Raw genomic sequence first — 57,671 nt, forward strand, 5'->3', positions numbered from 1 at the left:
GATAGGCCGGGTGTGTAAGCGCAGCGATGCGTTGAGCTAACCGGTACTAATGACCCGTGAGGCTTAACCTTACAACGCCAGAGGCGTTTTGGTCTGAGAGACCAGAGATTTTCAGCTTGTTTACGGACTGGTCTGCGGCGCCTGAGAGGGGGCAGCGGACGAAACAGAATTTGCCTGGCGGCTTTAGCGCGGTGGTCCCACCTGACCCCATGCCGAACTCAGAAGTGAAACGCCGTAGCGCCGATGGTAGTGTGGGGTCTCCCCATGCGAGAGTAGGGAACTGCCAGGCATCAAATAGTGAAGAAGCCCCGGACGAAAGTCCGGGGCTTTTTTACGTCTGAATGTTAGCTAAAAACTGGCTATTTCAACGCTTTTTAAGCCACTGAACAATAAAATCGGCAACCTGCATTGGCTGATTAATATCCAATATGGGCAAATTCAGTTCCATATCCTCATCAGTAGCGACTGCAATCACATACTGATCCAGCAAATCCTTAATCTCACCTTTAACGCCACGCCGCCAAAGTGCAATTTTGGGGACCGGCTCATCTTTGAAGCCCTCGACCAGCACCAGATCCAACGTTGAGCTATCCATCTGTGATGCTAATTGCATTAGGCTTAAAGGCTTATTAGGTGATTCAACCATCAATGCCCAGCGCTGATTACTGGCGACGATCACCTGATCCGCCCCAGCTTTACGCAGCAAATAACTGTCTTTCCCCGGCGTATCGATATCCATCTGATGATGTGTGTGCTTAATTAAGCCTGATCGAATCCCCTGAGTTTTGAGAAGTGGAATGACTTGCTCAAGCAAAGTGGTTTTTCCTGTCCCGCTCCATGCGGAAATCGCCAGTAAGCGCACACTCATAAATACTTTTCCTCATTCATGAGATCGTCTGGCGTATTGATATTGCGGAACGCAGATTCTGGGTCTGAAAACGCAATAGCATGCCCGCCATGCTCATGTAAGAACTGCATTAAACGTCGCTCGCCGCGCAGTAGCCAGGTTTCAAGATCATCAGCCAATGCGCAATTGACCAGCGCTAAGGCTGGATGATCACGCTGGGAGGATTTCACCCACACAGCGGGCGCATCATTACGCTGTTGCCACAGACGCGCGACAAAGTCATTGGGGATCCATGGCGTATCACAAGCGCAGAAAGCGACCCATTCGTTTTTACTGCTGCGTAAACCACTGAGCATCCCGGCCAGCGGTCCGGGATAATCGGGCAATGTATCGATAACAACCTGACAACCGCTTGCCTGATAGCGATCAATGTTACGGTTAGCGCTTATCAACACAATATTGACCTGCGGCCGGAATCGCCGCAAAACGTGCTGATAAAGGGGTTCACCCTGTAACATCAATAACCCCTTATCCTGGCCTCCCATACGACTGCCTTGGCCACCCGCGAGGATCACGCCGGTAAATGCTGTCATATTCGTCTCCTTGCTTCATTCTGGACGATACTTACTGAGCGGCAGCGTACCATCTGCATAAAGGAATCAATGATGAAATATCACCGACTCAATGAACTGCTCGAGCTTCTGCAACCCGCATGGCAGAAGGATGCCGATCTCAACTTGCTGGCATTTTTGCAAAAACTGGCGCAGGAATCTGGTTTCAGTGGCCCATTAAGTGAATTAACCGATGATGTATTGATTTACCATCTCAAAATGCGTGACACAGATAGCCAGAGTGCCATTCCCGGCCTGAAAAAGGATTATGAAGTGGACTTCAAAACCGCGCTATTACGTGCACGCGGTGTGATTAAGGATGATGAGTAATGTTATCCTTGCGCATTAATCGCAAAGGTAACACACAGGCAAAATGATGAGCGAAGCCGCCTTTAATTTCCAGACGTTGAATCCCGATGTCATCCTTGATGCACTTTGGGATACGGGTCTGCGTGTCGAATCAGGCTTAACCGCCCTCAATAGCTATGAAAACCGCGTCTATCAGTTCAGCGACGATGATAAACGCCGCTATGTGGCTAAGTTTTATCGTCCGCAGCGCTGGAGCGCACAACAGATCCTTGAAGAGCATCAGTTCACTCAGGATTTATTAGAGGATGAAGTGCCGGTTGCCGCGCCGCTCGTTCTGCAGGGCAGCACGTTGAATCATCATGCCGGCTTCATGTACGCGGTCTTCCCCAGTTTAGGCGGACGGCAGTATGAAACCGATAACGAGGATCAGATGGAATGGGTTGGCCGCTTTCTGGGGCGCATCCATCAAACCGCAAAGCAAAGCCTGTTTCAGCAGCGACCCACTTTCGGCCTTGAAGAGTATGTTTTTCAACCGCGTCGGGAGCTGGAACAAAGCGCGTTAGTACCGGCTTCACTCAAAGACTTACTGCTTGCTGCCGTTGATAAGCTCAGCGCGACGCTGCAGCAGCGCTGGCATAGCCATTGGCAGCCGTTAAGGTTGCACGGCGATTGCCATCCCGGCAATATTCTGTGGCGTGAAGGCCCGATGTTTGTCGATCTTGATGATGCCCGTAACGGGCCAGCAGTGCAGGATTTATGGATGCTGGTCAATGGCGATCGTCAGGAACAGTTGATTCAATGGGACATTTTGCTGGAAGCCTATAATGAATTCGGTGATTTTGATTTACATGAATTGTCACTGATTGAACCTTTACGCGCTATGCGCATGGTTTATTATTTGGCCTGGGTAGTACGCCGCTGGCAGGATCCCGCTTTTCCGCGCGCCTTCCCCTGGATGACAGATGAGGATTTTTGGCGCCGGCAGATTGCATTATTTATCGAGCAGGAAAGGCTGTTACACGAACCGCCGTTGCAGCTTAGCCCGCAATATTAATGAAGTACTCAGGAGATTGTTTCACGATGAAAAAGATCATGTTTGCGCTGGTAGGTTTAATGCTGGCATTTGGCGCCTCGGCGGCACAGTTCAACGATGGTAAGCAGTTCGTTACTTTGCCAAAGCCAGTGGCGGGTGAGCCGCAGGTTCTGGAGTTCTTCTCCTTCTTCTGCCCACATTGCTACCAGTTCGAACGCGTTTATCACGTGAGCGAGGCAGTGAAAAAGAACCTGCCGGCGGACACGAAAGTGACCAAATACCACGTTGATTTCCTTGGTGGTCAATTCGGTCCGGTTGTCACTCAGGCATGGGCTGTTGCCATGGCGCTAGGCGTAGAAAGCAAAGTTACTGCACCGATTTTCGACGGTATTCAGAAAACCCAAACCGTTACCGATGCAGCAAGTCTGAAAGAGACTTTTATTGAAGCGGCGGGTATCTCTTCAGAAGATTACGATGCAGCGTGGAATAGCTTCGCAGTAAAAGCGCTGGTTGCGCAGCAGCAGAAAGCAGCAGCAGACGTCAATCTGCAAGGTGTGCCAGCGATCTTCGTTAACGGCAAATATATGGTTAACAACGGCGGCCTGGATACCAGCTCAATGGACAACTTCGTTGCTGATTACGCCAATGTAGTGAAGTTCCTGGTAGAAAAGAAGTAATTTAGTTTTTAGAACGCCGGTACTGCCGGCGTTTTTTATTGCCTTCATTCTCTTATTTGTGCGATGTATTTATTAACCCTTCGCTTAATATCCACATGGACGATCGTCTTTTCATTAGGGCGAGCAAGATCACAATAAGTATTTAACTTGCTGATATAAATGAATTTTTAATATTAAAGTAATTGCAATTAACGTAAATAACAATACGTTATGATTTTTACGCACAAACTTATCCACAGTTTGATCCTTGCGATCCGTGCCGCGTAACGACGAAAAAGATCCTGACTTCCCCGAGTGCATTCAACATTCTCCTCTGGTTGTGGCATCCTTATAGCCCTCATTATCGCAACGAAGAAAATACGAACCTATGGCGCAAATTGCAGAAAATCCCCTGATTCTGGTCGACGGCTCATCTTATCTGTACCGTGCATATCATGCCTTTCCGCCGCTAACGAACAGTGCAGGCGAGCCAACTGGCGCCATGTATGGTGTGCTCAACATGTTGAAAAGCCTGTTGATGCAGTATCAGCCAAGCCATGTGGCTGTGGTCTTCGATGCGAAAGGCAAAACCTTCCGCGATGAGCTTTTTGAACACTACAAATCGCACCGTCCGCCGATGCCAGACGATCTGCGTGCGCAGATTGAGCCGCTGCATGAAATGGTGAAGGCGATGGGCCTGCCGCTGTTGGCGGTATCTGGCGTTGAGGCGGATGACGTTATCGGTACGCTGGCGCTAGAGGCGGAAAAACTCGGCCGCCCGGTGTTGATCAGCACCGGCGATAAAGATATGGCGCAGTTAGTGACGCCTGCGATCACCTTGATCAACACCATGACGAATACCGTGCTCGGTCCGGAAGAGGTCGAGCAGAAATATGGCGTGCCGCCAGCACTGATTATCGATTTCCTCGCCATGATGGGCGACAGCTCCGATAACATTCCAGGCGTGCCGGGAGTCGGTGAGAAAACCGCGCAGGCGTTGCTGCAAGGCTTGGGCGGTATGCAGTCAATCTATGACAATCTCGATAAAGTGGCCGATCTCTCGTTCCGCGGTGCGAAAACCATGGCGGCGAAGCTGGAGCAAAATCGCGACGTCGCGTTCCTGTCTTATCAGCTGGCAACCATCAAAACCGACGTTGAGTTGGATCTGACCTGCGATGAGCTTGTCGTCAATGAACCTAATGTCGAAGCGCTGCAAACCTTGTTTAGCCGTTATGAATTTAAGCGCTGGATCACCGATTTGCAGGATGGTTCATGGCTGCAACAAGGTAAGAAGAGCAACGCGCAGGCTAAGAAACCGCAGCTCAGCGAACCTGCTGCGCCCGCTGCCCAAGCGACCAGCGTGCTCTCTGCGGATGGCTACGTCACTATACTCGATGAAGCGACATTTGCCGCATGGCTCAAAAAGCTGAAAAGCGCCGAGCTCTTCGCTTTCGATCTTGAGACCGACTCGCTGGATACCTTAAGCGCCAATATTGTCGGCATTGGTTTTGCCGTCGCGCCGGGCGAAGCAGCTTATCTGCCGGTTGCCCATGATTATCTGGATGCGCCAGATCAGCTGGATCGCAGCGAAGTGCTGAAGCAGCTAAAACCGCTGCTGGAGGATGGTAACGCGGCGAAGGTTGGTCAGAATCTCAAATACGATCGCGGCGTGCTGAAGAATTACGACATTGAACTGAACGGCATCAAATTTGACACCATGCTGGAATCTTATTGCCTGAATAGCGTGGGCGGAAAACACGATATGGACAGTCTGGCCGCGCGCTGGCTAAACCATAAAACGGTGACTTTCGAAGAGATCGCGGGTAAAGGCAAAAATCAGCTCACATTTAATCAGATTGCTATCGAACAAGCGGGCCACTACGCGGCGGAAGATGCCGATGTCACGCTGCAATTGCATCTGAAAATGTGGGAGAAACTGGAGCCGGAAGCGGGGCCGAAACAGGTATTTGAAGAGATCGAAATGCCGTTGTTGAAGGTGATATCGCGGATTGAGCGCAACGGCGTGCTGATTGACCAGAATATCCTGGCGAAACACTCGCAGGAGCTGACCACGCGTGTGGCCGAGCTGGAGCTGAAGGCGCACGAGCTGGCAGGCGAACCGTTTAATCTCTCTTCACCCAAACAGCTGCAAACCATTTTGTTTGAAAAGCAGGGTATTAAACCGACCAAGAAAACGCCGGGCGGCGCGCCGTCGACCAGCGAAGAAGTGCTGGCTGAACTGGCTCTCGATTATCCACTGCCTAAAGTAATTCTGGAACATCGTGGTTTATCAAAGTTGAAATCGACTTACACCGATAAGCTGCCACTGATGATCAATCCGCTTACCGGCCGCGTACATACATCCTATCATCAGGCGGTAACGGCGACGGGACGACTCTCGTCTACCGATCCTAACCTGCAGAATATCCCGGTGCGCAACGAAGAAGGGCGCCGAATCCGCCAGGCGTTTGTCGCCGGATCGGGCAATCGTATTGTCGCCGCGGACTACTCACAGATTGAACTGCGTATCATGGCGCATCTGTCGCAAGACAAAGGCCTGCTGGATGCGTTTGCCCAGGGCGAAGATATCCACCGTGCCACCGCATCAGAAGTGTTTGGTGTGGCGTTAAGCAAAGTTTCAGGTGAGCAGCGTCGCAGTGCCAAGGCGATCAACTTTGGTCTGATCTACGGAATGAGCGCGTTTGGTCTTTCCCGCCAGCTCAATATCGGTGCGGGTGAGGCGAAGAAATACATGGATCTCTACTTTGAACGCTATCCGGGCGTGCTGCGTTATATGGAAGAGACGCGCGCGAAGGCAGCAGAGAAAGGCTATGTAGAAACGCTCGATGGTCGTCGTTTGTGGCTGCCTGATATCACTTCCAGCAATGCGATTCGTCGTAAAGCGGCGGAGCGAGCGGCGATTAATGCCCCAATGCAAGGCACGGCGGCAGACATCATCAAACGCGCGATGATTGCGGTGGATGGCTGGCTGTTGGAGCAAAAAGACGATGCCGTGCGCATGATTATGCAGGTACACGATGAACTGGTGTTTGAGATCCGCAGCGATGCAGTGGATAGCGCCATTAAGACCATCCGTGATCTGATGGAGAACAGCATGAAGCTGGATGTGCCGCTGCAGGTGGAAGTAGGCACCGGCGATAACTGGGATGAGGCACACTGATCATGCTGATTCAGCGGTATTTGCGTGCCGCTGGCATCATCATAAGAAAAAAGTTTACTTAATCGGTTCAGCAACCTCACAAAGCGGTCTATTAAATGCGCGTTTTGTAACTGCCTATCGGCTAAGCATTTTTTTAGTAATTAAACTACATCGAACGCGTGAAAGTGTGATGAGCTTAGTAAAAAAGATGTCGAATCCTGAAACTTAACAACAAAAAACCCTTTGTAGGGCGCTGAAAATCAGGTAGAGTTTGTCGAGTAGGGTACAGAGGTAAGATGTTCTATCTTTCAGACCTTTTACTTCACGTAATCGGATTTGGCTGAATATTTAGCCGCCCCAGTCATTTATGACTGGGGCGTTTTTTATTGGGCTTTTTCTCAAAAGCCGCAACAAAATCACTCTGCTGTTTCTTCGCCGTCGCCTTCTTGCGCTGGCTCTAGTTCGCTAAACCAGCTGTCCAGCTTCTTACGCACAATATCAACGCCCATCTTCTTCAGCGACGAGAACATTTCCACCTGCACATCACCGTTAAAGGCCAGCGACGCTTCGCGCACCATCGTCAGTTGTGCTTTACGTGCGCCGGATGCCAGTTTGTCGGCTTTGGTCAGTAAGACCAGCACGGGAATCTGGCTCTGCACGGCCCATTCAATCATGTTCTGATCGAGGTCTTTCAGCGGATGGCGAATATCCATCAATACCACCAGACCCTTCAGCGCCTGACGTTTTTGCAAATATTCCGCCAGCGAGCGCTGCCATTTGCGCTTCATCTCTTCCGGAACCTGGGCATAGCCATAACCGGGTAAATCGACCAGACATTTACCTTCAACCACTTCAAACAGGTTAATCAGCTGAGTACGACCTGGCGTTTTACTGGTACGGGCCAGACCTTTTTGGTTAGTGATGGTGTTCAGCGCGCTGGATTTGCCTGCATTCGAGCGCCCGGCAAAAGCAACTTCAATACCCACATCCGCCGGTAAGTGGCGAATATCGGGGGCGCTGAGCATGAAATGGGTCATGTGATAGTTCAAAGCAGACAAAGTGAAACTCCAGCAAAATGAATCGGGCAATTGGGCTGATTATACCTGTAATGGCGCAAAAGTGCCCGATAGCGTCCAAATGCGCCATTTTGTAAGAGATCTATGATTTTTACTGCCAGCGATTACCGCTTCATGGAATATTAGCAATCCATTTAGATGTTATATTTCAATGATTTGAAATGAATTTAGGAAATACCACTCTAAAATAGAGACAAGTCTCACTTGTTCATTTTACCTATTAGTCTACATTTGTTGTCAGTGCACGGCAGCACCCATCAGGATGATGAGCTCAGGAGTGTCGGGGATGACCAAGAGCATGGCGGGAAGCGATTCAGGCAGGAATCGAACAAGGACAGGGATTAATCGCAGGAGCGATGTGGCGATGGAGCAACCGGGACGTTGTGAGCCGTAAAGGATTTATTCAGTGTTTCCTTCATATGAAGGTGCGATAAAAGGCGATAGCATAGGCTATCGCCTTTTTTCTTTGCTTACTTTCTGCTAGATTTCGCCGCAATTCTATACTGAACTCACAAAGCACCGCCGAGACCGGACACCATGAAGCAACCTGCATCAGCCCCGCGTGGCAAACCTGCTGCGAAAGCCAAACGCAAATCGCGTGAAGACCTTAATCAGGAAGCGCGCGATCGCAAACGCGATAAAAAACATAGCGGCCATAAATCTGGCAGCCGCGCCAATCCTGAAACGCAAGCCGCTGGCAAAGGTCAGGGTAAAAAAGCTCAGGATCCACGCCTGGGCAGCAAAAAGCCGATCGCATTAGTTGCTGATGGTAAAACCCAGCCGGCAAAAAAGCCTGAAGCGAAACCAAAGCCAAAAGCAGAAAAAGTTCGCCTGACGCCGCAAGAAGAGCTGGCGAAGCTGGAAAATGACGAACGTCTGGATACGCTGCTGGATCGCCTGGAAAACGGTGAAACCTTGAGTGGCGAAGATCAGGCCTGGTTGGATCAAACCTTAGACCGCATCGATGAGCTGATGGAAACGCTGGGCATCGCGCTGGATGACGAAGCGGAAGATGAGCAGGCTGAAGAAGATATGATGCGCCTGCTAAAAGGTAATTAAGGCAAATTTTGATCGGCATGCGTTTTCGCGCATGCCGCGCTAAACAGGTATTCACCTATGTTTTGGCCTGGATCAATTTTCGCGCTGCTGCTGACATGTTATCTGCTCTGGTTATTGTTTAAACTACGCCGCCTGTCGCGTCTTAAGTCGCGTTTACGTCGGCGTTCAGCCCATCGCTTCGTCCACTCTTCTGCTACGCGACCCTCTCTCAGACGACGTCACCGTAAGGAGTGAGCATGTCATCGCAGCAGATTGATTGGGATCAGCGCCTCATCGAAAAATACAACTACGCTGGCCCACGTTATACCTCTTATCCCACCGCGCTCGAATTCAGTGAGAAATTTGGTGAGGCAGATTTTCAGCAAGCCGTGCAGCGCTATCCCGATCGTCCGTTATCGCTGTATGTGCACATCCCGTTTTGCCATCGGCTTTGTTATTTTTGTGGCTGCAATAAAATCGTGACGCGCCAGCTGCATAAAGCCGATCGCTACCTTGATGTGCTGGAGCTGGAAATTCGTCAACGTGCGCCCTTATTTGCGGGCCGCTGCGTCACTCAATTGCACTGGGGTGGTGGCACGCCGACATTCCTCAACCAGCAGCAGGTGAGCCGGCTGGTGGCGCTGCTAAGCGAGCATTTTACGATTGCCGATGACGTCGAAATGTCGATCGAGGTTGATCCACGTGAAATCGAACTGGAGATGATCGATCATCTGCGCGCGGAAGGTTTTAATCGCCTTAGCATGGGCGTGCAGGACTTTAATAAAGCGGTGCAGGAGCGCGTGAATCGCGTGCAGGAGGAAGAAACCATCTTCGCTCTGGTGCAGCGTGCGCGTGAGCAAGGCTTCCGTTCGGTTAGCCTTGATCTGATTTATGGCTTACCGCTGCAAACGCCGGAAAGCTTCGCCTTTACCTTACAGCGCGTTACTGCACTCAATCCCGATCGCCTCAGCGTCTTCAATTATGCGCACATGCCTTCACTGTTCGCTGCGCAGCGTAAAATTAAAGATGAGGAGCTGCCAGGTGCAGCACAGAAACTGCAGATCCTGCAGGAAACCATCGCCACCTTAACCGGCGAAGGCTATCAGTTTATCGGTATGGATCACTTCGCACGTCCGGATGATGAGCTGGCGGTGGCACAACGCGCTGGCGAACTGCATCGTAATTTTCAGGGTTACACCACCCAGGGCGAAACCGATTTGCTCGGTTTGGGCGTGTCGGCCATCAGCATGCTGGGCGACAGCTATGCGCAAAATCACAAAGAGTTGAAAGCCTATTACGCAGATGTCGAGCAGCGCGGCAATGCGCTGTGGCGCGGGCTTAGCTTGAGTAACGATGATTGTTTGCGCCGCGATGTGATTAAAGCCTTAATCTGTAATTTCGCACTGGATTTTGCCGCGGTAGAGGCGCAATACCCGGTTGAGTTTGAACACTATTTTGCCGAGGATTTAGCACTGTTAGCGCCGCTGGTGGCGGATGGATTGGTGGAGCAGCACGGTCGCAGCCTGCACGTTACCGGCGTCGGTCGGTTGCTGATTCGTAACATCTGTATGTGCTTCGATGTGTATATGCGCCAAAAGGTGCGCATGCAGCAATTCTCGCGAGTGATATAAAAAAACGGGGAGCCTATTCGCTCCCCGGTTTCAAAACGCAAAACGTGCGCGTTATTCCATCCCCAGCTCTTTCAACTTACGCGTCAGGGTATTTCGTCCCCAGCCGAGCAAGCGTGCCGCTTCCTGTTTGTGCCCTTGTGTATGACGCAGCGCGGTGGTGAGCAGCGTGCGCTCCATCTCCGGCTGTGCTTCCGACAACAGGTTTTGATGACCGGAACGCAAGGCGCGATCTGCCCACTGCGCCAGCAGCGTAGCCCAGCTGTCCGGCAACGATTGCACCGGATTGTCTGGCGTGCTGGATTCAAACAGTTCAGGCGGCAGATCCTGAATCAACACTTCCTGGCCAGCTGCCATCACCGTCAACCAGCGACAGGTATTTTCCAGCTGGCGCACGTTACCGGACCAATGCAGACGCGTCAGCGCGGTTTCGGTTTCGGGATGCAGAATCTTCGCTTCCACCCCTAACTCGCGTGCAGCAACCTGCAAGAAGTAACGCGCCAGGCGCGGAATATCTTCACGTCGTTCACGCAGCGGCGGCAGATGAACGCGGATCACGTTAAGACGATGGAACAAGTCTTCACGAAATTTGCCTTCCTGCACGCGCAGCTCAAGATTCTGGTGGGTTGCCGCGATGATACGCACATCCACTTTCACCGGCGCATAGCCGCCAACGCGATAAAACTGGCCATCGGCCAATACGCGCAATAAGCGGGTTTGCACATCAAGCGGCATATCACCAATTTCATCAAGGAACAGCGTGCCGCCATCGGCCTGCTCAAAACGTCCCTGACGAATCTGGTTGGCACCGGTGAACGCGCCTTTCTCGTGACCAAATAGCTCTGATTCAATCAAATCTTTGGGAATCGCCGCCATGTTCAGCGCGATAAAAGGAGATTTCGCGCGTGGACTGTGGCGATGCAGCGCATGTGCCACCAACTCTTTACCGGTACCGGATTCACCATTGATCAGCACGCTAATTGAGGAGCGTGAAAGACGACCAATGATGCGGAACACATCCTGCATTGCCGGCGCTTCGCCGATAATGTCGGTTGTTGGGCCGCTGACGGGCTGATTACGCGGCTGCTGCTGCTCCTGATAATGGCTAATCGCACGTTCAACCAGCGCGACCGCTTCATCAATATCAAACGGCTTTGGCAGGTAATCAAACGCACCTTGCTGATAAGCGCTGACGGCCGCATCCAGATCGGAGTGTGCGGTCATAATGATCACCGGTAGCATCGGATGGCGCTGCTTAATCTGTTTCAGCAGCGCAAGTCCATCCATGCCAGGCATACGAATGTCTGACAATAATACGTCTGGGGTTTTGCTTGCGAGCGCGTCCAATACCTCGTTAGCGCTGTCAAAGGTTGCACAGCTCAAACCGGCTCCAGTGAGTGCCCTTTCAAGCACCCAGCGGATGGAGCTATCGTCATCGACGATCCAGACTATCCCTCGTTGCATAGAAACCTCACTGGCGAATAGGCAGGTAAACCGAGAATTCGGTGTGACCTGGCCAACTGTTAAATTCTATTTTTCCTGAATGCTGATCGATCAGGCTACGGGCGATGGACAGACCTAAACCGGTGCCACCTTCGCGTCCGCTAACCATCGGATAGAACAGGGTATCTTGTAGCTGGGCCGGAATGCCTGGGCCGTCATCTTCAATATCAATACGCGCGACTAAGCGGTAACGCGTGCCGTGCAGCGTGAGCTGGAAGGCGGTACGCGTACGAATCACAATGGTGCCGCCTTCATCGCCTAATGCCTGCAGCGCGTTTCGCACCACATTCAACAGCACTTGTTCAATCTGGTCGGGATCGTGCGGCAGTTCCGGCAGGCTTGGGTCGTAATCGCGCACCAGCGAAACGTTATCCGGCAGCTCCATCGACACCAGATTCACCACGCGTTCGGCAACCTGATGAATACTTTGCGTTACGTGCAAGCCCGGCTGTTGCGGGCCAAGCAGACGATCAACCAGATTACGCAGGCGGTCGGCTTGCTCAATGATGATGCGCGTATATTCATGCAGGGAAGGATCGGGTAACGCGCGAGTCAGTAGCTGCGCGGCGCCACGTAATCCTCCCAGCGGGTTTTTAATCTCATGCGCCAGACCGCGCACCAAATCGCGGGCAGCGACCTGCTGAGCATGCTGAATTTGTTCCTGGCTAAGACGACGTTGATTATCCATCGGCGCCATTTCCAGCAGAATAAAGCCATCCGGTAAGCGCTGTGCCGTGAGCGACATAATGTGCGCGCGGCCATCAACCACCAGAGTGACTTCGCTATCGGTAAAGCCCTGGCCAGCTCCGAGACTCTCGCTCATCACCTCAATATTCAGCGAAAAATAGCCGGTTAATTCCGGTAATGGCGTGCCGAACAATTTACGTGAGCTTTGCGCCAGTAATTGCTGAGCCGCCGGATTGGCGTAATGGATAACTAAATCGTTATCGACCAGCAAAATACTGTTGATCAGGGAGTTGAGAATCTGCCCCGCGTCGGGCAGCGTGCCAGTTGCCATACAGCGTTCCTCTGCACTAATTTAGTGCATTATAGCCATTCAGGACGGAAATCTGTGCTTCGAACCATGAATGCGCGGAGAAAAAAGCCCATCCGGAGATGGGCTAAAGTTTCCACGGCAATTAAAAATCTTTCAGGCTGTTCACGCAGCAAAAAGAGTGCGTGAACAGGGAGCTGAAATTTTTAAATTAAACGCTGTAGTACAGTTCGAACTCAACTGGGTGCGGAGTCATACGCACGCGGTCAACTTCTGGCTTACGCAGTTCGATGTACGCATCGATAGCGTCATCAGTGAACACGCCGCCACGGGTCAGGAACTCGCGGTCTTCGTTCAGTGCGTTCAGCGCTTCTTCCAGAGAACCTGCAACTTTTGGAATCTCAGCTTCTTCTTCCGGTGGCAGGTCATACAGGTTTTTGTCCATCGCATCGCCAGGGTGGATCTTGTTGATAACACCATCAAGACCGGCCATCAGCAGCGCGGTGAATGCCAGGTATGGGTTAGCCGCTGGATCCGGGAAGCGTGCTTCGATACGACGTGCTTTCGGGCTGGCAACCACTGGGATACGGATAGAAGCAGAACGGTTACGGGCAGAGTAAGCCAGCATAACTGGCGCTTCGTAGCCTGGGACCAGACGCTTGTAAGAGTTGGTGGTTGGGTTCGCCAGGGCATTGATCGCTTTAGCGTGCTTGATGATACCGCCGATGTAGAACAGAGCAGTTTCAGACAGGCCGCCGTACTTGTCGCCAGAGAACAGGTTCACGCCGCCTTTTGACAGAGACATGTGGCAGTGCATACCAGAACCGTTATCGCCGAACATTGGCTTAGGCATAAAGGTTGCCGTTTTGCCGTACGCGTGAGCAACGTTGTGCACCACGTATTTGTAGATCTGAATTTCGTCAGCTTTTTTGGTCATGGTGTTGAAGCGGGTTGCCACTTCGTTCTGACCAGCTGTGGCTACTTCGTGGTGATGTGCTTCAACCACCAGACCCATCTGCTCCATGGTCAGACACATGGCAGAACGGATGTCCTGTGCTGAGTCAACCGGTGGCACTGGGAAGTACCCGCCTTTCAGACCTGGACGGTGACCTTTGTTACCGCCTTCGTACTCTTTACCGGTGTTCCAGGCTGCTTCGATATCGTCGATAGCCACGTGTGAACCTGAAGTAGAAGAACCGAAACGGATGTCATCGAACAGGAAGAACTCTGGCTCTGGTCCAAACAGCACGGTATCCGCGATGCCTGAAGAACGCAGGAACTCTTCTGCACGCTTAGCAATGGAGCGTGGGTCACGGTCGTAGCCCTGCAGTGTGCCTGGCTCAAGGATGTCGCAACGGATGATCAGGGTCGAGTCTTCGAAGAACGGATCCATGACTGCAGTAGTTGCATCCGGCATCAGCACCATGTCTGATTCGTTAATGCCTTTCCAGCCACCGATGGAGGAGCCATCGAACATTTTGCCTTCTTCGAAGAAGTCAGCGTTAACTTGGTGAGCAGGGATAGTAACGTGCTGTTCTTTACCTTTGGTATCGGTAAAACGCAGGTCAACAAACTTAACTTCATGCTCGTTCATCATCGAGAGAACGTGTTCAGCGGACATACTCAACTCTCCTGGAAATGGTCATTATCGTCATGGTGAGAGAACTTCGTTGCCGGGAATGTGTCACGACTGCTGACCACTCCTAACTAAAGATCTCGGCAAGCTCTTTCAACCGTTTTATAACTGTCGTTTTCGCTTAAAATATATAAAGCGAATTCTGTGCCAACTTTATGACAATGGCGAAAATGGCGCTACAATGCGCCCTTTCGTGAGTCGAAGGCTGCACCAGGATGGATTGCATGCATCGTTATGGTGCACCACAGGTGAAGTTAAGCACTAATTTGGTGCAAATTACTATCGCAGTGCAGATTAATGCACCGTAAACGGTGCTAAAAACCAGCGCTACAAGAAACTTTCGGCGAAATCTGTGATCATGTTCAGTCTTCCGCTTAATCCGTGTACAATACCGCGTTATTTCTATAATGCCTGAGGCAAAGCTGTGATCGAAAATTTGCGTAACATCGCCATCATCGCGCACGTTGACCATGGTAAGACCACCCTGGTTGACAAGCTGCTCCAACAGTCCGGTACTTTTGATGCTCGTACCGAAGCGACTGAGCGCGTAATGGACTCCAACGATTTGGAGAAAGAGCGTGGGATTACCATCCTCGCAAAAAACACCGCCATCAAATGGAATGACTACCGTATCAACATCGTTGATACCCCAGGACACGCCGACTTCGGTGGTGAAGTGGAGCGCGTCATGTCCATGGTGGATTCGGTGCTGCTGGTTGTAGATGCGATGGATGGCCCTATGCCGCAAACCCGCTTCGTAACCAAGAAAGCATTTGCTCATGGTTTGAAGCCGATTGTGGTTATCAACAAAGTTGACCGTCCGGGCGCGCGTCCTGATTGGGTTGTTGATCAGGTATTTGACCTGTTCGTTAACCTGGATGCGACTGACGAGCAACTGGACTTCCCGATCATCTTCGCTTCGGCGCTGAACGGTATCGCGGGTCTGGAACACACCGACATGGCTGACGACATGACCCCGCTGTATCAGGCGATCGTTGACCACGTTTCTCCACCTCAGGTTGAAGTTGAAGCGCCACTGCAGATGCAGATCTCGCAGCTGGACTACAACAACTATCTGGGCGTGATCGGCATCGGCCGCATCAAGCGCGGTACCGTGAAGCCGAACCAGCAGGTCACTATCATTGATAGCGAAGGCAAAACCCGTAACGGTAAAGTCGGTAAAGTGCTGGGCCACTTGGGTCTGGAACGTATCGAAAGTACCCTGGCAGAAGCGGGCGACATCATCGCGATCACCGGTCTGGGCGAGCTGAACATCTCTGACACCATCTGCGACACGCAGAATGTGGAAGCGCTGCCAGCCCTGAGCGTCGATGAGCCAACCGTTACCATGTTCTTCAACGTGAACACCTCACCGTTCTGCGGTAAAGAAGGTAAGTTCGTGACCTCGCGCCAGATCCTGGAGCGTTTGAACAAAGAGCTGGTACACAACGTGGCACTGCGCGTTGAAGAAACCGAAGATTCGGATGCGTTCCGCGTTTCCGGTCGTGGTGAGCTGCACTTGTCGGTTCTGATCGAAAACATGCGTCGTGAAGGTTTCGAGCTGGCGGTATCCCGTCCGAAAGTTATCTTCCGCGAGCACGAAGGCCGTAAGCAGGAGCCATTCGAAAACGTGACCCTCGACATCGAAGAAACCCATCAGGGTTCTGTGATGCAAGCGATGGGTGAGCGTAAAGGCGATCTGAAAAACATGGATCCAGATGGTAAAGGCCGTGTACGTCTCGACTACATGATCCCAAGCCGTGGTCTGATCGGCTTCCGTAACGAATTCATGACCATGACTTCAGGTACCGGTCTGCTGTACTCCACCTTCAGCCACTATGACGATGTTCGTCCGGGCGAAGTGGGCCAGCGTCAGAACGGCGTGCTGATCTCGAACGGTCAGGGTAAAGCGGTAGCGTTCGCCCTGTTCGGTCTGCAGGATCGCGGCAAGCTGTTCCTCGGTCACGGTGCGGAAGTGTATGAAGGCCAGATCATCGGTATTCACAGCCGTTCTAACGATCTGACAGTAAACTGTCTGACTGGTAAGAAACTGACCAACATGCGTGCGTCAGGTACTGACGAAGCCACCACTCTGGTTCCACCGCAGAAAATGACGCTGGAACAGGCTATCGAGTTCATCGATGATGACGAACTGGTAGAAGTGACTCCGCTGTCAGTCCGTATTCGTAAACGTCATCTGACCGAGAACGATCGTAAACGTTCTTCTCGCGGCAGCAAAGAGTAAGCGAAACAGTCTGATATTGAGCCCCGCACCCGCGGGGCTTTTTTATGTCTGCAACCCGCTGCAACGCTCGCTTAATGAAGTTTGCCTCCGCTTCCAGATTACTGATTTCCCGCCCCTCGTCCCTGTTCAGCTCCCACTTTTGCCGCTAAAGTGAATGATCCAGGGAACGAAAAGGAGAGGCGTCATGCTGTACATCTTTGATTTAGGCAATGTGATTGTTGATATCGATTTCAATCGTGTGCTCGGCGTCTGGAGCGACTTAGGGCGCGTGCCGTTATCCACGCTACAAAGTCGTTTCCGCATGGATGAGGCTTTTGAGAAACACGAACGTGGCGAAATCAGCGATCCAGAATTCGCTGCGCGCATTTGCGACCAGCTGGATATCGCGCTGAGCTATCCGCAATTCACTGCTGGCTGGCAGGCGGTCTTTGTCGGCGTGCGTCCTGAAACGCTGGCGATCATGAACAAGCTGCGTGCCAATGGCGAGCGCGTGGTGATCCTGTCCAATACCAATCAGCTGCACTTCGAGTTCTGGCCAACCCAATATCCCGATGTTCAACAGGCGGCCGATCATCTTTATATGTCGCAGGATATCGGCATGCGTAAGCCGGAAGCGCGCATCTACAATTATGTGCTGCAGCACGAAGGTTATCAGGCCGATCAGGCGGTATTTTTCGATGATAATCAGGCCAATATCGACGCTGCGCGCGCACTCGGCATTGAGAGCGTGCTGGTGGTTGATGAGAAAACTGTGCCGGACTGGTTTGCGGGTCGTCTCTGAGTGCTGAACCATCGACATCTGCGCCACTCGGCGCATGCCTTTTATTTGTGGGTAAAACTGCTGTGGCGACGCGTTGACGATGACAACATGACGACGCAGGCGGGTAATCTCGCCTACGTCTCATTGCTGGCATTGGTGCCGCTGATTGCCGTGGTGTTCGCTCTGTTTGCTGCTTTTCCGATGTTCTCGGACATCAGCGTGCAGTTGAAGAACTTCATCTTTACCAACTTCATTCCGGCAACGGGCGACGTGATTCAGCGTTATCTTGATCAGTTTGTCGCCAACGTCAATAAGATGACGGCGGTCGGCATTGTGGGGTTGATCGTCACCGCGCTGCTGCTGATGCATTCGGTGGACAGCGCATTGAACGCCATCTGGCGCAGCGATAAACCGCGTCCAATGGTCTACTCCTTTGCTGTTTACTGGATGATCTTAACGCTGGGCCCGCTGTTGGCCGGCGCAAGTTTAGCGCTCAGCTCCTATCTGCTGTCGCTGCGCTGGGTGAACGTCACGGGCGTCACCAGCTTGATCGATCATCTGCTGCGCATATTCCCGCTGTGCCTCTCTATCCTCGCTTTCTGGCTGCTGTATAGCATTGTGCCGACGCGGCGCGTGCCGACGCGTGATGCACTGATCGGCGCCATCGTTGCCGGGTTGCTGTTCGAGCTGGGTAAAAAAGGCTTTGCGCTCTATGTTACGATGTTCCCTTCGTATCAGTTAATTTACGGCGTTCTGGCGGTCATCCCCATTCTGTTCCTTTGGGTTTACTGGTCGTGGTGTATTGTGTTGTTAGGCGCGGAAATCACCGTCACGCTGGATGACTATCGCCAGCTAAAACAGCAGGAACGCGAAAAAGAACGTGAGGAAACATGATTGCTTTGATTCAGCGCGTCAGCCGCGCCAGTGTCAGCGTTGACGACGCGACAGTGGGCGAAATTGGCGCCGGCTTGCTGGTGTTATTGGGTGTGGAAAAGGGCGACGATGAACAAAAAGCGCAGCGATTAACCGAGCGCGTGCTGGGCTACCGCATCTTTGCGGATGAGAACGACAAAATGAATCTCAATGTGCAGCAGGCAGGTGGCAGCGTGCTGGTGGTGTCGCAATTCACCCTCGCCGCAGATACCAATAAAGGTATGCGTCCCTCTTTCTCTGGTGGCGCAGAACCGGCGGAAGCCGAGCGCCTCTATGAATACTTTAGCGATTGCTGCCGTGCACAGGGTGTGGCCACCGCAAACGGGCGCTTCGCCGCCAATATGCAGGTTTCGTTGGTAAACGATGGTCCGGTGACCTTCTGGTTACAGGTGTGAGGGTTTCAGCCGAGCGGCAAGGACTTAGCCACGCAAGCTTCGAACGAGAGAATCACTTTATGTATCATCTTCGCGTACCGCAAACGGCGGAAGAACTGGATATGTATTACCAGTTCCGCTGGGAAATGTTACGAAAGCCGCTGCGTCAGCCGCAGGGTTCTGAGCGTGATGCCTGGGATGCGCTGGCGCATCATCAAATGGTGGTGGATGAGCAAGGCAAACCGGTGGCAATCGGCCGTCTGTACATCAATGCCGAGAACGAAGCCGCGATTCGCTTCCTCGCCGTGCATCCTTCGGTGCAGGGCAAAGGTCTTGGCACGCTGGTGGCGATGACGCTGGAATCAGTCGCGCGTCAGGAAGGGGCAAAACGCGTCACTTGTAGCGCGCGTGAAGACGCCGTCGAATTTTTTGCCAAGCTCGGCTACGTCAACCAAGGCGAAATCACCGCGCCGCAAACTACGCCAGTGCGCCACTTCCTGATGATAAAACCGGTTGTGACGCTCGACGATATTCTGCATCGCGCCGACTGGTGCGGACAGCTGCAACAAGCCTGGTACGAGCACATTCCGCTGAGTGAAAAAATGGGCGTGCGCATTCTGCAATATACCGGGCAGAAATTCGTTACCACCATGCCCGAAGCGGGCAACCAGAATCCCCATCACACCCTATTTGCGGGCAGCTTGTTCTCGCTCGCCACGCTCACCGGTTGGGGTTTAATTTGGCTGCTGCTGCGCGAGCGCCATCTCGGTGGCACCATTATTCTGGCGGATGCGCATATTCGCTACAGCAAACCGATCAGCGGCCGTCCGGGCGCGATTGCCGATCTCGGCTCGCTCAGCGGCGATCTTGATCGTCTGGCGCGTGGCCGCAAAGCCCGCGTGCAGATGGAAGTGGAGCTGTTTGGGGATGATGAGCTGGGCGCGGTATTCGAAGGTGTGTATATCGTGCTGCCCGCCGATTCTGACGGAGCACTGGAAGAGGGCGGCTCCGGCGCCCGTATCGATTAGTCCTGCAATTTTTTTACATACTGTAGCGGCGCAATTTATTGCGCATCGCTTTTTAAAGTCAAAAGAGCGCAATGAATCGCGCCGCTACAGAATTATTGCACTTGCCCGCCCCGCATCGTTTGCTGTACAGCTTGGGCATCGGTGGTTACCGACAACGTGCCATCCACGCTGGGGCGCAGCGGCGCGCTGGCGTTCAGCGAACCTTTCAGCTGCAGCTGTAAATTACTGTTACCGCTCAATTGCAGCGTTGGCCAACCCCAATTGCCCAGCACGTTTGCCGGCACAGCCTGGCCTTTCAGATTCAGCGTCAACGGACGTTGCGCGTCCTGCCCAACCGTTGCTGATCCTTCCAGTAAACCGCTGCCGTTAAAGGCGCTCAATTCCGTTACCTGAATCTGTTGATCGTTGGCATTCAGCGCAATGGACGGATGACGCAGATCGGTGCGATTGAAGGTGGCTTCGGCCGCGTTGAAGCTGGCTTTACCGGACCAGATTCCCCACTGATGTTGACGCGCCAGTAACAGATTATTCGCGCTGCCATCCAGTGACGTCATCTGGAACGGGAACGCCGGATTGATATCAATAATCAGGTTACGGTTGGCAGTAGCGCGGGTTATTAGCACGCTATCCAGCCAGTCCGGTAAGGTTTGCTGCCAGCGTTCACGCCAGTTTTGCGGCAAAGTATATTCCAGCCCGGCGATCGCCAGTTCATCCAGCGTCAGACGTTTGTCGCTGCGCGTCCAGTTGCCGCTGGCGCGCACCACGCCATTCACCCAGCGCGAACTGAACTGCGTCAGCGCGATGCCCTGCGCCGAGAATTCGGCATTGACGATAGGATCGTTGAGCTCAAAGCCACCGTTAATAAAATTCCCGGCATTCATGGAGAGAGAACCGCCATCGCTTTCCCAATCATCGCCGCGCAGGGTGACATTTTTCAGGGTTAAATCGAGATCGGTCACCGCCCAGTCAGGTCCTTGCAGGCGTGCATCGGTCATATCCAGACGGTTGATGCTCACAGAAGGCACAGCGCGCAGCGGATTGAGGAAGTCGCTCAGGCTTTGATGGGTTTGCAGGCGGATATCGTTGAGGCGCAGTTGGTCGATCTTCCAGTTACCCAGCGCATCGCGCTCGGCGTTGCCGGTCATCGAACCGCGCGCCAGATCGGCGCCGATATTGCTCAGCACCAGACGACGTTGCTTGATACTGCCCTGCAGCAGCACGTTGTTACCCGGTACGCCATCCAGCGTCAGGGTGCCAGCGCTAATCTGGAACTGCGCATCGCTGCCCAGCACGTCGTTAGGCAGCGGTTTCCACGGCAGAAGACCACCATTCACGCGCTGAGCGGTCATCGGCAATGTGCTGTGCGGATTCTCAATACGCACATTATTCAGCTGCAGGCGATTGGCCTGAATCGGCAGCGTGGTATCGGGCGCTTGATTGGCTAGATTGATTTCACCGTCGCGCACTTCGATGCTGTTGAAGTGCAGTGGATCGCTGAACTGAACCAGCGCCAGGCCAAGATCAACGCGTTTCGCCACCAACACGGCGGGCTGACCATCATGACCAAAGCTGAAGTCATCGAGAATGATATGCGAAGGGGAGGAGAAGTCGTGCTCAATCTTGCTGAGAGAGAGATGCCAGGCGGTTTTATCGCTTACCCAGCGGCTAAACCAACCTGCGCCCCATTGTGTTTGTAGCAACACATACAGCACTACCAGCGCCAGCAGAATTAGCAGCAGTAAGGTAAGGAAAAACTTGCCTAAAAATTTCATCGCACTCATCCATCCCGATATTTATCCGGTGAGTGGTTGTTATGCCTGAATTACCGTTACAGCTCAACAGCCTGGATGTAAATGCGGATAAATATCAGGCAGGCCGAAGCCTGCCTGCAGGATTACTTTTCTTGCGGGAAGATCAGGTTCAGCACGATGGCGGTAATACCACCGGCCGCAATGCCAGATGAAAGCAGGGTTTTCAGCCAGTCCGGGGCAAATTGCAGAATCAGCGGCTGCTGAGAAACGCCCAAACCTACCGCCAGCGACAGCGCGATAATCATGATGGCACGACGATTCAGCGGTTCACGCGAAACGATGCGCACGCCAGATGCGGCGATGGTACCAAACATCACAATGGTGGCACCGCCCAGCACCGGTTCTGGAATATGCTGCACAAAACCACTCACGGCTGGGAACAGGCCAAGCACGATCAGCATCAGCGCCACGACAAAGCCTACATAGCGGCTGGCAACGCCGGTAAGCTGAATCACGCCGTTGTTCTGGCCAAAACAGGAATTCGGGAAGGTGTTGAACAGCGCTGAGACAAAGGAGTTAAGACCGTTGGCCAACACGCCGCCTTTCAGACGCTTCATATACAGCGGGCCACTTACCGGCTGCTCGGAAACATCAGAAGTCGCGGTGATGTCGCCGATGGTTTCCAGCGAGGTCACCATAAACACCAACATCAGCGGGATCAGCAGATTCCAGTCAAAGCCCAGGCCGTAGTAGAGCGGCGATGGCACGGCAATCAGCGGTTGATCGGCTGGCGTGCTGGTGGCGGGCAGCATATCCAGCGCCCAGGCCAGCGCATAACCTACCGCCATCGCGATCACCAACGAAGCCACGCGCAGATAAGCATTACGCTGACGATTAAGCAGGATAATCACCACCAATACCGAAGCCGCCAGCAACAAGTTTTTCGGAGCGCCAAACGTGTGATCGCTCATCGCCGCAAAGCCGCCGCCGATGGAGGTCAAACCGACCTGAATCAGCGACAGGCCAATAATCATCACCACAATGCCGGAAACCAGCGGCGTAATGATGCGGCGCGCCAGGTGCAACACGCGTGACAGCACCATTTCGGTACAAGACGCCACCATCAGCGTGCCAAACAGCGCCGCCATCATGGTCGGCACATCAACGCCACCATTTTTCAGCGCCATGCCGCCCATGATCAGCGGCGTCACGAAGTTAAAGCTGGTTCCCTGAATCGACAACAGGCCAGAGCCCACGGGTCCCCAGGTTTTGATTTGCAGAATGGATGCCACGCCCGAGGCAAACAGCGACATGCTGATGATGTGTTGCGTGTCCTGTGCCGGTAAACCCAGCGCCTGGCAAATCAGCAGCGCAGGCGTAATCACCGCGACAAACATCGCCAACAAATGCTGACAGGCAGCAAACAAGGTTTGCGGTAACGGTGGACGGTCTTCGAGGCGGTAAATCAGTTCACTTTTCGGGCTTGCAGCGCTGGCAGGCTGGCGAGTTTCAGCGGTGTTGACGGACATGGTGGACGTTCTCAATTACAACAAAGGGGCGATTTTAAACGGTTGCGTTGTGAAAGCAATCGTTTGCAATGCCCCTTTTTACTTCCGTTGATCTAAAGCGTAAACACCGTACGGCAACGGCTGTCATCTTCCTGCCACGCCAGCGCGACGTCACTCAGCGAGCGCATCTGGAAGGCGATCGAAAAATCGCTCTCGGCGGCGGCCGTCAGCATTTCGCCGATGCAGGCGATCAACTCATTATCCGACACGCTACCGAGGCCGCTGCCCATTAATGTCAGCCCGGACGAGCGCAGCAGTTTACTGTGCAGGGTAATTTCCTGTCCGCTTAAGGAACCGATTTGCACAAAGCGTACCGTTTTCTCTCCGCCCGCTACGGCGGCGTGCATGATATCGAGTGCGCTCTGGCCCCACAGATAATCGAGTACCACATCAACACCTTCTTTCATCAACGCCGGTAACGCGTCCGGCAATTCATCCAGCGTGAAAGTGAGGTCGGCGCCCTGCGCGCGCAGTTGATCCAGCGCGGCGCGATTACGACCGGTGGCGATAATTTTGCCTGCACCCAGATGCTGTGCGATACGCACCGCTAAACCGCCCGACGTACCGGTTGCGCCATTGATCAATACGGTTTCACCAGTGCGCAGCTGGGCGCGTCGGGTTAATGCCGCCCAGGATGACATGCCCGGATTCGCCAGCGCAGCGGCCAGCACCGGATCCAATTTCGGCGGCAACGAAACGATGCTGTCGGCGGGCACTAAGGTTCTCTCCGCCATGCTGCCCCAAGGTGCATTAAAGGCAAGGAAGTAAACCGGATCGCCATTACTCAGCGTGCCGGTACCATCGATGCCGGTAATAAAGGGATAGTGCGCGGCCGCGCTGTAATGCGTTCCGGCGGCGCGTGCTTTTGCCAGCTGGCTGACGGCGGCGGCTTTCACTGTTACCACCACATGGCTTTCATCGGCCTGCGGTTCAGGAAAATCACCGTAAACGGGCAGTTCACCTGCCGCGGAAACTATCGCTGCTTTCATGCTTTCACCTTCAGTTAAGTGGAAACTATGTGTAATATGCACACATTAGGCTTGCCTCAGGATAACGTCAATGAAAAGCGTGCAAAATACACATAATAGTGCTGCATTTGATGATCTGCACAATGCGCTGCTGATGATTGTAGGAACTTTCAATCGTCCACAACGTGATGAATTATTGATAAAAGAGTCAAATATTCAGCTTGATCGCGCGCTGTTTCCGCTACTGATTCAACTCGGTCGCTTCGGGCCAATTGGCGTGGTGGAGCTGGCGGAGCGGGCCGGACGCGATTACACCACCGTCAGTCGTCAGGTGGCGAAGCTGGAGGAGTTAGGGCTGGCGCAGCGCCAGAAAAATGCCAAAGACAAACGGGTGAATGAAGCGGTGATCACTGCGGCAGGTAAAGCGATGACTGACAAAATCGATGCGGCGCGCGCGCAAATTTATCAGAACCTGTTTGCCAGCTGGCCGGATGAAGAGCGCGCCGAGCTGGCGCGTCTGCTGCAGAAATTTGTCGGGGATTTTATTGCCATCGATAAAAGCAAGACGGCGGATTAAGCGTTACTGTAGCGCTCGGTTTCCGGCAGCCAGCGCTCAATCAGTGCCTGCGCCTGCTCTGGATAGTGCTGGTGGATATGACGCGCCACGCGCTGAACTTCGGGAATCATGCCCTGATCGCGCAGCAAATCCGCTACTTTAAACTCGGCGTTGCCGGTTTGACGTGTGCCGAGCATTTCACCCGGACCGCGAATCTCCAGATCGTGCTGGGCAATCACGAAGCCGTCGTTGCTATCGCGCAGCACCTGCAACCGCTTCTGCGCGGTTTTGCTGAGCGGCGCTTTGTACAACAACACGCAGTGTGAAGCGACAGCACCACGGCCTACGCGGCCGCGCAGCTGATGTAACTGAGCCAAACCGAGACGTTCCGGGTTTTCGATAATCATCAGGCTGGCATTCGGCACATCCACGCCCACTTCGATCACCGTGGTGGCGATCAGCAGCTGGATTTCATTGGCCTTAAACGCCGCCATCACCGCCTGCTTTTCGGCAGGCTTCATGCGGCCGTGTACCAGGCCAACCTGCAAATCGGGCAGCGCCACTTTCAGCTCTTCCCACGTTGCTTCTGCCGCCTGCGCTTCCAGCACTTCCGACTCTTCAATCAGCGTACACACCCAATAAGCCTGACGTCCTTCGTGACAGGCGCTTTGCACGCGCGTGATGATCTCACTGCGGCGGCTATCGGGAATCGCCACCGTGGTCACCGGCGTACGACCTGGCGGTAATTCGTCGATGGTGGAGGTATCGAGATCGGCGTAAGCGGTCATCGCCAGCGTGCGCGGAATCGGCGTAGCGGTCATGATCAGCTGATGCGGATGGAAACCTTGTTCCTCGCCTTTTTCCCACAGCGCTAAGCGCTGGTGCACGCCAAAGCGATGCTGCTCATCAATGATCACCAGCGCCATGCCGTTGAATTTCACCTGTTCCTGGAACAGCGCGTGGGTGCCGACCACCATCGCGACCTGACCGCTGGCAATGGCTTCCTGCTGCGCTTCGCGCGCTTTGCCTTTCTGCTTGCCCGCCAGCCAGCCCACTTCAATTCCCAGCGGTGCAAACCACTGGCGGAAGTTGTTGGCATGCTGCTCGGCCAGCAGCTCGGTCGGTGCCATCAGCGCTACCTGTTTGCCGTGTGCGATGACGTTCAGTGCCGCCAGTGCGGCCACCAGCGTTTTACCGGAGCCGACATCGCCCTGCACCAAACGCATCATCGGAAAATCGTTGGCCAAATCTTTTTCGATTTCTGCCACCACACGCTGTTGCGCACCGGTTGGCGAGAAGGGCAGCGCCGCCAGAAGCTGATCAACCAGCTCGTGGCGCGCCGTCATCGGCAATGCATGATGGCGCTGTGCACCGGCACGCACTGCTAGCATGCTGAGGTTATGCGCCAGTAGCTCTTCCAGAATTAAGCGTTTCTGTGCCGGATGGCGGCCAGTCTCCAGCTCACTTAAACGCAGATCCGGCGGTGGACGATGCAGCGTGCGTAGTGCATCCGGCAGGCTAATCAGCCCGCCGCTCAGCTCGGATGGTAGCAGCTCGGCAATTGGGCAGCTCTCCAGCAACGTCAACGCCTGATCGGTGAGATTGCGCAGTGTCGCCTGGCGAATGCCTTCGGTAGTGGGATAAACCGGCGTCAGGGTTTCCTGCAGCTCAACGCCGCCTTGTTCGCCCTGCACGCGAAACTCGGGATGAATGATTTCAGCACCGCGCTGACCGCGCTTAATCTCGCCGTAGGCGGTAACGCGACGGCCCGGCGCCAGGCTGTTTTTCATCCCGGCATTGAAATTGAAGAAACGCATGGTCAGCATGCCGCTGCCATCGCTGATCTGGCACACCAACATGCGGCGGCGACCGAAAGTGATTTCGCTGCTCAGCACTTCACCTTCCACCGTGGCATAAACGCCGGGCAGCAGGTCATTGATTTTATACAGTTGGGTGCGATCTTCGTAACGCAGTGGCAGATGCAGCAGTAGATCCTGAATGGTGAACAGGCCAAGTTTGGCCAGCTTGCCCGCCTGACTGGCGCCGACGCCGGTCAGGGTACTGAGCGGGATGGCATCCAGCAGACGGCCTTTCATTTTCTACCTGTTGATTGCATGGTGGCCCACCACTCGGCGTCGGCTTCTACTTCGCCCTGACCATTGATGTGCGGATACGGCAGGCCTTTCTGCTTAGCGACGCGTGCCAGCACCGGATAACCGCCTTCGAATAGCAAACGCTGCTGCTCATCTTCATCCAGCAGGCTGTAGGTGCGCTGATACATACCGGCATTCTGTCGCTGACGTTGCGCTTCATACAAAATCAGCGCGGAAGCCACCGAGACATTGAGCGACTGCACCATGCCCACCATCGGCACAACGATGTCCTGATCGGCCAGCGCCAGCGCTTCAGCGGTAATACCGGTTTTTTCCTGACCCATCAGAATGCAGGTCGGTTTGGTGTAATCGATGTCGCGAAAATCTACCGCTTTGGCGGACAGATTGGTCGCCAGCACCTGCATGCCTTCATCCTTCAGATGACGCACTGCATCTGCAATATGCTGATGCGTTTTAACCTTCACCCAACTGTTGCTGCCGGCCGAAGCGGAAACCATGGTGCGCATACGCACGCTTGGCCAGACGGCGTGCACTTCATGAATGCCCACCGCATCGGCGGTACGGATCACTGCCGAGACGTTATGCGGTTTATGCACCTGTTCCATGCAAACGGTAAGATCGTGCTGGCGCAGGGCCAGCATCTCCTGAATTCGGGCAAAACGTTGAGCGTTCATGGGCTAGTTACGGTTGCGGTGAACTTTGATCACGTCCGGCATTACGCGGATTTTGCGCATAATATTCGCCAGATGGACGCGATCGTTCGCGGTGAGGCGGATAAAGGCGCTATACACGCGACCATCACGCTCTTCGGTATTCAGGCTCTGAATATTGGAACTGGCAGTGTTGATTGCCGCGGTCAGATTCGCCAGTGCGCCCTGATGATTGAACATGTCGACTTTAATCTCTGCGACAAATTCCTGGTCGGTCACTTTATCCCACTCAACCGGCATGAACTTTTCAGGCTCTTTTTGGTAGCCACGGATGTTACGGCAGGATTCGTGATGCACCACCAAACCTTTTCCGGGACTAACGTGCGCCACAATCGGGTCACCAGGAATTGGACGGCAGCATTTGGCAAAGGTAATCAGCACGCCATCCGCGCCTTTGATCGGCAGCTTTTTGCGTTTGCTGTTGCTCTGCGGCTCTTCACTGCCTGACTGCAGCAAGTTTTTCGCCACCACCACGCTCATGGCGTTGCCCAAGCCGATTTCTGCCAGCAAATCATCGATGGCGGTCAGCTTCATGCGCTCAAGTTCGTGCTGAATGTTCTCAACCGGAATCTCTGCCAGCTTCTTGCTGCCGCCGAGCGCGTGGCTCAACAGGCGACGACCCAGGTTGACGGAGTCTTCACGCTTGAGGTTTTTCAGCAGCTGACGGATTTTGGCGCGCGCTTTCGAGCTGACGACAAAATTGAGCCAGGCAGCGTTCGGGCGAGCACCCGGCGCGGTGATGATTTCAATGGTTTGACCGCTGGTCAGCGATTGTGACAGCGGGTAAGGCTGGCGATCGACGCGTGCGCCGACGCAGGCATGACCGATATCGGTATGCACCGCATAGGCGAAATCAACCGGCGTGGCGCCAGCCGGCAATTCGACGATGCGGCCTTCCGGCGTGAACACATAGATCTCATCCGGGAAGAGATCGGATTTCACGCTTTCGATAAATTCAAACGAGCTACCGGCGCTTTGTTGCAGCTCCAGCAGGCTTTGTAACCAGCGCTGAGCACGAATCTGCGCGGTAGTACCGCTGACTTCGCCGCTCTCTTTATACGCCCAGTGTGCTGCCACACCCATTTCTGCCATCTGATCCATATCTTCAGTACGGATCTGCACTTCAACCGGTACGCCGTGTGGGCCGATCATTGAAGTATGCAGCGATTGATAGCCGTTGGCCTTGGGAATGGCGATGTAATCTTTTACGCGTCCGGGACGCGGTTTGTACAAGCTGTGCATCTGTCCGAGCACGCGATAGCAGGTATCCAGATCTTTCACGATGACGCGGAAAGCGTAGATATCCATGATCGAGTGAAAACGCTGCTCTTTCAGGTGCATTTTGCGGTAGATCGAGTAGAGATGTTTTTCGCGTCCACTTACGCGGCAGGGAATACCTGCTTCCTGTAAGCGACCGTCGATTTCAGCAAGGATCTTCTGAATCATCTCTTTACGGTTACCGCGCGCCGCTTTCACCACCTCTTTAATCACGCGGAAACGGTTCGGGTAGAGCGCTTCAAAGCCGAGCTCTTCCAGTTCTGTTTTCAGGTGATGAATACCAAGGCGGTGCGCCAGAGGACTGTAAATCTCCAGCGTTTCCAGCGCGATACGACGTTTTTTATCCGGACGTAACGCGCCGAGCGTGCGCATGTTGTGCGTGCGGTCAGCCAGTTTGATCAAGATGACGCGGATATCCTGCACCATCGCCATGATCATTTTGCGGAAGTTTTCAGCCTGCGCTTCTTTCTTGTCGCGGAACTTCAGCTTATCGAGCTTGGATACACCTTCTACCAGTTCGGCAACGCTTTTACCAAACAGCTGTTCCATATCCTGGTAAGTGGCGGGCGTATCTTCGATCACATCATGCAGCAGCGCCGCCATTAGCGTTTCGTGGTCGAGTTTCATCTCGGCCAGAATGCAGGCTACAGCAACAGGATGGGTGATATAAGGCTCGCCGCTGGAGCGTGTTTGACCCTCGTGGGCATCACGCGCGACTAGATAAGCTTGCTTGAGGCGCTTAATTTGCTCCTCAGGCAAGTATTTTTCAATCAGTTGATTGAGGCTTTCAAACAGATACAAGGGCGACCTGCGAAGTGCTGTTAACGACGACCTTCAGCGATAGCGGTAACGGCTTGTAACTCAGCGGCTTCCTGCTCATGCTGTTCCTGACGATCACGGACATCCAGAATCTGGGTAGTGATCAAACCTTCTTCGATTTCGCGCAGGGCGATAACGGTTGGCTTATCGTTCTCTTCCGGAACCAGCGCATCTTTACCGCCTACCTGCATCTGACGTGCACGACGTGCAGCGACCAACACCAGGTCAAAACGGTTACCAACTTTCTCTACTGCGTCCTGAACGGTTACGCGTGCCATAGGTGTGCTACTCCACAGATGATGAAGAAATGACTGGGCATAATACTGAAAGTGAATTCAGACTGCCAATAGTTTGCTGATTAAAGCATCATGTCGCGATTTTTGGCGACCCATACGCAGACGTTCTGCGCGAATAATGGTTTTCAGATCTGACAGCGCCAGATCGAAATCATCATTAACAATTAAATAGTCATACTCGGCGTAGTGGCTCATTTCCGCCACGGCCTGTTGCATACGACGGGCAATCACCTCTTCGCTGTCCTGACCGCGGCCACGCAGGCGACGATCCAACTCTTCGGTAGAAGGCGGCAGCACAAAGATGCTGCGAGCGGCCGGCATTTTCTGGCGAATTTGCTGCGCACCTTGCCAGTCGATATCCAGGAAGACGTCCACGCCGGTCGCCAGCACCTGCTCAATCGCAGCGCGTGACGTACCGTAATAATTGCCAAACACTTCCGCATGTTCGAGGAAGTCGTCTGTTGCAATCATGGTCTCGAATTCGGACTTAGAGACGAAAAAGTAGTGCTCACCATGAGCTTCACCGGGACGCACGCCACGGGTGGTATGAGAAATAGACACCTGCGTATCGTACAGCGGTTGTGTCTTTAACAGCGCCTGAATCAGGCTGGATTTACCCGCGCCGCTGGGGGCGGAAACTATATAAAGCGTGCCTTGAGCCATGGTTATCTTGAATTGAGTAAAGAGCGGAGTCGATTTCCTGCACAGTATACACGGCTTGAGGTGGTCACGCAGCGTTTGCCGCTTGGCTGAGGCAATTCTTTTTTCTGTGAAGCCGCGCCAGAGGCTGATGTAGCAGGCTGCAACAGCAATTTAATCTCTGGAATCTGCATCCAGCGCACAATCTTCATGGCTGGTAAAGGCCTGCGCTGCGCGCTCCAATAGCAAAAAAGGAGAGCGAAGATGAAAGGATGCCTGAGTCTATTGTGTTGCTTATTCAGTATGGGTTGCTGGGCCGAAGCGCTCTGCCCGAATTGGTCGCCGGTGCGCGCGGGGCAGGAAATCACACAGCTGCAAACCCAGCTACGACAGTGGGATGACGCGTATTACCGGCAGGGCACTAATCTGGTGACCGATGCCGATTACGACAGCCTGCAACAGCGATTACAGCAGTGGCAGCGCTGTTTCACACCGGCGCACGCCACCTACGATGCACAACTCACCACCGATGGCAGTACGCATCATCCGGTGGCGCATACCGGCGTGCGCAAACTGCGCGATAAGCTGGCAGTGGCGTACTGGATGCAGGACAAATCTGCGCTATGGCTGCAGCCGAAAGTCGATGGCGTCGCCGTTACTTTAGTATATCGACAGGGTAAGTTGGCCTCATTGATCAGCCGCGGCGATGGTTTGCGTGGCGAAGAGTGGCTGGCCAAATCCGCACATATTCCCTCCATCCCGCAGCGGCTGGATACCTTGCGTGAGGAAGTGGTGCTGCAAGGTGAGCTGTTTCTGCAAATGACCGATCATCAACAGGCGCGTGACGGCGGCAAGAACGCGCGCGCTCAGGTGGCGGGAGCGATGATGCGCCACGACACCAGCCCGCTGCTTGAGCGCCTTGGCGTATTTATCTGGGCGTGGCCGGATGGACCCAATTCAATGCCCGATCGTCTGGCGCAGCTCACACAATGGGGATTTGGGCTGGCGCAGAGCTGGAGCCGTCAGGTGAGTAATGAAGAGGAAGTCGCGGTATGGCGCGATCGCTGGTTCCGCGAATCGCTGCCGTTTGTCACCGACGGCGTGGTAATCCATCAATCACCTGTCAGCGCAGGGCGCGACTGGCAGCCCGGCCAGGGCAGTTGGTCAGCGGCATGGAAGTATCAACCAGCAGAAGTCAGCAGCGAAGTGCTGTCAGTGGATTTCAATGTGGGCCGCACGGGCAAGATCGCCGTGGTGCTAAATCTGATACCGGTACAACTGGAGGACAAAACGGTACGCCGGGTAAACATTGGTTCCCTGCGACGCTGGCGGGAACTGGATGTGATCGCGGGTGATGAGGTGACGCTCACGCTGGCGGGATTAGGCATTCCGCGACTGGAGCGCGTGATTTGGCGTGTGGCGCAGCGCGATTATCCAGCGTCGCCACAGGAGGGCGAATTCCACGGCTTAACCTGTCTGCACTTTAGCGCCGACTGCCGGGCGCAGTTTTTATCTCGCCTTAGCTGGCTCAGCCAGACGTCGGTACTCGATATTGCGGGCGTACAGCGCAGCAGCTGGCAGCGCCTGCTGGATAGCGGCACTATCAGCCATCTCTTTTCCTGGCTGACACTGACGCCGGATCAGATTGCGCAGGCTAATGGCATCACGCCGGCTCGCGCGCAACTTATCTGGCACCGCTTTAACCTGACGCGTCAGCAGCCGCTGCGACGCTGGGTGAGTGCGCTTGGCTTGCCGTTGCCGCGTGCAGCGTTACAGGCTTTACCGGATGCGCAGTGGTCGCAGTTGCTGGCGCGAACGCCGGAAAGCTGGCAGCAACTGCCCGGTATCGGTAGCGTGTTGGCACAACGGATTGTGATGATGCTGCAGGATGCGCACCTGCAGCAGTTGATTCACTTTCTGCAGCAGCAGGAGATTCCTGCAACTGATTCAATGTTCAGGATGGGGATAGTTGAAGATCGGCAAACCGAGGCGGAAACGCAGCGCCAGCAAGCGGGCGAAGAAGCCGAACAGTAGCGTGATGATCACCACCGCTTCATGCGCCAGCGGCGTTTTCAACAACAGGATATACATCCAGCCCGAGGCGAAAGCGATACCGGCATACAGCTCTTTCTGGAACACTAGCGGAATGCGGTTGCAGAACATATCGCGCAGCACTCCGCCGAATACGCCAGTGATCACGGCGGCGATGGCAGCAATGATGGAGGCGTGCCCGCTATCCAGTGCAACCTGGGCGCCAATAATCGAGAACACCACTAAACCCAGCGCATCCAGCACCAGAAACACTTTGCGCAGGTGCGTCATTAGCGGTGCAACAAAGGTGGTCACAACCGCAGCCGCAGCCACGATCATGATGTACTCCGGGTTTTTAACCCAACTGAGCGGATAGTGGCCCAGCAAAATGTCACGCACCGAACCGCCGCCAATGGCGGTGACCGAGGCGATGATGATCACGCCAAACAGGTCCATTTTACGACGTCCTGCCGCCAGCGCGCCGGTCATGGCTTCGGCTGTAATACCAATAATATAGAGAACGGTTAACAACATAGAGCACTCCAGTAAATTGGCGGCAAGGCTAAAGATTTCTCAGAGTGTAGACCACTGAGATTTTCTAAATAAAGCGTTATCGGATTAGGCTTTTTGATGGCGTGCATGCTAACAGGCTTAGCAGGCGGGATAAATCTGCAGTTATTGACCTTTTCGCATAAGTATAAATGATGCGAAGAGGGGCAGATCTTCTCTTCTTAAGTTCTAGCCAGTTTGTGTCGTACGTGATTACTGGCAATTGAAGCAGGATTTCCGCTCTCAGGCATCACGCGTAGCAACTATTGGACAGGCATGAAAACTCGTAACGAAGACATTCTCTTTTTCTCCTCTGACAAACTGGCGGCGCTGGGGCTTGAGAGTCTTTTGTCCTCGTTACCTGTTGCGTTTCAGCTGCATGAGCTATGGTCTCTCAGCACGGTCATGGCGAAGTGCGAAAAGATGAAACCGCGTTTGCTGGTGTGTATCTTTCATGAAAATATGCCGCTAACCGGCACCTTAAAAGTGCTTTACGCCTTACAGCAGCAGTTTCCCACGATGCAAATCGTGGTGCTGACGCGGCGTTTGTTACCGCTGATGCATGCGCTCAGTCGTTACCTGCCTTCGCTGACGGTGTTGGACTTAAAATCCTCTCGTCAGATACTTTCCAGCCGTCTTCTCACCAGCATCAACACTAATGCCCAAATTCAGTTAGTTGAAGGTGCGGATATTCTTTTGCCAGACAGGCAATTAAGGGTATTACTGATGATGGCGTGGGGTTACAGCATAGAGCACATCGGCATTCGCTTAGGCATCAGTCACAAAACAGTGAATGCACACAAACTCAATGCACTGGCGCGACTGCAGGTCAAAAGCAAGAATGATATGGCCGATCTCTACATGGTGATTGATGAGTTACGCATGATAGTGAGTTGGCTGCGCTTGCAGCGTAACGGCAAGTTAAGTGAACTCAGTTTTCAGTCACTGGAAGAGTTACTGGAAGCCTAAAAAGAAAAAAGCGTGCTGGCGACCAGCACGCGAACGCATCTTTTCAGATGCCCAGAGCCCACCATACAGACTTGTTTTTATTATCCGTTTCTTGCTCGCACGTTAGCGAAACTTTTCAGGCTAAAGCGGTATTCTGGCTGGAACCAGGAGCGACCGTAGTAGCAGTAGATCAGCATTCTGATGGATACCATGGCGAGGTAGCCCCAGATGGCGCACAGCACTGAAGGTGTCAGCCACACGGTAAACAGTGTGACGCTTAATCCCACCAGTACAGAAGATGTTTCCGCGAAAGCGATGCGTGAAAATTGGTTTTCCCGCTGTAATATGGCGCGATAATGTTGTCCCTGCGGAATAATAATGAAGATGACCGAAATCATTTCCAGCATTATTGCCATTTCGGGTTGATTCATCATTCGACTAGAAATATCGCTACCAATAAACAGCGCGGCAAAAATAGCGAGTCCGCTTAATACATTCCCCCAATATAATATTGAGAGATCGCTATTGTTCAGGTTTTTAGTTCTGATAATGGCATTGCCAAATCCGCGATCGGCCAGTGTGTCAATAATCAATAACATTACAATAGCAATGGCGAGTAAATTTAACTCGTTTGCCTGGAGTATTTGTGCCAGAAGTGAAAGTTGTAAAACACCAATGCCGACGATTTTAATCGATGACAAAATTGACCATTTAGCGTTGGTCAGATTTTTTTCTCTTATCGCCATATTCTGCTCATTATGGTACATGTACCAGTGCAATTAAGGGTTTACTCTGGCCACAGGCCAAAGCACAGCTTACATCAATGCAGCGCATCCTGACGCAGCCCTGATATACCTTTCAGGTTTTGCCACGTAAAAATGCGTTCAATTAAATGATGTTCTGAATTTATTAAGATGACCCTGGCGCTTAATGATGTTGTTGTCTTAATGGTATCTCCTCCTGTGCGGAGGAAATCCGTAAGATCATTATAAAATCCCTTTGAGTTTATATATTCCCCGGCCAGCATCCGGCTGGCAATCTCAACGAATTCTTTTTCTGATAACAAAGGATAGGTTGAGCGATCCATGTTATTTCCCTGCTGTTGTTATTATGGTTACTGCTGTGTGTGAAATGAGTTATACCGTGTTTTAATTAATTTAACACCATCAGAAAACTCCTATAAATAGACCGCAGGAATAAATGGTTTCAGAATTTGCATCAGAATATATAAGGCGAGTGATTTACTATTTATTAGTGCTTTTCTTCATTCCATACGGTTGAATGAAGCGGCGATAAAGAAATACAGAAAAAACTTTGATAAATCAGAGGCACTCAGCATTTTTCTGCACATCCTCACCAGGAATTTTCCTGTTGAGGATGCTTAAGCCAGACTGGTGATTAGCAGATAAATACGTGAAGGCTTGAGCAAAACAGTTAAACGCTACTGAGCAAAAAAGTCAGCGATTTTTATTGATTGATTCCAGCATGCGTTAAAGAGGCTATCTCTGCATAATCCATTGATTCTAATGAGTTAACAGATGAAGAAGCTGTTCCAGATCGCGTTTCACCCATGCAACATCCTCGGCAAACTTCTCGTCAGACATGAATGCTTGACGATAAACCACCATCACCACTTCCGCACCTTGCTCATTGGCAATCACCCGCATCGGCATATAAATCTCTTTACCCGTTCCGGTATCAATCCAGTGATCCATCACGCCAAAGGGATTGTGTGGGGTGAAGCGAATCTTTACCGTTCCCTCGGGACCTTTGGCTTTCCAGCTGTTCCCTTCCTGCGTTAGCGTACTGGCGCTGAGTCCGCTCGCCCATTTGGCAAAGCATTCCGGTTTCCAGATGGTTTCATACAAATCTAACCAGTTGCGTGGAACCGTTAGTGTGACGGTCTGAGATGGCAGCATGGGACCTCCTGATGTGATACAGCCATTAAAGCACGCTGATACCGGGCTGCAAACGGCCCGGTCATGGAAGTGTGGGTCAGCAGCGGTTTCCGTGAAAACGCTGTAATCAGATAAACTTGCCGCGTCCCTGAATAGCCTGCTCTTCACCCGTATCATCAGCATGGCGCTGCACGAAGCGATCGGACTGCGCAACCACCGCGCAGCTGTGGTTAGGGAAGATGCGCAGCAGCGCGCCAACGGTGGGTGCCTGTTCAGCATATTGCAGGAAACCATGCTCCTCCGACAGCTTCAATACTTCATAATGATTGCCTTGCTCATCGACGGCGATACCAAATCCGCTGGCATTGGTGCCGTGCGGCCCTTTGTCAGAGCTAAGCATTTTGGAACCGGCATCAATAATGGCGAAGTGCGGATTGACCGCTACCACGCGCGTTACCACGCTCAGCGCCAACGCCTCTGGCGTGCAAAGACCTAAACGCCATGCGGTGAGATCAAGCAGCGCGTAATTGCCTGGGCGGATTTCATCGCTGCCCTGCGCGACGGGTGCCGCCAATGCCGTTGGCGTTGAACCGACCGAAATTGGGCAGTGCGCAAAACCAGCGGCAATCAGGCGCTGCTGCAGATCACGCATCAATGCGATTTCCTGCAGGGCAACGTCGGCAATCGCTGCGGCGTTACCTGCGCCATAAGCGTGACCGGCATGAGAAACCAGCCCGGCAAACGTGAGGCCCGCATCCTGAATTTGTTGCGCCAGCGTAACGGCGGCATCGTCGTGCGGATCAACACCGATGCGATGTAATCCCACATCCACCTTGATGGCTAACGCCAGCTGGCAATCGGGCTGGCGCTGATGTGCAGCCGCTATTGCTGCCACGCCATTCGCGCAATCCGCAATGCAGGTAATGCGCGCCTGATGTTGTGCGGCTACCGCCAAAAGTTCTTTCAGCGTATCGGCATGCACAATTGGGTAAGCTAGCAGCAGATCGCGTTCGCCACCGAGAATAAAAGCGATGCCTTCACTCGGTTTAGATACGGTAATGCCGCGCGCGCCGAGCTTTCGCTGCTGCTCAGCAATCCAGACGCTTTTATGGGTTTTGATATGAGGACGTAGCGTGACGCCAGCGGCATCGGCTTTTTGCTGCATCTGTTGCAGGTTGCGTTGCAGGCGCGCTGCATCAATTTCGAGGTACGGTGTTAGTCGGTCGGCAATCAGAGGCCGCAACCAACCAGCCTCAATATTCTGTTCCATCATAATAGTCCGCAGGTGATTACACAGTGCGGACTATGATTCATCAATGCACGGCAGAATGCCAGCCGACAAAATCGGCACATTCCTGCTGTAGGGGCGCCATTCATGGCGACCGTTTCAAACCTTAGAGCTGCCGCTCTGGAATCCGCCGCCCAAATCCTCAATCAAAACCACCGCAAGGTTAATTTGCTGCGCCTTCAGCGCCACCATTTTTTGGTCGGATTCGATCAGCTGATTTTGAATTGTCAGCACATCAAGATAAGGACGCAGGCCCGCTGCGTATTCACTATGCAAATCATCCCACGCGCTGTGAATCAGCTGGTTAGCGCTTTCCTGTTGCGCCAGCTGATCCTGAATCGACTGCAACTGAGTAATGGTGTCGCTGATATTACCCAGTGAACTAATCAGCAATTTGTTGTACTGCGCTACCGCCAGATCGTAATCGGCGTCGCTCTCTGCTAAATCGGCGCGACGTTTGCCCGCGTCAAAGATCGGCAATGACAAACTCGGTCCCACATTAAAGAAGCGGCTTGGCGCACCAAAGAAGGCATCGCCGAGCAGGGATTTGGTGCCGGCTTCGGCCACCAAATTGATGTTGGGATAGAACTCGGTTTTGCTGGCGGCGATCTGTTTTGATGCCGCTTCAACGCGCCAGCGCGCGGCCACCACATCCGGACGACGACCCAGCAGTTCGGCCGGAATGGCGTTTGGCAGCATGGCGGCGACCGGCACATTCATCTGCGCCGGTTTTAGCTGGTGCCAGTAATCCGGGCCTTTACCTATCAGCGTCGAAAGCTGAATACCGGCATCGGTGACTTGTTGTTGAGCTTGCGTCAATTCGGCTTGCGCGGTTTTCTGCTGCGACAGCGCCTGCTTATATTGGTAATCGGAAGTGAGTCCAGCGCTGACATATTGCTGCTGAATTTTGGCGATACCCGCCGCACGCTCGGCATTCTGCTGCGCCAGTTCGGCATTATTCCAGGCGAGATTAAGGTTGTTCCACGCTCGCGTCACGTTCGCGGCCAGCGTTAACTGACTGGCCTGACGATCCAACTCGCTGGCACGTGCTTGCCCCAATGCGGCTTCAGCGGCATCTTTTTTGCCGCCCCATAAATCGAAGGTGTAGCTCAAGCCAACGTTAGCGGTGCGCAGCGTGCTGTAGCTTTTCCCCTCTAGCAGCGGATCATCCACCTTTGCCACACGCGAGCGCGTAATGCCCGCGTTGAGATCGACATCAGGATAGCGTTCGGCATTGGCGGCAATCACTTGTGCATTGGCTTTATCCGCTTGCGCGTTGACTACCTGCAAATCCGGGTTGGATGCCATCGCATCATCAATCAGTCGATTGAGTTGAGCATCGTTAAAACCTCGCCACCATGCGCTTTTTGGCCAATTCGCGGCGCTGAAATGCGCGTTTTTCAGGGATTGACTGGCTTGCAGAGCGTTAGCATCAAGCAGCGTGTTTTTGGGGTTTAAGCCGTGTGGATTGGCACAACTGGCCAGCAGCGCAGTGGCAACGGCCAGCGCGAGAAATTTGCAGTGAAAGTGCTGTGTCATAGTTCTGGTCAAAGAGAGGTGAAGGCGACCATTACAAGAGGCGGGGCAGATTTTGACAAACCTGTTTTTCGTTAAGAATGGTTGTTAAATGTGAGCAGAGAAAATGAGCAGCAGGCGAAAACCTGCTGCATCAAGAGATTAGATATAGAGAGACGCTTCACCCGGCGGACGGGTTTTAAAGCGACGATGCAGCCACAGATATTGGTCGGGCGCACGCAGAATTTCATTCTCAATCACGCGATTCATGTAAGCAGCGGCGGCAGCTTCATCTTCATACGGATAATTTTCCAGTTCAGGCTGAATAATCAGCTGATAACCGCTCTTATCCTGGTTTCGAATCAATACGATGGTCAGCATCGCCGGTTTTGCCAGACGAGACAGAACATAGGTGCCGTTGGTGGTCGCCGCTTGTTTCACCGCAAACAGCGGAGCAAACACGCTGCCTTTTGGGCCGTAATCCTGATCCGGTGCGAACCAGACCGCTTCGCCTTTTTTTAGCGCCTGCACCATGCCGCGCAAATCGCGACGATCGATCATCGCTTTATTCGAACGCATGCGACCCTTGGTTTGTGCCCACTCCATCGCCTGATTATTGTGCGGACGATACATCGCCATCATTGGCTGGCATAAACCGGTAATGCGGCCGCCCAGCTCCAGCGACATAAAGTGCACACCGATGACCATCACACCACGCTGGTGGCTTTGTGCGTGCTGCAGGTTTTCCAGACCATGCACTTCGAAGTAACGACGCACGCGTGCATCAGACCAGAACCAGGCAATGCCGGTTTCTGCCAGCGCCATTCCTAGCGATTCGAAGTTGCCGGCGATCATCGCCTCGATTTTCTCTTCCTTAATATTGGGGAAGCACAGCTCAATATTGCGACGGGTGATGCGTTCGCGGCGCTTCAGGAAGTGACGCGACAATTTGCCAGCGCCAGCACCAAGCCGGATCAGAATGGGGTAAGGAAGTTGCACCAGCAGCCACAGCACACCTAGCCCAAACCAGGTAAACCAATAACGGGGATGCAGAAGTTTGGAACGGAACTGCCTGGATTTCGTCATAACGCCTTCATGTCGGGGAAAAAATGTATCGCACGAAGAAAAAGGGTCCCTGAGTTCCTGGAGCGGTACAACTGTATTGATTACGACCAGCACTTTAGCAAAAAGTGCCGTCAATGTTACCCAATCTCTGCAATCCTCAGGATTGAGCACATTCATGGTTAGAACGGCTTCATCCTATCACCTTTTATTCATTCCCTTTAAAAACAGCAGGGTAAACTCATCCTAAAGAAGTCAAAATAGCCATCACGTAGTGGATTAAGAACTGTCTGTTAATAAGGACACACTAATCTTTACGCTTTATTTACTTTGTTCAGGAAGATTAAAGCGTTTGTCTTCAGGAAAAAGCCGATGACCGCTCTGATGCAGTCTCTGTTGCCATTCCATGTCTCCCTGCAACATGGCAATTTTAAGCAGTGAGTAGGTTACGTTGGCATCATGGTGCTTTGTCAGGTATTCCCCAGCCCACACTTTGAATTGGATTAATTGCCCGACATCGTTTGTGCTGTTAAACGTCATTAGACGATGAAGGTTTGCATCAAACTGATAGCGCTCCCATTGGGCGTAAGGATTAATAAGTTGCTGAGCATGGGAAAAATCAGCAAACCGCTTAATACCAGAGCATGTGGCGCTAACTGTTAGAGCGGATGCTCAAAAGTAGATGTGCCACATTAGGCAAGATCATCATCCATAACGCATAGGCGCGTCGCCTTGCATGAGGGCTACCGGTTACGACGGGCTTGAAGCATGCCCATATTAATAGAGCCGCTCCCTCCAGCGCAATAACGCCATTTTCTACCCACTGAAAAAGAATTTCATTATGCGGATGCAGTGCCGGTCATCCTAATCAGAGTTGATATGGCTACAGTGACCGGGTCGGTAAACTTCACTTTCACATCTGCTTTTGCACTAAGTGAAGGGCGACAGAATTCTCGATAAATTAATAGGAAAAGTAAAATATTAATATCGTAAGTAATATTCAGAAAAACAACGTCTTTTTATTATCAAAGCGTTAATAAGATAGGTGCTTGTGATACTTTAATAGATGTTTTCTGAAATTAAAGACATGTCTTATACACAGCGAGAAAATGCAATCATTTTAAAAATGATTAAGACCTTCTGTTACGTTACCTGATGATAATGATAATCTTTTCATGAATTGCTTTCGCTACCTATTACAGCGGGAGATTTACAAAGAATTGATCAGGGCATATATCTTTTGAATGTCTAAATGTTATTTTGTGCAAAGATTTCCCGGTCTTAATCTGATGATTACCAAAGAGAATAAATTCTATGACACATAAACGTTTGCTGGATTGCTCAGCTTCCGAGCTGCTGCCGATGGATAAAGATGCGTTGATATATGCTGTGCGTGCCAGCGAAGGACGGGTGGTAGTCAGCGAAACTATCGGCATGACTTCACCTTTGCTGCATAATATTACTAACGCCGAATTGGCGGCCTCTCAGGGTGCTGATATTGTATTGATCAACATGTTCGACAGTGAAAACCCTATTATTCATGGCATGCCCGCAAACATTGCGCCGGAACAAACATTACATGAATTATGCCGGCTGACCGGGCGTATTATTGGGGTCAATCTTGAAGCGGTAGATCCTGATTTTGATGCCACGCATCTTGATGGATTACAAATGGTGCCAGGGCGCGCGGCAACAGCGGAGAACGCCTGCCGTTTGGTGCAAATGGGAGCCAAAATTTTGGTTCTCACGGGCAATCCTAATAACGGTGTGAGCAATCGTGCGCTGGCTAAAGCGGCGAAAATGATCCGCGAGGCGGTTGGTAACAGCGCACTCATTATCACCGGTAAGATGCATGGTGCTGGCATTGTTCAGGAGAGTGGCAGCGACATCCTCACCGAGCAAGATATTGCTGAGTTCGTGCATCAAGGGGTTGATGTGGTGTTAGTGCCTGCACCCGGCACACTACCAGGTATGAGTCAGCAGAAAGTTGCCTCACTCATTGAATGTATTCATTCGCATGGCGCTTTGGCGATGACCGCGATCGGGACATCGCAAGAGGGGGCAGATGTGAATACCATTCGTCAAATCGCGTTAATGAGTAAGATGGCGGGCGCAGATCTTCATCATATTGGTGACACCGGTTACATCGGGATGGCATTGCCTGAAAATATCATGGCTTACAGCATTGCCATTCGCGGTATCCGACATACTTACACGCGCATGGCACGCTCAATAAATCGTTAACCCACATTAATCGTCAAGCCGGTAGGATGACGGACTTGACGTTATTAATGGAGGGCGTGATCACTCGATGTTCTGAATCTGTTCACGCATCTGTTCAATCAACACTTTCAGCTCAATCGCTGATGTCGTGATCTCGGCATTAATTGATTTTGAAGCCAGCGTGTTCGACTCGCGGTTGAACTCCTGCATCATAAAGTCGAGGCGGCGGCCAACGGCTTCTTTCTTTTTCAGGATGTTGTAGGTTTCTTTAACGTGAGCATCCAGGCGATCCAGCTCTTCCGACACATCGGTGCGCTGCGCCATCATCACCAGCTCTTGCTCCAGGCGATTATTTTCCAGCTGCACTTCGGCTTCTTCCAGCTTGGTGACCAGACGTTCGCGCTGCCATTTAATTACTTCTGGCATCTGCGCGCGCACTTTGCTGACTTCGTGCGATACGCCTTCCAGACGCTGTTCAATCATCGCTTTCAGCGCGGTGCCTTCGCTTTCACGCGCTTCGATAAAGTCATCTAACGCGCCATCCAGCGCCACCAGCAGTTCGGCGTTGATGGCATCGAGATCCTGCTCTTGCGCGGACATCACGCCCGGCCAGCGCAGAATATCCAGCGGATTAATCGCGCCTTCATCACTCTGCATCTTCACCCAATTGGCGGCCTGCACCAGCTGTTTGGCCAGTGATTCATTCAGCTGCAGTTCGCCTTGCGCGCTGGCATCGGCGTCATAACGCAGGTTGCATTCGATTTTACCGCGCGTCAGGCGATTACGGATGCGCTCGCGGATGACCGGCTCCAGGCCACGAAATTGCTCCGGCAGACGGATATAGGTTTCCAGATAGCGCTGGTTAACCGAACGGATTTCCCAGGCGGCGCTGCCCCAGTGGCCTTTGGCTTCGCGGCGGGCGTAAGCGGTCATACTGCGGATCATAATCGTCTTCTCTTTTTCAGAAATGTTGGGTGAAGTATAGCGAGGCAGACTCGACGCTAACAGGCATAAGCGCACTTAAGCGTGAATAACAAAAAATTACCTCTTTTACCGACAGACACTTATGCTTAGCGCTGGTTCGCTTAAAAGGATGAAGTGATGTTCCGCTCTCTGGTTCTTCCTGCTTTATTAACCTTACTGCTCGCTGGCTGTCAGGCTCCGTCGACGAAAATGCATCAGATCCCGCCCAACACCGCGCCGGTTGCGGTATGCGGTTCTGGTGACGTGATGATGCAAACTACGTTGTGGTTTGGCATGAATAAACCGAAAGGTGGCATCGTCAGCAGCAGCGAATGGCAGCAGTTTGTCGATAACGATGTGACGCCGCGTTTCAAAGACGGTTTATCGGTATATGACGCCAAAGGTCAGTGGCTGGGCGAGAACGGTAAGCTGGCGCGGGAAAACAGCAAAGCGTTGATGCTGATTCACACTCCGGATGTGGCGAGTTCTGACAGCATCAACAAACTTCGTGATGTGTATAAACAGCGCTTCGAGCAGGAATCGGTGATGCGGGTTGATTCACTGGTGTGCGTGGCGTTTTAAAAAATGGCGGCCATGCAGCCGCCATGCGTTATCAGATAAACAGCCCGGCGAACGCGGCCGAGAGCAAGCTCACCAGCGTGGAGCCATACACCAGCTTCCAGCCAAAACGGGAAACCACATTGCCCTGTTTCTCGTTCAGGCCTTTAATCGCACCGGCAACGATGCCGATTGAGGCGAAGTTAGCGAACGAAACCAGGAACACTGACAGAATCCCCAGTCCGCGTGGCGTCATTTCAGCCGCCACTTTCTTCAGCTCGATCATCGCGACAAATTCATTCGCTACCAGTTTGGTGGCCATAATACTCGCCGCCTGCAAAGCATCGGCGGAGGGAATGCCAACCAGCCACGCAAACGGATAGAAAACGTAGCCAAGCAGCTGCTGGAAGCTGTAGCCAAATACCGCAGAAAACAGCGCATTGATTGCTGCAATCAGCGCGATAAAGCCAATCAGCATCGCCATGATGATCATCGCCACTTTAAAGCCGGCGAGAATGTATTCGCCCAGCATCTCAAAGAAGCTCTGATCTTCATGCAGCTTATCCAGCGCAATCTGCTCTTCGTTTTCCGGGCGGGTGGGATTAATGATCGACAGGATAATAAAGGTGCTGAACATATTGAGCAGCAGCGCCGCAACCACATATTTGGCATCAATCATCGACATATACGCGCCAACAATCGACAGCGAAACCGTCGACATCGCCGTCGCCGCCATGGTGTACATGCGTGGCGCGGAAATATCAGCGAGAATGCCTTTATAGGCAATGAAGTTTTCCGACTGGCCGAGAATCAAGGTGCTGACGGCGTTAAACGATTCCAGCTTGCCCATGCCATTCACTTTTGACAACAGAGTGCCTACGGCGCGAATCAGCAGCGGCAGAATGCGCCAGTGCTGCAAAATGCCGATCAGTGCGGAAATAAACACAATCGGGCAGAGCACGCCGAGGAAAATAAAGGCTAATCCCTGATCTGCCATATTGCCGAAGACAAAGTTGGTTCCTTGCGCGGCGTAGGTTAATAAGGTTTCAAAGAAGCCGCCCACCGCAGTGACCACCGATTGTCCGCCCGCCGAGTGCAGGAAGAACCAGCCCAGCGCGGCTTCGACAACCAGCAGCTGAATAATAAAGCGGGGACGAATGCGTTTGCGGTCGTGGCTGACCAACAGCGCAAGGGCAAATATCACCACCAGCGCCAGCAGGAAATGGAGTATCGCGATCATCATTTATCTTTTTAAGGGAGGAAACGCGCATTTAGCCACAGCCACCACAGAATTTCATCCAGGATTGTGGCGATCGCGGGCGGGACAGCCGCAGCTGAAGTCCGTATAATGCGCAGCCAAACCTAAGCAAGCCGGAGAGAAACCATGCGTCCAGCAGGCCGTAGTGCATCTGAAACACGTCCCGTCACACTCACTCGTCACTACACCAAACATGCAGAAGGCTCTGTGCTCGTTGAATTCGGCGAAACCAAAGTGCTGTGCACCGCAACCGTCGAAGAGAGCGTGCCGCGTTTCCTCAAAGGCAAAGGTCAAGGCTGGATCACCGCGGAATACGGCATGCTGCCGCGTTCGACCCACAGCCGCATGGCGCGTGAAGCCGCCAAAGGCAAACAGGGCGGACGTACGCTGGAGATTCAACGTCTGATCGCTCGTTCACTGCGTGCAGCAGTGGATTTGCAAGCGCTAGGCGAATTCACCATCACGCTGGATTGCGACGTGATTCAGGCCGATGGCGGTACGCGTACTGCATCTATTACCGGCGCCTGCGTGGCGCTGGCCGATGCGTTGAATGCGCTGGTGGCGGCGGGCAAGCTGAAAGCCAGCCCGCTGAAAGGCATGGTGGCGGCGATTTCTGTGGGCATCGTCGGCGGTGAAGCGCTGTGCGATCTGGAGTATGTGGAAGATTCCGCCGCAGAAACTGACATGAACGTGGTGATGACCGAAGACGGCCGCATGATTGAAGTGCAGGGCACCGCAGAAGGTGAGCCCTTCAGCCACGACGAGTTACTGCAGCTGCTGGCGCTGGCGCGAGGCGGCATTGAGCAGTTGATTCAGGCGCAGAAAGCGGCGCTAACTAATTGATGTAACAGGCGACCATAGAGTCGCCTTTTCTTTATTTGAGGAGTGAGAAATGAAAGCCTGGCAGCGTCAGTTTATTGAATTCGCCCTGAACAAAGGGGTGCTGAAGTTTGGTGAGTTCACCCTGAAATCGGGACGTAAAAGCCCCTATTTCTTCAATGCCGGTCTGTTTAATACCGGTCGCGATTTAGCGCTGTTAGGCCGTTTCTACGCGCAGGCGCTCGTTGATGGCGGCGTTGATTTCGATCTGCTGTTTGGCCCGGCGTACAAAGGCATCCCAATTGCCACCACTACCGCGGTGGCGCTGGCCGATCATCATGAACGTGACGTGCCTTACTGCTTCAACCGCAAAGAAGCCAAAGATCACGGCGAAGGCGGTTTGCTGGTGGGCAGCCCGCTGCAAGGCAAAGTGATGCTGGTGGATGATGTGATCACCGCCGGTACCGCGATTCGTGAATCAATGGATATCATCAGTGCGCATAACGCGACATTGGCGGGCGTGTTGATTTCGCTGGATCGTCAGGAACGCGGTCGCAGCGATATTTCGGCGATTCAGGAAGTGGAACGTGACTATAAGTGCAAAGTCACGGCGATTATTACCCTGGCTGAGCTGATTGATTACCTGGAAGAGAAGCCGGAGATGGCTGACCATCTGGCGAAAGTGCGCGCGTATCGTAAAGAGTACGGGATTTAATTATTCGGTAATGAGGTCGGCATTTATGCCGACCTGGTCTTTTAAACCAACTGCGCCGCCATCAGCGGCCAGCGGCTCTCGAAATCTGCGGTCGGACGAAACCGAAACTCCGAGCGCACATAGCGCGACAACAGCCCTTCACAAAACGCCAGTAACTGGCTCGCCAGCAGCGTTTCGTCGTTCTGGAAACCTTCACCATCACGCATTTTCTTCTCGCGCATCACCTGACGCAGCTGCACTTCAATACGCTCAAACAGCTGATTAATACGCCCTTGCAGGCGATCCTGTTCAAACATCAGCGCGTGGCCGGTCAAAATACGCGTCAGCCCCGGATTACGCTCACCAAATCCCAGAATCAGCTGCACGATTAAACGCAGGCGCGTCAGCGTCTCTTTTTCATCTTTCAGGATCAGATTGATGCGGGTAATCAGACTGTCTTCAATAAACTCGATCAGGCTGTCAAACATGCGCGTTTTGCTGGGAAAGTGGCGATAAAGCGCCGCTTCCGACACGCCGACATTAGCGGCCAGCTTCGCGGTGGTGATGCGCTGACTGCCATCGCCCGACTCCAGCATTTGCGCCAGCGCCTGCAAAATCTCTTCGCGACGATTCCGTTTCGCGACTTTTTTTTCTGCCATGACCTTCAACACCCCTGAAATTCACCAAAAACAGGCAATACTGCCTCATCTGCCACAGACATAGCGGCCTGTGGCGACAAGAAATAAAAAGATGGCTAAGCGAAAAGTGTCGCGTATTACTGGCGGCCTGAGTGACCGAAGCCGCCTGCGCCGCGGTCGCTGGTGTCAAAATCTTCCACCAGGTTAAATTCGGCCTGCACGACCGGCACGAAAACCAGCTGTGCTAAACGGTCGCCTGGCTGCAGCGTGAAGCTGTCCTGGCCGCGGTTCCACACGGAAACCATCAGTTGGCCCTGATAATCGGAGTCGATTAAACCGACCAGATTACCCAGCACGATGCCATGTTTATGGCCAAGACCGGAGCGCGGCAGAATCACTGCGGCAAGAGCAGGATCGGCAATGTGAATCGCCAAACCGGTGGGAACCAGCGTGGTCATGCCTGGTGTGATTTCCAGCGCATCATCCAGGCAGGCACGTAAATCGAGGCCTGCGGAACCAGAGGTTGCATAAGTCGGCAGCGGGAATTCATTGCCCACACGTGCATCAAGAATTTTAACGTCGATTTTTTTCATCATAACGGCTGACAATCTCGTCTAGTAATTGTTGGCCAAGGAGCGTCTTATCACTGAGCGGTAAGACTTTTTCTCCTTCCTGCCAAAAAAGGTGAAGAGCATTGGTGTCGCTATTGAAGCCCTGACCCGCCTGCGCCACATCGTTGGCACAAATCAGATCCAGGTTTTTTCGCACCCGTTTTTGCCGCGCGTATTCTTCCACATTCTGGGTTTCGGCAGCAAATCCCACAACATAAGGGCGATTTTCCTGCAGCGCCGCGACGCCCGCGACAATATCGGGGTTCTTCACCAACTGCAGCGTGACGCTGTCGTCGCCACCCTGCTTTTTGATTTTCTCTGCGGCAATGTTAGCCGCCCGGTAGTCTGCCACGGCTGCGCTGGCAATGAAAATATGTTGTTGCTGGATTTGCGCCATCACCGCCGCTTCCATCTCCAGCGCGCTGTCGACGTCCACGCGTTGCACGCCAACTGGCGTTGGCAGCGCCACCGGGCCGGTAACTAATGTCACCTTCGCACCGCGTTTGGCCGCAGCCGCAGCAATCGCAAAGCCCATCTTGCCCGAGCTGTGATTGCTGATATAACGCACCGGATCCAGCGCTTCGCGGGTTGGACCGGCGGTGATCATAATGCTGAGATGTTGCAGATCGTTGACGGGCGCAGCCCATTCAAGCGCGTGCGCCACAATCGCCAGCGGATCGAGCATGCGGCCGGGACCCACATCGCCGCACGCCTGGCTGCCACTGTCGGGGCCCCAAATCAGTACGCCGCGCTGCTGCAGACGCTGCAGGTTCTCTTGCGTGATCGCCGCGCGGTACATCTGCTGATTCATGGCCGGGACGATGGCAACCGGCGCTGCGCTTGCCAGGCTCGCGGTAGTGACCAAATCATTCGCCATGCCGGCAGTGACGCGGGCAATCAGATCGGCGGTAGCCGGCGCCAGCACAATTAAATCGGCCCATTTCGCCAGTTCAATATGGCCCATCGCCGCTTCGGCTGCCGGGTCGAGCAAATCATCAAATACCGGATAACCGGAAACCGCCTGCAGGCTCAGCGGAGTAATAAAGGCCCTGGCCGCTTCGGTCATCATTACGCGCACATCAGCACCGCGATCGCGCAGCCGACGCACCAGCTCCGGCGCTTTGTATGCAGCAATGCCGCCGCTCACGCCCAGCAGAATTTTCTTTCCAGCTAATCCCGTCATGTTGTTCGCCTCAAAGCAAATTGCCGCGTCAGGGGCGGCAGATGCAGGCAACTTTATCACAAAATCCACAGTGCGCCTTTTCACTGCCTGCGGCCTTTGCGGGCTGGCTCTGAAATCGTTCAGCGCGTGCTGGCGCTGACGGTGGCTGACGCGCAGAATCGCCGCATCGCAGGGAGGAGATGGTCATGACGGAACTGGCACCACGGGAAAAACTGATGTTAATGGGCGCTGAAGTGTTGAGTGATGCTGAGCTGCTGGCGATTTTTTTGCGTACCGGTATCAGCGGCACCAGCGTGCTGCTGTTGGCGCATCAGATGTTGAACGAGTTTGGTTCGCTCTATCGCATTATGACGGCCAGCAAAGAGGAACTCGGGCAGATTAAAGGCGTGGGCAGCGCCAAAATGACGCAGCTTTATGCCATCGCGGAACTGGGAAGGCGATTTTTTGCCAGCCAGCTGGCGCGGGAAAACGTGATGGAGAATCCGCAGGTGACGCGCCATTACCTGCAAAGCGTGCTGGCGCATCAGGAGCGCGAAGTGTTTATGGCGCTGTTCCTCGATAATCAGCACCGCGTGTTGCAGGCGCAGAAGATGTTTTCCGGCTCGATTGCCAGCGTGGAAGTTCACCCGCGCGAAATCGTGCGCGAAGCGCTGAAACTTAACGCGGCGGCGGTGATTCTGGCGCACAATCATCCGTCGGGAATCGCTGAACCCAGTCGCGCCGACCGCGATATTACCGGAAAAGTCGGGCAAGCGTGCGCGCTGCTCAATATCCGTTTACTTGATCATTTGGTGATCGGTCACGGCGAGTTTACCTCTTTCGCCGAGCGCGGTTGGTTGTAATTCATCGATTCAACTGAACAGAAATAGGGCATTTTTGCGCGATCCAGAGGGATCTTTATCTGTTCGGGACTTGAGCACTCGGGCTGAGCGGCGTATACTACGCCACCTTTGAGAATCTCGGGTTTGGCGTTTGGGCCAGCTTAGCGGGTTCACATGGAACTCGCCTGGGCGGGCTAAGGCCTGACGAGGCGGCCAAAACCTAGTTTTTAAAGCTCGAGCTGATTTGATTTTTGGAGAATAGAAATGTCACGAGTCTGCCAGGTAACTGGAAAGCGTCCGGTAACGGGTAACAACCGTTCCCACGCAATGAACGCGACGAAACGCCGTTTCCTGCCGAACCTGCACTCTCACCGTTTCTGGGTTGAGAGCGAAAAGCGCTTCGTTACTCTGCGTGTATCTGCTAAAGGTATGCGTGTTATTGATAAAAAGGGCATCGATACGGTTCTGACCGAAATCCGCGCCCGTGGTGAGAAGTACTAAGGAACTGAATCATGGCTAAAGGTATTCGTGAGAAGATCAAGCTGGTTTCCTCTGCTGGTACAGGTCACTTCTATACCACCACGAAGAACAAACGTACTAAACCAGAGAAATTAGAACTGAAAAAGTTCGATCCGGTTGTACGTCAGCACGTGATCTACAAAGAAGCTAAAATTAAGTAATTTTAGTGTTCTGTGAAAAACCCGGCTTCGGCCGGGTTTTTTGTTTCTGCGATTCGTTGAGGAGATGAGATGCCTGAATTACCTGAGGTAGAAACCAGTCGTCGCGGTATCGAACCCCACATGGTGGGTGCCACGATTCTGCATGCGGTGGTGCGCAATTCACGTTTGCGCTGGCCGGTCTCGCATGAAATCCACGCGCTGAGCGACCAACCCGTATTGAGCGTGCAGCGTCGCGCTAAATATCTGCTGCTCGAACTACCGCATGGCTGGATCATCATTCACCTCGGCATGTCCGGCAGTCTGCGCGTGCTACCCGGCGAACAACCGGCCGCCAAACATGACCATGTCGATTTAGTGATGAGCAACGGCAAAGTGTTGCGCTACACCGATCCACGTCGCTTTGGCGCCTGGCTGTGGAGCAATGACCTCGCAGGCAGCAGCGTGCTGGCCCATCTCGGTCCGGAACCGCTCAGCAGCGAATTTGATGGTGCCTATCTGTTTGAAAAGTCACGCGGCAAACGCACCGTGATTAAACAGTGGCTGATGGATAACAAAGTGGTGGTGGGCGTCGGAAACATCTACGCCAGCGAATCGCTGTTTACTGCCGGGATCTTGCCCGATCGTTCGGCAATGAGTTTGAGTCAGGAAGAGGTCGAGCTGCTGGTTAACACCATCAAAGCGGTGTTGTTACGCTCGATTGAGCAGGGCGGCACCACGCTGCGTGATTTCCTGCAAACGGACGGTAAACCCGGCTACTTCGCGCAGCAGTTGCAGGTTTATGGCCGCGCCGGCGAACCTTGCCGTGCCTGCGGTACGCCGATTGTCAGCGGCAAACATGGTCAGCGCAGCACCTTCTGGTGTCCACGCTGCCAGCACTGAGTTAAGGCTGCGCCAGTCGCGCCAGTAACGCCTTGTGCACAACGGCAGGCAGAAATGCCTGCACGTCACCGGCATGGCGCGCGACTTCTTTGACCAGCGAAGAAGAGACGAACGAGAAACCTTCTGACGGCATCAGAAACACGCTCTCCAGCGTGGGCAACAGATGACGATTCATCTGCGCCAGCTGCAGCTCATATTCGAAATCCGATACCGCACGCAATCCACGCACCAGCACATTGGCATTCTGCGCCTGAGCAAAGTTCGCCATCAGGTCGCTAAACCCGATCACCTCGACATTCGGCAGATGTGCCGTCACCTGACGCGCCATATCCACGCGCTCATCGAGACTAAACAGCGGCTTTTTACTCGGGCTGGCGGCAATCGCCACGACGATGCGGTCAAACATCCTCGCTGCACGCGTCACAATATCCAGATGACCCAACGTGAAGGGATCAAAGGTGCCGGGATAAATCGCTTTCGTACTCATACGCGACCTTGTGTTGAGGTGTGATGCAGCGCCCAGAGCGCCGAGTATTTGTTGAAAGTGTACTGCGCATTAACCACCGCCAGAATCCAGCCCTGTTTGCCATCGAGAAAACCCGCACGCAGCAGCAAGGTTTTAACGAATGCGCCGAGCGTGTGGCTAAAGATCGAGAACAAGCCGCAGCGTTTGCCGCGCTGGAAACGCTCATTTGCCCAGGCTTCGGCATAGTTCATCTGCTTACGCTGAAACGCCATCAGGTCACGACAGGTGAGATGTTGCAGATCGCCCGCCAGCTTCACCACCGGCGCACCCTGCGTCTCCAGTGATTCATGCACCAGATTGTCGTTGTAATTGAACTTGCGCGGATAGAGGCGCATAACGCGATCGGGATACCAGCCGCTGTGGCGCATAAAGCGGCCAAGAAACAGGTTGCTGCGACCGAGGCTGTAAACGTTGTCCGAGGCGGGCTGTGCGAGAACCTGCTCGATAGCGCGACGCAATTCGGGTGTAACGCGTTCGTCGGCATCGATCATCAAAATCATCTCGCCTTGCGCATGGGCCTGCGCGCGCTGGCGCTGCTTGCCAAATCCCTGCCAGCCTTCAGCCTGGAAAACCTGCGCGCCCTGTTCGCGAGCGACCTGCATCGTGTTGTCGCTGCTGCCGGAATCGAGCACCACAATCTCATCTGCCCAACTGACAGAAGCCAGCGCCTCCGGCAGCAGTTCAGCTTCGTTTTTGGCGATCATCACCACGGAGAGACGTTGGCGTTGCGACATGAATTAGTGAGCTCGCGGCGGTAAGTGAGGTTCGAGTAACTGTAGCAGACGCTGTAATGCGCCCTGATTTTGATGCAGCACTTCCACAGCATGACGGCCGTAATAGCGGCGATAATCGTCATCCTGCAGCAGGTTAGCGACTTCTTTCTGCAGCGATACCACGTCAGTAACGGTAATCAGCCCTTCGGCCTGCTGCAGCTTGGCGCAGATATCTTTGAAGTTCCAGATGTGCGGGCCCATCAGCACCGGAATGGCATGCGCTGCCGGCTCCAGCGGATTGTGGCCGCCGCGCTCAACCAGGCTGCCGCCAACAAAGGCGAGGTCGGCGATGCCGTACAGCATCATCAGTTCGCCCATGGTGTCGCCAATGACCACTTGCGTGGAGCTTGATGGAATTTCGCCGCTGCTGCGCAGGGTAAAGCTGAAGCCGCGTTTTTGCGTCAGGTCGCAGGCATCTTTGAAACGTTCCGGATGGCGCGGCACCAAAATCAGCAGCAGATCGGGGAACTGCTGCAGTAGACGTCGATGCGCATCGAGCACAATTGCCTCTTCGCCTTCGTGAGTGCTGGTGGCGATCCACACCGGACGACGCGACGCCCACTGACGACGCAGCGTGACCGCTTTTGCCGCCAGCTCTGGCGTTACGGAGATATCAAACTTGAGGCTGCCGGTAACGGTCAGATGCGAACGTTTCAGGCCAAGGCTGAGGAAACGGTCGCCATCTTCGGCGTTTTGCGCGGCAATCAGCGTGATGCGCTGCAGCAGGTCGCGCATAAAGCCGCCGAGTTTCTTGTAGCCTTTGGCCGAGCGCTCAGACAGGCGCGCGTTGGCAATCACCAGCGGAATCTTGCGCTGATGCAGAATACGGATAATGTTGGGCCACAGCTCGGTTTCCATGATGATCACCAGTCGCGGATCGACGGTATCGAGGAAACGGTTAATCGAACCTGGCAGATCGTAGGGCAGGTAAACGTGGTGTACATCTTTGCCAAACGCGGACTGCGCACGCTCGGAGCCGGTTGGCGTCATGGTGGTGACGGTAATCGGCAGCGTTGGATAGCGGTGGCGCAGCGCGCGCACCAGCGGCACTGCCGCCAGCGTTTCGCCGACGGAAACCGAGTGCAGCACAATGCCATGTGGCAGCACTTTTCCGCTGCAATAGCCGTAGCGTTCTGCCCAGCGTTTACGATAGGCCGGTGCTTTTCGACCGCGCAGCCACAGGCGCAACCAGATTAGTGGCTGAATCAGGTAGAGCAAGGCTGTGTATAGAGTCGTCATAGTTACCGTTACGACAGAATCGCGTCAAAAAACAGATGAAAGGCGGCATGTTATCAGAAATTAACCGCCTGCTCATACCACTTCGTCAGCTGGTCTGCAGCACTTGCTGATACAGCGAGGTCAGCGCTTGCGCCAGCCGCTGCGGACCATAAGGTTCAATTCTGCGACGTGCGGCTTCGCCCATGGCAGAATTGTGTGAAAGCGCCGGTGTTGCCATTACGGCTTCGTTTAACGCATTGATATCTAATGCATCGCAGACAAAACCTTCCTGACCCGCGGTGATAAACTCCGCGCCGCCGCAGCCGGTGCTGGTGATCACCGCCAGGCCGCAAGCCATCGCTTCCAGCACCACATTTGGGAAGGGATCATAAAGCGTGGGCAGCAGCAGCGCATCGGCTGCATGGTAGAACGGTTGCACGTCCTGCTGCACGCCGACGAAGCGTAAGCGATCAAGGCAATTGAGCTGGTTTGCCAGCTGCTGATAGCGCGACAGCTGCTTATCCTGGCCGACCACCACTAGATAGCGATCGCTTTTCGCCACCGCTTCAATCGCCGCTTTTAAGCCTTTGCGCTCAAAGCCCGAACCCACGTAAATCATCACCGTGGCATCCTGCGGCAGTTTGAGCTGCTGACGTGCCGCATGACGCAGCGCTTCGCTAGCTGGCTGGAAGCGTTGGCTATCAATCGCGTTGTGAATCACATGGATCTTGCTGGCATCGAGCCTGAAATGACGCAAAATATCCTGTTTTACCATCTCTGAGTTACAGATCACCGCTTTCAACGACGGCGCGTTGAACATATCGGCTTCTGCCTGTAACACATAACGATGATAAGGACTGAGGCGGGCGCTTAAGCGCTGCCACGGTGACACGATGCGCGCGCGCTGCTCCAGCCAGACGCGATGCACGCCATCACCCGCACGAAAGATATCGCAACCGGCGATGCGTTCGTGGCTTTGCACAATATCGAACTTTTCGCGTTCCCAGCATTCACGCGCGGCACGCGCAAAACCGCGCTCGCGCGAGATGCGACCGAATTTCGCTGGATTGCAGATGTGCAGATGCCAGGCCGGATTCGGCGTGCCCTGCCAGCTGCGAGTGATGATATTGAGATCGAGCTGCTCACTGTCCAGCGCTTCCAGCGCACGCGAGATAAAGCGTTCGGCGCCGCCGTCTGGGCGGTATTTCTGCCGGACAATCGCCAGGCGTAACTTACTCATGCAAAAAACTCCGGGCGGCAGCCACCACATCCTCAATGGGGATGGCAGAAAGATAGCGCTGTTGCGTGTTGGTATCGATGTCGTCTGGCGAGGGGAGCGGGCCATAATCACCGGCCCAGATCACGCGATTGTGATCGCCCCACGGACGCCAGTGTTGCAGCTTGGTGGGTCCAAACAGCGCAAGACACGGCGTTTCCAGCGCGGCGGCCATGTGCATTGGCGCAGAATCTACGCCGATAAACAGCTGTGCCGCGTCAATCAGCGCCGCCAGCTGCGGCAAGGATAATTCTCCCGCCAGCGACACCACGTTGTGGCTGCGACACAGCGATTGAATATTGGCGATCATTGCCATTTCTTTCTGGTCCGGCGCCGCCGTCAGTACCACGGTGCGGCCTTCGGCAGCGAGCGCATCAATTAGCTGTGCGACTTTTTCATCTTCCCAGCATTTGAACAGCCAGCGTGAAGTGGGTTGCAGCACAACAAACGGCATTTTCACCGCATGATGAGTCAGTACATCCTGCACTTTTTGTTGATCGGCTGTGCTGAAATGCATCGAGGCTTTTGCGCCGGCGGCGCTGATGCCCAGCGGCTTCAGCGCGGCCATATTCTGTTCAACCGTATGCAGCTGATGATGATCTTCCGTACTGACCAGATGGTTATGCATCCAGCGCCATAAGGCGTTATCACGTTTGCGGAAGGCAAAACCGATACGCACCGGCGCGCCAGAGAATCCGGTAATGATAGCGCTGCGCCACTGATCGGCGAGGTTAATCACCAGGTCATAATGGCACGCGCGCACCGCGGAAAGCAGGGCCATTTCATGCCGGAATTTCTGCCAGCCGCCTTCCTTCTTCCAGTTGCGATCAATGATGTGCAACTGGCGAATGGCCGGGTGCGCCTCCAGCATTGGACGGGTTTCTTTGTAGAGCAGAACGTCGATGTTCGCCTGAGGATAGCGTTGGCGCAGCGCGTTTATCGCGGGCGTGGTCAGCAGCATGTCGCCGTGATGACGCAGCTTGATCAGCAGAATATTTTTCGGTGCAAATTGGTCTGGAATCGGGCTTGCCATACTCAAATGATCTCAGAATTCAGTCAGCTGATTGTAAGGCAAACCCCAAAGGCGTGAAAGCCGGACGCGGCGCTTATTTCTTGCGCCAGCGGTAAATCCGGCTTAGCCACAGCAGCAGTTGATACCATTGCTTTATACCGCGCGCGTTACGCAGCATGCGCCGGTGAGTTTGCGTAGCGAACAGATCGGCAATCATCGCCTGACGTGCGCTCTCTTCGGGTTCGCGTCGGATACAGTGGCAGACGCTGAGCGCCTCATGCGTAATCTGGTAGTGAAATGCCGGGTAGATTTTTACCTTATGACGGTAGCGTGCATTGAGCTCTTCCAGCAACTGCGCGATTCTCAGGTAGTGACGCTGATATTCCACATTACGCTGGCCGGTGCGCTTACGGTTGCTGATGGAAGCATCATGCATGTAGTAGCAGTACAACACTTTATCGGTGTAACGCACACGTTGCGCGTTGAGCATGAACTCGGTGGTCCATGGAATGTCCTGATGATGCAGGCCGGGTTCAAAGTAGAGTTTGAGCTGTTCGATCAACTCTCGGCGGTAAATGCCCAGCCAAACCACATGCATGTAGCGATGCGTTTGCAGCGCCTTATTAAGCCACTCAGGGCCGCTCAGTACCTCGGTGCTGGTGAGGCGATCGAGCGGAATCAGCGGTTTTACTTGCTGGCTGGCTTTGAAAAACCATTCCGCGTTGCACTGTGCGGCATCCAGGTTGTCGCGCTCCGCCATCTCAACCAGCGTTTGATACATCGCGGCATCCATGGTGTCGTCAGCATCCGGAAACGAAACGTACTTACCGCGCGCCACCGCTAAGCCCGCATTACGCGCGCGCGATACGCCACCATTGGTCTGATGGATAACACGAACATGGGGATGCTGCTGCGCATAAGCATCAGCACGCTCCCCCGAACCGTCAGTGGAACCATCGTCGACAATGATAATTTCCAGTGAGGTGAGAGTTTGAGCCAGTAGCGAATTCATAAACGTCTCAAACATCACACCAGCGTTGAACAGGGGCGTGATGACCGAGAGCACAGGGATAGTTTGCGACATTGTTCATCTAATAATTTACAAATTTATTACATCAATTATTAGTAGGGAATTCAGAACTTTTTGCACATTAATGGTCAAAAGCCTTTTGTTCCCTGGTTTTCCGCATTTTTTTTGAGTTTGTCTTAGTGGATAAGCGAGACAACGCTCCTCAATCTGGGCATCAGCATGAAAAATATTCTCGTGATTAGGCGCGATAACATTGGCGACATGGTGTGTACCACCCCGCTACTGGAAGGGTTAAAACGGGCCTTTCCCGAGGCAAAACTGACCTTGTTGGTAAACAAAGTTGCTGAGGATGTGGTGAGCCATAATCCGCATGTTGATCGCCTGTATGTTTACAAGAAAGCCAAGCACCGCGCTAAAAATGAAACCACGCTGTGTGTCTATTGGCAGCGAATAAAGGTCATGCTGGCGCTGCGTAAAACGCGCTTTGATGCGACCATTCTGGCGAATCCTGTGCCGTGTAAATACAGTCTGCGATTGGCGAAAATGGCCGGTGCAGGGAATGTGATTGGCGCGGCTCAGAATGACGCACAGCTTGATCATCCGTTCCAGAAAAGTGATTTCCACGGCGAGCATCAGGTTGAACACACCTACTCTTATCTCTCTGCGCTAACCAGCACGCCGCCTGCTA

The 57,671-nt window shown here is 53.5% G+C and carries 55 protein-coding genes and 1 rRNA gene (1 of these 56 running past the window's edge); 24 read left to right on the top strand and 32 right to left on the bottom strand.

Features of this window, described 5'->3' with window-relative positions; translation table 11 throughout:
• The first annotated feature begins 173 nt into the window (after positions 1-173).
• Positions 174-289, top strand: a 5S ribosomal RNA gene (gene rrf / locus IB226_RS22005).
• Between the two features lie 75 nt (positions 290-364).
• Here rrf and mobB read toward each other — a convergent pair.
• Positions 365-868 carry a molybdopterin-guanine dinucleotide biosynthesis protein MobB gene (mobB, locus tag IB226_RS22010; RefSeq protein WP_110868414.1) on the bottom strand — a complete coding sequence of 168 codons (504 nt, stop codon included), beginning with the start codon at positions 866-868 and terminating at the stop codon, positions 365-367.
• Positions 865-1,440 carry a molybdenum cofactor guanylyltransferase MobA gene (mobA, locus tag IB226_RS22015; protein WP_192237006.1) on the bottom strand — a complete coding sequence of 192 codons (576 nt, stop codon included), beginning with the start codon at positions 1,438-1,440 and terminating at the stop codon, positions 865-867. The genes mobB and mobA overlap by 4 nt, the downstream gene beginning before the upstream one ends.
• Positions 1,441-1,512: 72 nt before the next feature.
• Here mobA and IB226_RS22020 point away from each other — a divergent pair, with 72 nt between their 5' ends.
• The 4 genes from IB226_RS22020 (at position 1,513) to polA (ending at position 6,637) form a co-directional block, all read left to right on the top strand.
• Positions 1,513-1,788, top strand: a complete 276-nt coding sequence (locus IB226_RS22020; RefSeq protein WP_101760725.1) for a YihD family protein — start codon at positions 1,513-1,515, stop codon at positions 1,786-1,788.
• A 46-nt stretch (positions 1,789-1,834) separates the two neighbouring features.
• Complete coding sequence (locus IB226_RS22025) at positions 1,835-2,821, top strand: serine/threonine protein kinase (protein ID WP_137386805.1); 987 nt, start codon at positions 1,835-1,837, stop codon at positions 2,819-2,821.
• Between the two features lie 26 nt (positions 2,822-2,847).
• On the top strand, positions 2,848-3,477 hold the full coding sequence (gene dsbA, locus IB226_RS22030; protein WP_192237007.1) for a thiol:disulfide interchange protein DsbA: 630 nt from the start codon (positions 2,848-2,850) through the stop codon (positions 3,475-3,477).
• Positions 3,478-3,844: 367 nt separating this feature from the next.
• Positions 3,845-6,637, top strand: coding sequence for a DNA polymerase I (polA, locus tag IB226_RS22035; RefSeq protein WP_192237008.1), 2,793 nt, complete (start codon positions 3,845-3,847; stop codon positions 6,635-6,637).
• A gap of 395 nt (positions 6,638-7,032) precedes the next feature.
• Here polA and yihA read toward each other — a convergent pair whose 3' ends face one another.
• Positions 7,033-7,674, bottom strand: a complete 642-nt coding sequence (yihA, locus tag IB226_RS22040; protein ID WP_101760721.1) for a ribosome biogenesis GTP-binding protein YihA/YsxC — start codon at positions 7,672-7,674, stop codon at positions 7,033-7,035.
• A gap of 555 nt (positions 7,675-8,229) precedes the next feature.
• On the opposite strand from yihA, the gene yihI reads away from it, so the two are divergent.
• Positions 8,230-8,751: a Der GTPase-activating protein YihI gene (gene yihI, locus IB226_RS22045; protein WP_101760720.1), complete on the top strand. Its 522-nt coding sequence runs from the start codon at positions 8,230-8,232 to the stop codon at positions 8,749-8,751.
• A 236-nt stretch (positions 8,752-8,987) separates the two neighbouring features.
• Entirely contained in the window at positions 8,988-10,361 is a 1,374-nt protein-coding gene (hemN, locus tag IB226_RS22050; protein WP_192237009.1) for an oxygen-independent coproporphyrinogen III oxidase, read from the top strand.
• Between the two features lie 51 nt (positions 10,362-10,412).
• Here hemN and glnG read toward each other — a convergent pair whose 3' ends face one another.
• The 3 genes from glnG to glnA form a co-directional block, all read right to left on the bottom strand.
• A complete protein-coding gene (gene glnG / locus IB226_RS22055; protein ID WP_008109800.1) occupies positions 10,413-11,822 on the bottom strand; it encodes a nitrogen regulation protein NR(I) in 1,410 nt (469 codons plus the stop codon).
• A gap of 7 nt (positions 11,823-11,829) precedes the next feature.
• A complete protein-coding gene (glnL, locus tag IB226_RS22060) occupies positions 11,830-12,879 on the bottom strand; it encodes a nitrogen regulation protein NR(II) (protein ID WP_008109798.1) in 1,050 nt (349 codons plus the stop codon).
• Positions 12,880-13,066: 187 nt separating this feature from the next.
• Entirely contained in the window at positions 13,067-14,476 is a 1,410-nt protein-coding gene (gene glnA / locus IB226_RS22065) for a glutamate--ammonia ligase (protein ID WP_007885243.1), read from the bottom strand.
• Positions 14,477-14,915: 439 nt separating this feature from the next.
• Here glnA and typA point away from each other — a divergent pair, with 439 nt between their 5' ends.
• From typA to fabY, 5 genes are all read left to right on the top strand, one after another.
• Positions 14,916-16,736: a ribosome-dependent GTPase TypA gene (typA, locus tag IB226_RS22070; RefSeq protein ID WP_008109794.1), complete on the top strand. Its 1,821-nt coding sequence runs from the start codon at positions 14,916-14,918 to the stop codon at positions 16,734-16,736.
• Positions 16,737-16,920: 184 nt separating this feature from the next.
• Positions 16,921-17,517 carry a glucose-1-phosphatase gene (gene yihX, locus IB226_RS22075; protein WP_101760718.1) on the top strand — a complete coding sequence of 199 codons (597 nt, stop codon included), beginning with the start codon at positions 16,921-16,923 and terminating at the stop codon, positions 17,515-17,517.
• Complete coding sequence (locus IB226_RS22080) at positions 17,518-18,390, top strand: virulence factor BrkB family protein (RefSeq protein WP_101760717.1); 873 nt, start codon at positions 17,518-17,520, stop codon at positions 18,388-18,390.
• Positions 18,387-18,824: a D-aminoacyl-tRNA deacylase gene (gene dtd / locus IB226_RS22085; protein ID WP_101760716.1), complete on the top strand. Its 438-nt coding sequence runs from the start codon at positions 18,387-18,389 to the stop codon at positions 18,822-18,824. The genes IB226_RS22080 and dtd overlap by 4 nt, the downstream gene beginning before the upstream one ends.
• A gap of 59 nt (positions 18,825-18,883) precedes the next feature.
• Complete coding sequence (fabY, locus tag IB226_RS22090) at positions 18,884-19,831, top strand: fatty acid biosynthesis protein FabY (RefSeq protein ID WP_101760715.1); 948 nt, start codon at positions 18,884-18,886, stop codon at positions 19,829-19,831.
• A 92-nt stretch (positions 19,832-19,923) separates the two neighbouring features.
• On the opposite strand, the gene IB226_RS22095 is transcribed toward fabY, so the two are convergent.
• The 3 genes from IB226_RS22095 to IB226_RS22105 form a co-directional block, all read right to left on the bottom strand.
• A complete protein-coding gene (locus IB226_RS22095) occupies positions 19,924-21,603 on the bottom strand; it encodes an AsmA family protein (protein ID WP_192237010.1) in 1,680 nt (559 codons plus the stop codon).
• 122 nt (positions 21,604-21,725) lie between these two features.
• Positions 21,726-23,111 carry an NCS2 family protein gene (locus IB226_RS22100; protein WP_008109781.1) on the bottom strand — a complete coding sequence of 462 codons (1,386 nt, stop codon included), beginning with the start codon at positions 23,109-23,111 and terminating at the stop codon, positions 21,726-21,728.
• 92 nt (positions 23,112-23,203) lie between these two features.
• Complete coding sequence (locus tag IB226_RS22105) at positions 23,204-24,139, bottom strand: zinc-binding alcohol dehydrogenase family protein (protein WP_192237011.1); 936 nt, start codon at positions 24,137-24,139, stop codon at positions 23,204-23,206.
• Between the two features lie 70 nt (positions 24,140-24,209).
• Here IB226_RS22105 and IB226_RS22110 point away from each other — a divergent pair, with 70 nt between their 5' ends.
• Positions 24,210-24,695 carry a MarR family winged helix-turn-helix transcriptional regulator gene (locus IB226_RS22110; protein WP_192237012.1) on the top strand — a complete coding sequence of 162 codons (486 nt, stop codon included), beginning with the start codon at positions 24,210-24,212 and terminating at the stop codon, positions 24,693-24,695.
• Here IB226_RS22110 and recG read toward each other — a convergent pair.
• Genes recG through gmk form a run of 5 tightly spaced genes read right to left on the bottom strand, consistent with a single transcriptional unit; the run spans position 24,692 to position 30,554 of the window.
• Complete coding sequence (recG, locus tag IB226_RS22115; protein ID WP_192237013.1) at positions 24,692-26,770, bottom strand: ATP-dependent DNA helicase RecG; 2,079 nt, start codon at positions 26,768-26,770, stop codon at positions 24,692-24,694. The two genes, IB226_RS22110 and recG, sit on opposite strands and share 4 nt — an antisense overlap.
• A complete protein-coding gene (gene trmH / locus IB226_RS22120) occupies positions 26,767-27,462 on the bottom strand; it encodes a tRNA (guanosine(18)-2'-O)-methyltransferase TrmH (protein ID WP_101760710.1) in 696 nt (231 codons plus the stop codon). Before trmH ends, recG begins: the two co-directional genes overlap by 4 nt.
• A 3-nt stretch (positions 27,463-27,465) precedes the next feature.
• Complete coding sequence (gene spoT, locus IB226_RS22125; RefSeq protein WP_101760709.1) at positions 27,466-29,577, bottom strand: bifunctional GTP diphosphokinase/guanosine-3',5'-bis pyrophosphate 3'-pyrophosphohydrolase; 2,112 nt, start codon at positions 29,575-29,577, stop codon at positions 27,466-27,468.
• A gap of 20 nt (positions 29,578-29,597) precedes the next feature.
• Positions 29,598-29,873, bottom strand: a complete 276-nt coding sequence (gene rpoZ, locus IB226_RS22130) for a DNA-directed RNA polymerase subunit omega (RefSeq protein WP_007885265.1) — start codon at positions 29,871-29,873, stop codon at positions 29,598-29,600.
• 57 nt (positions 29,874-29,930) lie between these two features.
• Complete coding sequence (gene gmk / locus IB226_RS22135) at positions 29,931-30,554, bottom strand: guanylate kinase (RefSeq protein ID WP_008109768.1); 624 nt, start codon at positions 30,552-30,554, stop codon at positions 29,931-29,933.
• A gap of 240 nt (positions 30,555-30,794) precedes the next feature.
• Here gmk and ligB point away from each other — a divergent pair, with 240 nt between their 5' ends.
• On the top strand, positions 30,795-32,564 hold the full coding sequence (gene ligB / locus IB226_RS22140) for an NAD-dependent DNA ligase LigB (RefSeq protein ID WP_192237014.1): 1,770 nt from the start codon (positions 30,795-30,797) through the stop codon (positions 32,562-32,564).
• On the opposite strand, the gene IB226_RS22145 is transcribed toward ligB, so the two are convergent.
• Positions 32,478-33,095: a trimeric intracellular cation channel family protein gene (locus tag IB226_RS22145; protein ID WP_008109765.1), complete on the bottom strand. Its 618-nt coding sequence runs from the start codon at positions 33,093-33,095 to the stop codon at positions 32,478-32,480. The genes ligB and IB226_RS22145 overlap by 87 nt on opposite strands.
• Positions 33,096-33,386: 291 nt before the next feature.
• Between IB226_RS22145 and IB226_RS22150 the strand changes: the two genes are divergently transcribed.
• Entirely contained in the window at positions 33,387-34,079 is a 693-nt protein-coding gene (locus tag IB226_RS22150) for a LuxR C-terminal-related transcriptional regulator (RefSeq protein WP_192237015.1), read from the top strand.
• An 80-nt stretch (positions 34,080-34,159) separates the two neighbouring features.
• Here IB226_RS22150 and IB226_RS22155 read toward each other — a convergent pair whose 3' ends face one another.
• The 6 genes from IB226_RS22155 to lpxP all read right to left on the bottom strand — a co-directional run bounded on the left by IB226_RS22155 (position 34,160) and on the right by lpxP (position 39,845).
• Positions 34,160-34,804: an oligosaccharide flippase family protein gene (locus IB226_RS22155; protein WP_137386793.1), complete on the bottom strand. Its 645-nt coding sequence runs from the start codon at positions 34,802-34,804 to the stop codon at positions 34,160-34,162.
• Between the two features lie 74 nt (positions 34,805-34,878).
• Complete coding sequence (locus IB226_RS22160) at positions 34,879-35,145, bottom strand: hypothetical protein (protein ID WP_137386792.1); 267 nt, start codon at positions 35,143-35,145, stop codon at positions 34,879-34,881.
• Positions 35,146-35,581: 436 nt separating this feature from the next.
• Entirely contained in the window at positions 35,582-35,977 is a 396-nt protein-coding gene (locus IB226_RS22165) for a polyketide cyclase (protein WP_101760704.1), read from the bottom strand.
• A gap of 106 nt (positions 35,978-36,083) precedes the next feature.
• Complete coding sequence (locus IB226_RS22170; protein ID WP_192237050.1) at positions 36,084-37,226, bottom strand: alanine racemase; 1,143 nt, start codon at positions 37,224-37,226, stop codon at positions 36,084-36,086.
• Between the two features lie 117 nt (positions 37,227-37,343).
• Positions 37,344-38,783, bottom strand: a complete 1,440-nt coding sequence (locus tag IB226_RS22175) for an efflux transporter outer membrane subunit (protein WP_192237016.1) — start codon at positions 38,781-38,783, stop codon at positions 37,344-37,346.
• 138 nt (positions 38,784-38,921) lie between these two features.
• On the bottom strand, positions 38,922-39,845 hold the full coding sequence (lpxP, locus tag IB226_RS22180; protein WP_101760701.1) for a kdo(2)-lipid IV(A) palmitoleoyltransferase: 924 nt from the start codon (positions 39,843-39,845) through the stop codon (positions 38,922-38,924).
• A gap of 1,290 nt (positions 39,846-41,135) precedes the next feature.
• Between lpxP and IB226_RS22185 the strand changes: the two genes are divergently transcribed.
• Positions 41,136-42,065, top strand: a complete 930-nt coding sequence (locus IB226_RS22185) for a haloacid dehalogenase-like hydrolase (protein ID WP_192237017.1) — start codon at positions 41,136-41,138, stop codon at positions 42,063-42,065.
• Between the two features lie 60 nt (positions 42,066-42,125).
• Here the strand turns inward: IB226_RS22185 and IB226_RS22190 are convergent, their stop codons facing one another.
• Positions 42,126-42,989 carry a YicC/YloC family endoribonuclease gene (locus IB226_RS22190; protein WP_061720336.1) on the bottom strand — a complete coding sequence of 288 codons (864 nt, stop codon included), beginning with the start codon at positions 42,987-42,989 and terminating at the stop codon, positions 42,126-42,128.
• Positions 42,990-43,145: 156 nt separating this feature from the next.
• Between IB226_RS22190 and IB226_RS22195 the strand changes: the two genes are divergently transcribed.
• Positions 43,146-43,589, top strand: coding sequence for a DUF3574 domain-containing protein (locus IB226_RS22195; protein WP_192237018.1), 444 nt, complete (start codon positions 43,146-43,148; stop codon positions 43,587-43,589).
• A 31-nt stretch (positions 43,590-43,620) separates the two neighbouring features.
• Here IB226_RS22195 and IB226_RS22200 read toward each other — a convergent pair whose 3' ends face one another.
• Complete coding sequence (locus tag IB226_RS22200; RefSeq protein WP_110868217.1) at positions 43,621-44,805, bottom strand: NupC/NupG family nucleoside CNT transporter; 1,185 nt, start codon at positions 44,803-44,805, stop codon at positions 43,621-43,623.
• 144 nt (positions 44,806-44,949) lie between these two features.
• Between IB226_RS22200 and rph the strand changes: the two genes are divergently transcribed.
• On the top strand, positions 44,950-45,666 hold the full coding sequence (gene rph, locus IB226_RS22205) for a ribonuclease PH (RefSeq protein WP_101760691.1): 717 nt from the start codon (positions 44,950-44,952) through the stop codon (positions 45,664-45,666).
• A 49-nt stretch (positions 45,667-45,715) separates the two neighbouring features.
• Entirely contained in the window at positions 45,716-46,357 is a 642-nt protein-coding gene (pyrE, locus tag IB226_RS22210; protein WP_008109749.1) for an orotate phosphoribosyltransferase, read from the top strand.
• A gap of 41 nt (positions 46,358-46,398) precedes the next feature.
• On the opposite strand, the gene slmA is transcribed toward pyrE, so the two are convergent.
• From slmA to coaBC, 3 genes are all read right to left on the bottom strand, one after another.
• Complete coding sequence (slmA, locus tag IB226_RS22215; protein ID WP_008109747.1) at positions 46,399-46,995, bottom strand: nucleoid occlusion factor SlmA; 597 nt, start codon at positions 46,993-46,995, stop codon at positions 46,399-46,401.
• A gap of 116 nt (positions 46,996-47,111) precedes the next feature.
• Positions 47,112-47,570, bottom strand: a complete 459-nt coding sequence (gene dut, locus IB226_RS22220; RefSeq protein ID WP_167391166.1) for a dUTP diphosphatase — start codon at positions 47,568-47,570, stop codon at positions 47,112-47,114.
• The gene (gene coaBC, locus IB226_RS22225; protein WP_192237019.1) at positions 47,548-48,768 is read right to left on the bottom strand and encodes a bifunctional phosphopantothenoylcysteine decarboxylase/phosphopantothenate--cysteine ligase CoaBC; all 1,221 of its coding nucleotides are present in this window, start codon (positions 48,766-48,768) and stop codon (positions 47,548-47,550) included. The genes dut and coaBC overlap by 23 nt, the downstream gene beginning before the upstream one ends.
• Positions 48,769-48,953: 185 nt before the next feature.
• On the opposite strand from coaBC, the gene radC reads away from it, so the two are divergent.
• The 4 genes from radC (at position 48,954) to mutM (ending at position 51,148) form a co-directional block, all read left to right on the top strand.
• Positions 48,954-49,610 carry a DNA repair protein RadC gene (radC, locus tag IB226_RS22230; RefSeq protein ID WP_101760688.1) on the top strand — a complete coding sequence of 219 codons (657 nt, stop codon included), beginning with the start codon at positions 48,954-48,956 and terminating at the stop codon, positions 49,608-49,610.
• A 243-nt stretch (positions 49,611-49,853) separates the two neighbouring features.
• Positions 49,854-50,090, top strand: coding sequence for a 50S ribosomal protein L28 (gene rpmB / locus IB226_RS22235; RefSeq protein WP_007885297.1), 237 nt, complete (start codon positions 49,854-49,856; stop codon positions 50,088-50,090).
• An 11-nt stretch (positions 50,091-50,101) separates the two neighbouring features.
• Positions 50,102-50,269, top strand: coding sequence for a 50S ribosomal protein L33 (gene rpmG, locus IB226_RS22240; protein WP_001051798.1), 168 nt, complete (start codon positions 50,102-50,104; stop codon positions 50,267-50,269).
• Positions 50,270-50,338: 69 nt separating this feature from the next.
• Positions 50,339-51,148: a bifunctional DNA-formamidopyrimidine glycosylase/DNA-(apurinic or apyrimidinic site) lyase gene (gene mutM, locus IB226_RS22245; RefSeq protein ID WP_110868214.1), complete on the top strand. Its 810-nt coding sequence runs from the start codon at positions 50,339-50,341 to the stop codon at positions 51,146-51,148.
• Between the two features lies 1 nt (position 51,149).
• Here mutM and coaD read toward each other — a convergent pair whose 3' ends face one another.
• The 6 genes from coaD to IB226_RS22275 form a co-directional block, all read right to left on the bottom strand.
• Positions 51,150-51,635 carry a pantetheine-phosphate adenylyltransferase gene (gene coaD, locus IB226_RS22250; RefSeq protein ID WP_101760686.1) on the bottom strand — a complete coding sequence of 162 codons (486 nt, stop codon included), beginning with the start codon at positions 51,633-51,635 and terminating at the stop codon, positions 51,150-51,152.
• On the bottom strand, positions 51,632-52,408 hold the full coding sequence (locus IB226_RS22255) for a glycosyltransferase family 2 protein (RefSeq protein ID WP_101760685.1): 777 nt from the start codon (positions 52,406-52,408) through the stop codon (positions 51,632-51,634). The genes coaD and IB226_RS22255 overlap by 4 nt, the downstream gene beginning before the upstream one ends.
• Positions 52,409-52,411: 3 nt before the next feature.
• The gene (waaA, locus tag IB226_RS22260; protein WP_007885304.1) at positions 52,412-53,686 is read right to left on the bottom strand and encodes a lipid IV(A) 3-deoxy-D-manno-octulosonic acid transferase; all 1,275 of its coding nucleotides are present in this window, start codon (positions 53,684-53,686) and stop codon (positions 52,412-52,414) included.
• Between the two features lie 85 nt (positions 53,687-53,771).
• Positions 53,772-54,905, bottom strand: coding sequence for a glycosyltransferase family 4 protein (locus IB226_RS22265; protein WP_192237020.1), 1,134 nt, complete (start codon positions 54,903-54,905; stop codon positions 53,772-53,774).
• Positions 54,898-55,974, bottom strand: a complete 1,077-nt coding sequence (gene rfaQ / locus IB226_RS22270) for a putative lipopolysaccharide heptosyltransferase III (RefSeq protein WP_192237021.1) — start codon at positions 55,972-55,974, stop codon at positions 54,898-54,900. The genes IB226_RS22265 and rfaQ overlap by 8 nt, the downstream gene beginning before the upstream one ends.
• A gap of 73 nt (positions 55,975-56,047) precedes the next feature.
• On the bottom strand, positions 56,048-57,037 hold the full coding sequence (locus IB226_RS22275) for a glycosyltransferase (RefSeq protein WP_192237022.1): 990 nt from the start codon (positions 57,035-57,037) through the stop codon (positions 56,048-56,050).
• A gap of 165 nt (positions 57,038-57,202) precedes the next feature.
• Between IB226_RS22275 and IB226_RS22280 the strand changes: the two genes are divergently transcribed.
• Positions 57,203-57,671: the beginning of a glycosyltransferase family 9 protein gene (locus IB226_RS22280; RefSeq protein ID WP_192237023.1), read on the top strand. The gene runs 563 nt beyond the window's last position; 469 of the gene's 1,032 nt are visible here — the first part of the coding sequence; it begins with the start codon at positions 57,203-57,205; its stop codon lies beyond the right edge, outside the window.

It is taken from the genome of Pantoea sp. PNT03, from assembly GCF_014852515.1.
Lineage (GTDB): Bacteria > Pseudomonadota > Gammaproteobacteria > Enterobacterales > Enterobacteriaceae > Pantoea > Pantoea leporis.

Coding starts and splice junctions, on each gene's coding strand:
- mobB (WP_110868414.1), bottom strand. CDS start 868: ATGAGTGTGCGCTTACTGGCGATTTCCGCATGGAGCGGGACAGGAAAA.
- mobA (WP_192237006.1), bottom strand. CDS start 1,440: ATGACAGCATTTACCGGCGTGATCCTCGCGGGTGGCCAAGGCAGTCGT.
- IB226_RS22020 (WP_101760725.1), top strand. CDS start 1,513: ATGAAATATCACCGACTCAATGAACTGCTCGAGCTTCTGCAACCCGCA.
- IB226_RS22025 (WP_137386805.1), top strand. CDS start 1,835: ATGAGCGAAGCCGCCTTTAATTTCCAGACGTTGAATCCCGATGTCATC.
- dsbA (WP_192237007.1), top strand. CDS start 2,848: ATGAAAAAGATCATGTTTGCGCTGGTAGGTTTAATGCTGGCATTTGGC.
- polA (WP_192237008.1), top strand. CDS start 3,845: ATGGCGCAAATTGCAGAAAATCCCCTGATTCTGGTCGACGGCTCATCT.
- yihI (WP_101760720.1), top strand. CDS start 8,230: ATGAAGCAACCTGCATCAGCCCCGCGTGGCAAACCTGCTGCGAAAGCC.
- hemN (WP_192237009.1), top strand. CDS start 8,988: ATGTCATCGCAGCAGATTGATTGGGATCAGCGCCTCATCGAAAAATAC.
- glnG (WP_008109800.1), bottom strand. CDS start 11,822: ATGCAACGAGGGATAGTCTGGATCGTCGATGACGATAGCTCCATCCGC.
- glnL (WP_008109798.1), bottom strand. CDS start 12,879: ATGGCAACTGGCACGCTGCCCGACGCGGGGCAGATTCTCAACTCCCTG.
- glnA (WP_007885243.1), bottom strand. CDS start 14,476: ATGTCCGCTGAACACGTTCTCTCGATGATGAACGAGCATGAAGTTAAG.
- yihX (WP_101760718.1), top strand. CDS start 16,921: ATGCTGTACATCTTTGATTTAGGCAATGTGATTGTTGATATCGATTTC.
- dtd (WP_101760716.1), top strand. CDS start 18,387: ATGATTGCTTTGATTCAGCGCGTCAGCCGCGCCAGTGTCAGCGTTGAC.
- fabY (WP_101760715.1), top strand. CDS start 18,884: ATGTATCATCTTCGCGTACCGCAAACGGCGGAAGAACTGGATATGTAT.
- IB226_RS22095 (WP_192237010.1), bottom strand. CDS start 21,603: ATGAAATTTTTAGGCAAGTTTTTCCTTACCTTACTGCTGCTAATTCTG.
- IB226_RS22100 (WP_008109781.1), bottom strand. CDS start 23,111: ATGTCCGTCAACACCGCTGAAACTCGCCAGCCTGCCAGCGCTGCAAGC.
- IB226_RS22105 (WP_192237011.1), bottom strand. CDS start 24,139: ATGAAAGCAGCGATAGTTTCCGCGGCAGGTGAACTGCCCGTTTACGGT.
- IB226_RS22110 (WP_192237012.1), top strand. CDS start 24,210: ATGAAAAGCGTGCAAAATACACATAATAGTGCTGCATTTGATGATCTG.
- recG (WP_192237013.1), bottom strand. CDS start 26,770: ATGAAAGGCCGTCTGCTGGATGCCATCCCGCTCAGTACCCTGACCGGC.
- trmH (WP_101760710.1), bottom strand. CDS start 27,462: ATGAACGCTCAACGTTTTGCCCGAATTCAGGAGATGCTGGCCCTGCGC.
- rpoZ (WP_007885265.1), bottom strand. CDS start 29,873: ATGGCACGCGTAACCGTTCAGGACGCAGTAGAGAAAGTTGGTAACCGT.
- gmk (WP_008109768.1), bottom strand. CDS start 30,554: ATGGCTCAAGGCACGCTTTATATAGTTTCCGCCCCCAGCGGCGCGGGT.
- ligB (WP_192237014.1), top strand. CDS start 30,795: ATGAAAGGATGCCTGAGTCTATTGTGTTGCTTATTCAGTATGGGTTGC.
- IB226_RS22145 (WP_008109765.1), bottom strand. CDS start 33,095: ATGTTGTTAACCGTTCTCTATATTATTGGTATTACAGCCGAAGCCATG.
- IB226_RS22150 (WP_192237015.1), top strand. CDS start 33,387: ATGAAAACTCGTAACGAAGACATTCTCTTTTTCTCCTCTGACAAACTG.
- IB226_RS22155 (WP_137386793.1), bottom strand. CDS start 34,804: ATGGCGATAAGAGAAAAAAATCTGACCAACGCTAAATGGTCAATTTTG.
- IB226_RS22160 (WP_137386792.1), bottom strand. CDS start 35,145: ATGGATCGCTCAACCTATCCTTTGTTATCAGAAAAAGAATTCGTTGAG.
- IB226_RS22165 (WP_101760704.1), bottom strand. CDS start 35,977: ATGCTGCCATCTCAGACCGTCACACTAACGGTTCCACGCAACTGGTTA.
- IB226_RS22170 (WP_192237050.1), bottom strand. CDS start 37,226: ATGGAACAGAATATTGAGGCTGGTTGGTTGCGGCCTCTGATTGCCGAC.
- IB226_RS22175 (WP_192237016.1), bottom strand. CDS start 38,783: ATGACACAGCACTTTCACTGCAAATTTCTCGCGCTGGCCGTTGCCACT.
- lpxP (WP_101760701.1), bottom strand. CDS start 39,845: ATGACGAAATCCAGGCAGTTCCGTTCCAAACTTCTGCATCCCCGTTAT.
- IB226_RS22185 (WP_192237017.1), top strand. CDS start 41,136: ATGACACATAAACGTTTGCTGGATTGCTCAGCTTCCGAGCTGCTGCCG.
- IB226_RS22190 (WP_061720336.1), bottom strand. CDS start 42,989: ATGATCCGCAGTATGACCGCTTACGCCCGCCGCGAAGCCAAAGGCCAC.
- IB226_RS22195 (WP_192237018.1), top strand. CDS start 43,146: ATGTTCCGCTCTCTGGTTCTTCCTGCTTTATTAACCTTACTGCTCGCT.
- IB226_RS22200 (WP_110868217.1), bottom strand. CDS start 44,805: ATGATCGCGATACTCCATTTCCTGCTGGCGCTGGTGGTGATATTTGCC.
- rph (WP_101760691.1), top strand. CDS start 44,950: ATGCGTCCAGCAGGCCGTAGTGCATCTGAAACACGTCCCGTCACACTC.
- pyrE (WP_008109749.1), top strand. CDS start 45,716: ATGAAAGCCTGGCAGCGTCAGTTTATTGAATTCGCCCTGAACAAAGGG.
- slmA (WP_008109747.1), bottom strand. CDS start 46,995: ATGGCAGAAAAAAAAGTCGCGAAACGGAATCGTCGCGAAGAGATTTTG.
- dut (WP_167391166.1), bottom strand. CDS start 47,570: ATGATGAAAAAAATCGACGTTAAAATTCTTGATGCACGTGTGGGCAAT.
- coaBC (WP_192237019.1), bottom strand. CDS start 48,768: ATGACGGGATTAGCTGGAAAGAAAATTCTGCTGGGCGTGAGCGGCGGC.
- radC (WP_101760688.1), top strand. CDS start 48,954: ATGACGGAACTGGCACCACGGGAAAAACTGATGTTAATGGGCGCTGAA.
- rpmB (WP_007885297.1), top strand. CDS start 49,854: ATGTCACGAGTCTGCCAGGTAACTGGAAAGCGTCCGGTAACGGGTAAC.
- rpmG (WP_001051798.1), top strand. CDS start 50,102: ATGGCTAAAGGTATTCGTGAGAAGATCAAGCTGGTTTCCTCTGCTGGT.
- mutM (WP_110868214.1), top strand. CDS start 50,339: ATGCCTGAATTACCTGAGGTAGAAACCAGTCGTCGCGGTATCGAACCC.
- coaD (WP_101760686.1), bottom strand. CDS start 51,635: ATGAGTACGAAAGCGATTTATCCCGGCACCTTTGATCCCTTCACGTTG.
- IB226_RS22255 (WP_101760685.1), bottom strand. CDS start 52,408: ATGTCGCAACGCCAACGTCTCTCCGTGGTGATGATCGCCAAAAACGAA.
- waaA (WP_007885304.1), bottom strand. CDS start 53,686: ATGACGACTCTATACACAGCCTTGCTCTACCTGATTCAGCCACTAATC.
- IB226_RS22265 (WP_192237020.1), bottom strand. CDS start 54,905: ATGAGTAAGTTACGCCTGGCGATTGTCCGGCAGAAATACCGCCCAGAC.
- rfaQ (WP_192237021.1), bottom strand. CDS start 55,974: ATGGCAAGCCCGATTCCAGACCAATTTGCACCGAAAAATATTCTGCTG.
- IB226_RS22275 (WP_192237022.1), bottom strand. CDS start 57,037: ATGTCGCAAACTATCCCTGTGCTCTCGGTCATCACGCCCCTGTTCAAC.